54 protein-coding genes and 1 tRNA gene (2 of these 55 running past the window's edge) are annotated in these 56,220 nt (G+C 63.8%); 44 read left to right on the top strand and 11 right to left on the bottom strand.

Annotated features, from left to right (window positions below; translation table 11 throughout):
* Positions 1-217, top strand: partial view of an alpha/beta hydrolase gene (locus tag AC56LY_RS12700; protein WP_499579976.1) — the 3' portion only. 674 nt of this gene lie to the left of the window's left edge; 217 of the gene's 891 nt are visible here — the last part of the coding sequence; the start codon falls outside the window, past its left edge; the stop codon is at positions 215-217.
* 20 nt (positions 218-237) lie between these two features.
* On the opposite strand, the gene bamE is transcribed toward AC56LY_RS12700, so the two are convergent.
* On the bottom strand, positions 238-729 hold the full coding sequence (bamE, locus tag AC56LY_RS12695) for an outer membrane protein assembly factor BamE domain-containing protein (protein WP_499579974.1): 492 nt from the start codon (positions 727-729) through the stop codon (positions 238-240).
* Between the two features lie 164 nt (positions 730-893).
* Between bamE and rpsO the strand changes: the two genes are divergently transcribed.
* From rpsO to AC56LY_RS12625, 14 genes are all read left to right on the top strand, one after another.
* Positions 894-1,163 (top strand): 30S ribosomal protein S15, encoded by a 270-nt coding sequence (gene rpsO / locus AC56LY_RS12690; RefSeq protein ID WP_183555352.1) that lies wholly within the window; start codon positions 894-896, stop codon positions 1,161-1,163.
* A 178-nt stretch (positions 1,164-1,341) separates the two neighbouring features.
* Entirely contained in the window at positions 1,342-3,444 is a 2,103-nt protein-coding gene (gene pnp, locus AC56LY_RS12685; protein WP_183555351.1) for a polyribonucleotide nucleotidyltransferase, read from the top strand.
* 106 nt (positions 3,445-3,550) lie between these two features.
* A complete protein-coding gene (locus AC56LY_RS12680; RefSeq protein WP_499579969.1) occupies positions 3,551-4,819 on the top strand; it encodes a DUF1444 domain-containing protein in 1,269 nt (422 codons plus the stop codon).
* 252 nt (positions 4,820-5,071) lie between these two features.
* Complete coding sequence (locus tag AC56LY_RS12675; protein WP_499579965.1) at positions 5,072-6,928, top strand: ABC transporter ATP-binding protein/permease; 1,857 nt, start codon at positions 5,072-5,074, stop codon at positions 6,926-6,928.
* A gap of 129 nt (positions 6,929-7,057) precedes the next feature.
* Positions 7,058-7,414, top strand: a complete 357-nt coding sequence (locus AC56LY_RS12670) for a cation efflux protein, CzcI family (protein ID WP_499579963.1) — start codon at positions 7,058-7,060, stop codon at positions 7,412-7,414.
* An 82-nt stretch (positions 7,415-7,496) separates the two neighbouring features.
* A complete protein-coding gene (locus tag AC56LY_RS12665; protein ID WP_499579960.1) occupies positions 7,497-8,774 on the top strand; it encodes a TolC family protein in 1,278 nt (425 codons plus the stop codon).
* Positions 8,771-9,952 carry an efflux RND transporter periplasmic adaptor subunit gene (locus AC56LY_RS12660; RefSeq protein ID WP_499579956.1) on the top strand — a complete coding sequence of 394 codons (1,182 nt, stop codon included), beginning with the start codon at positions 8,771-8,773 and terminating at the stop codon, positions 9,950-9,952. Before AC56LY_RS12665 ends, AC56LY_RS12660 begins: the two co-directional genes overlap by 4 nt.
* Positions 9,942-13,118, top strand: a complete 3,177-nt coding sequence (locus tag AC56LY_RS12655; RefSeq protein WP_499579953.1) for an efflux RND transporter permease subunit — start codon at positions 9,942-9,944, stop codon at positions 13,116-13,118. The genes AC56LY_RS12660 and AC56LY_RS12655 overlap by 11 nt, the downstream gene beginning before the upstream one ends.
* A gap of 127 nt (positions 13,119-13,245) precedes the next feature.
* On the top strand, positions 13,246-14,112 hold the full coding sequence (locus AC56LY_RS12650) for an STAS domain-containing protein (protein WP_499579949.1): 867 nt from the start codon (positions 13,246-13,248) through the stop codon (positions 14,110-14,112).
* A gap of 10 nt (positions 14,113-14,122) precedes the next feature.
* On the top strand, positions 14,123-14,479 hold the full coding sequence (locus AC56LY_RS12645) for an STAS domain-containing protein (protein ID WP_183555342.1): 357 nt from the start codon (positions 14,123-14,125) through the stop codon (positions 14,477-14,479).
* Entirely contained in the window at positions 14,479-14,946 is a 468-nt protein-coding gene (locus AC56LY_RS12640) for an anti-sigma regulatory factor (RefSeq protein ID WP_499579946.1), read from the top strand. The genes AC56LY_RS12645 and AC56LY_RS12640 overlap by 1 nt, the downstream gene beginning before the upstream one ends.
* A complete protein-coding gene (locus AC56LY_RS12635; protein WP_499579942.1) occupies positions 14,934-15,962 on the top strand; it encodes an ATP-binding SpoIIE family protein phosphatase in 1,029 nt (342 codons plus the stop codon). Before AC56LY_RS12640 ends, AC56LY_RS12635 begins: the two co-directional genes overlap by 13 nt.
* Positions 15,959-17,335 carry an ATP-binding protein gene (locus AC56LY_RS12630; protein WP_499579940.1) on the top strand — a complete coding sequence of 459 codons (1,377 nt, stop codon included), beginning with the start codon at positions 15,959-15,961 and terminating at the stop codon, positions 17,333-17,335. The genes AC56LY_RS12635 and AC56LY_RS12630 overlap by 4 nt, the downstream gene beginning before the upstream one ends.
* Positions 17,332-19,239 (top strand): ATP-binding response regulator, encoded by a 1,908-nt coding sequence (locus AC56LY_RS12625; protein WP_499579938.1) that lies wholly within the window; start codon positions 17,332-17,334, stop codon positions 19,237-19,239. The genes AC56LY_RS12630 and AC56LY_RS12625 overlap by 4 nt, the downstream gene beginning before the upstream one ends.
* Positions 19,240-19,246: 7 nt before the next feature.
* Here the strand turns inward: AC56LY_RS12625 and modC are convergent, their stop codons facing one another.
* The 3 genes from modC to modA are packed head-to-tail and all read right to left on the bottom strand — an operon-like array spanning position 19,247 to position 21,751.
* On the bottom strand, positions 19,247-20,323 hold the full coding sequence (gene modC / locus AC56LY_RS12620; RefSeq protein ID WP_499579935.1) for a molybdenum ABC transporter ATP-binding protein: 1,077 nt from the start codon (positions 20,321-20,323) through the stop codon (positions 19,247-19,249).
* Positions 20,320-21,003, bottom strand: coding sequence for a molybdate ABC transporter permease subunit (modB, locus tag AC56LY_RS12615; protein WP_499579930.1), 684 nt, complete (start codon positions 21,001-21,003; stop codon positions 20,320-20,322). Before modB ends, modC begins: the two co-directional genes overlap by 4 nt.
* A 4-nt stretch (positions 21,004-21,007) precedes the next feature.
* The gene (gene modA / locus AC56LY_RS12610; RefSeq protein ID WP_499579927.1) at positions 21,008-21,751 is read right to left on the bottom strand and encodes a molybdate ABC transporter substrate-binding protein; all 744 of its coding nucleotides are present in this window, start codon (positions 21,749-21,751) and stop codon (positions 21,008-21,010) included.
* A gap of 61 nt (positions 21,752-21,812) precedes the next feature.
* Between modA and AC56LY_RS12605 the strand changes: the two genes are divergently transcribed.
* The 11 genes from AC56LY_RS12605 to AC56LY_RS12555 all read left to right on the top strand — a co-directional run bounded on the left by AC56LY_RS12605 (position 21,813) and on the right by AC56LY_RS12555 (position 32,798).
* Complete coding sequence (locus tag AC56LY_RS12605) at positions 21,813-22,619, top strand: TOBE domain-containing protein (RefSeq protein ID WP_499579924.1); 807 nt, start codon at positions 21,813-21,815, stop codon at positions 22,617-22,619.
* 47 nt (positions 22,620-22,666) lie between these two features.
* A complete protein-coding gene (locus AC56LY_RS12600) occupies positions 22,667-23,275 on the top strand; it encodes a PH domain-containing protein (protein ID WP_499579922.1) in 609 nt (202 codons plus the stop codon).
* 602 nt (positions 23,276-23,877) lie between these two features.
* The gene (locus AC56LY_RS12595) at positions 23,878-24,207 is read left to right on the top strand and encodes a hypothetical protein (RefSeq protein WP_499579919.1); all 330 of its coding nucleotides are present in this window, start codon (positions 23,878-23,880) and stop codon (positions 24,205-24,207) included.
* A gap of 118 nt (positions 24,208-24,325) precedes the next feature.
* Entirely contained in the window at positions 24,326-25,567 is a 1,242-nt protein-coding gene (locus AC56LY_RS12590; RefSeq protein ID WP_499579917.1) for a Gfo/Idh/MocA family protein, read from the top strand.
* 26 nt (positions 25,568-25,593) lie between these two features.
* A complete protein-coding gene (locus tag AC56LY_RS12585) occupies positions 25,594-27,081 on the top strand; it encodes a cytochrome P450 (RefSeq protein ID WP_499579913.1) in 1,488 nt (495 codons plus the stop codon).
* 123 nt (positions 27,082-27,204) lie between these two features.
* On the top strand, positions 27,205-27,465 hold the full coding sequence (locus tag AC56LY_RS12580) for a hypothetical protein (RefSeq protein ID WP_499557232.1): 261 nt from the start codon (positions 27,205-27,207) through the stop codon (positions 27,463-27,465).
* 113 nt (positions 27,466-27,578) lie between these two features.
* Positions 27,579-28,916 (top strand): amidohydrolase, encoded by a 1,338-nt coding sequence (locus AC56LY_RS12575; protein ID WP_499579909.1) that lies wholly within the window; start codon positions 27,579-27,581, stop codon positions 28,914-28,916.
* A 22-nt stretch (positions 28,917-28,938) separates the two neighbouring features.
* Positions 28,939-30,096 carry a branched-chain amino acid ABC transporter substrate-binding protein gene (locus tag AC56LY_RS12570; RefSeq protein ID WP_499579907.1) on the top strand — a complete coding sequence of 386 codons (1,158 nt, stop codon included), beginning with the start codon at positions 28,939-28,941 and terminating at the stop codon, positions 30,094-30,096.
* A 753-nt stretch (positions 30,097-30,849) separates the two neighbouring features.
* Positions 30,850-32,076: a YbbN family protein gene (locus tag AC56LY_RS12565; protein ID WP_499579903.1), complete on the top strand. Its 1,227-nt coding sequence runs from the start codon at positions 30,850-30,852 to the stop codon at positions 32,074-32,076.
* A gap of 129 nt (positions 32,077-32,205) precedes the next feature.
* The gene (locus AC56LY_RS12560; RefSeq protein ID WP_183557602.1) at positions 32,206-32,433 is read left to right on the top strand and encodes a hypothetical protein; all 228 of its coding nucleotides are present in this window, start codon (positions 32,206-32,208) and stop codon (positions 32,431-32,433) included.
* Between the two features lie 5 nt (positions 32,434-32,438).
* Positions 32,439-32,798 (top strand): translation initiation factor Sui1, encoded by a 360-nt coding sequence (locus AC56LY_RS12555; RefSeq protein ID WP_499579899.1) that lies wholly within the window; start codon positions 32,439-32,441, stop codon positions 32,796-32,798.
* A 16-nt stretch (positions 32,799-32,814) separates the two neighbouring features.
* Here the strand turns inward: AC56LY_RS12555 and AC56LY_RS12550 are convergent, their stop codons facing one another.
* Positions 32,815-33,291, bottom strand: a complete 477-nt coding sequence (locus AC56LY_RS12550; RefSeq protein ID WP_499579896.1) for a hypothetical protein — start codon at positions 33,289-33,291, stop codon at positions 32,815-32,817.
* Positions 33,292-33,404: 113 nt separating this feature from the next.
* A complete protein-coding gene (locus AC56LY_RS12545) occupies positions 33,405-33,761 on the bottom strand; it encodes a cupin domain-containing protein (RefSeq protein WP_499579893.1) in 357 nt (118 codons plus the stop codon).
* Positions 33,762-33,828: 67 nt separating this feature from the next.
* On the opposite strand from AC56LY_RS12545, the gene AC56LY_RS12540 reads away from it, so the two are divergent.
* Positions 33,829-34,674, top strand: a complete 846-nt coding sequence (locus AC56LY_RS12540) for an AraC family transcriptional regulator (protein WP_499579891.1) — start codon at positions 33,829-33,831, stop codon at positions 34,672-34,674.
* Here the strand turns inward: AC56LY_RS12540 and AC56LY_RS12535 are convergent.
* Positions 34,645-35,607, bottom strand: coding sequence for a LysR family transcriptional regulator (locus AC56LY_RS12535; RefSeq protein WP_499579889.1), 963 nt, complete (start codon positions 35,605-35,607; stop codon positions 34,645-34,647). The two genes, AC56LY_RS12540 and AC56LY_RS12535, sit on opposite strands and share 30 nt — an antisense overlap.
* A 141-nt stretch (positions 35,608-35,748) precedes the next feature.
* Between AC56LY_RS12535 and AC56LY_RS12530 the strand changes: the two genes are divergently transcribed.
* The 4 genes from AC56LY_RS12530 (at position 35,749) to AC56LY_RS12515 (ending at position 39,224) form a co-directional block, all read left to right on the top strand.
* Positions 35,749-36,924 (top strand): MFS transporter, encoded by a 1,176-nt coding sequence (locus AC56LY_RS12530; protein ID WP_499582036.1) that lies wholly within the window; start codon positions 35,749-35,751, stop codon positions 36,922-36,924.
* A 5-nt stretch (positions 36,925-36,929) separates the two neighbouring features.
* Positions 36,930-37,910 (top strand): LLM class oxidoreductase, encoded by a 981-nt coding sequence (locus AC56LY_RS12525; protein ID WP_499579887.1) that lies wholly within the window; start codon positions 36,930-36,932, stop codon positions 37,908-37,910.
* Between the two features lie 46 nt (positions 37,911-37,956).
* Positions 37,957-38,955, top strand: a complete 999-nt coding sequence (locus tag AC56LY_RS12520) for an EthD domain-containing protein (RefSeq protein ID WP_499579884.1) — start codon at positions 37,957-37,959, stop codon at positions 38,953-38,955.
* A gap of 68 nt (positions 38,956-39,023) precedes the next feature.
* Positions 39,024-39,224, top strand: coding sequence for a globin family protein (locus AC56LY_RS12515; RefSeq protein ID WP_183557631.1), 201 nt, complete (start codon positions 39,024-39,026; stop codon positions 39,222-39,224).
* A 90-nt stretch (positions 39,225-39,314) separates the two neighbouring features.
* Here AC56LY_RS12515 and AC56LY_RS12510 read toward each other — a convergent pair whose 3' ends face one another.
* The 4 genes from AC56LY_RS12510 to AC56LY_RS12495 all read right to left on the bottom strand — a co-directional run bounded on the left by AC56LY_RS12510 (position 39,315) and on the right by AC56LY_RS12495 (position 46,172).
* Positions 39,315-39,899 carry a cohesin domain-containing protein gene (locus tag AC56LY_RS12510; RefSeq protein WP_499579882.1) on the bottom strand — a complete coding sequence of 195 codons (585 nt, stop codon included), beginning with the start codon at positions 39,897-39,899 and terminating at the stop codon, positions 39,315-39,317.
* Positions 39,900-39,974: 75 nt separating this feature from the next.
* Positions 39,975-42,986 carry a M12 family metallo-peptidase gene (locus AC56LY_RS12505; protein WP_499579880.1) on the bottom strand — a complete coding sequence of 1,004 codons (3,012 nt, stop codon included), beginning with the start codon at positions 42,984-42,986 and terminating at the stop codon, positions 39,975-39,977.
* 353 nt (positions 42,987-43,339) lie between these two features.
* Positions 43,340-44,746 (bottom strand): M16 family metallopeptidase, encoded by a 1,407-nt coding sequence (locus AC56LY_RS12500; protein WP_499579877.1) that lies wholly within the window; start codon positions 44,744-44,746, stop codon positions 43,340-43,342.
* A 10-nt stretch (positions 44,747-44,756) separates the two neighbouring features.
* A complete protein-coding gene (locus tag AC56LY_RS12495; protein WP_499579874.1) occupies positions 44,757-46,172 on the bottom strand; it encodes a M16 family metallopeptidase in 1,416 nt (471 codons plus the stop codon).
* A 306-nt stretch (positions 46,173-46,478) separates the two neighbouring features.
* Here AC56LY_RS12495 and AC56LY_RS12490 point away from each other — a divergent pair, with 306 nt between their 5' ends.
* The 13 genes from AC56LY_RS12490 to AC56LY_RS12430 all read left to right on the top strand — a co-directional run.
* Positions 46,479-47,255 (top strand): GIN domain-containing protein, encoded by a 777-nt coding sequence (locus AC56LY_RS12490; protein WP_499579871.1) that lies wholly within the window; start codon positions 46,479-46,481, stop codon positions 47,253-47,255.
* Positions 47,256-47,329: 74 nt separating this feature from the next.
* Complete coding sequence (locus AC56LY_RS12485) at positions 47,330-47,953, top strand: tetratricopeptide repeat protein (RefSeq protein ID WP_499579867.1); 624 nt, start codon at positions 47,330-47,332, stop codon at positions 47,951-47,953.
* Positions 47,954-48,052: 99 nt separating this feature from the next.
* Complete coding sequence (locus tag AC56LY_RS12480) at positions 48,053-49,459, top strand: S41 family peptidase (RefSeq protein WP_499579863.1); 1,407 nt, start codon at positions 48,053-48,055, stop codon at positions 49,457-49,459.
* Between the two features lie 121 nt (positions 49,460-49,580).
* On the top strand, positions 49,581-50,084 hold the full coding sequence (locus AC56LY_RS12475) for an Rv1443c family protein (protein ID WP_499579860.1): 504 nt from the start codon (positions 49,581-49,583) through the stop codon (positions 50,082-50,084).
* Between the two features lie 94 nt (positions 50,085-50,178).
* On the top strand, positions 50,179-51,147 hold the full coding sequence (locus tag AC56LY_RS12470) for an MYG1 family protein (protein WP_499579856.1): 969 nt from the start codon (positions 50,179-50,181) through the stop codon (positions 51,145-51,147).
* Positions 51,148-51,239: 92 nt separating this feature from the next.
* Positions 51,240-52,226: an NAD(P)H-quinone oxidoreductase gene (locus AC56LY_RS12465; protein ID WP_499579855.1), complete on the top strand. Its 987-nt coding sequence runs from the start codon at positions 51,240-51,242 to the stop codon at positions 52,224-52,226.
* Positions 52,227-52,372: 146 nt separating this feature from the next.
* Positions 52,373-53,122, top strand: coding sequence for a triose-phosphate isomerase (gene tpiA / locus AC56LY_RS12460; protein ID WP_499579852.1), 750 nt, complete (start codon positions 52,373-52,375; stop codon positions 53,120-53,122).
* 86 nt (positions 53,123-53,208) lie between these two features.
* Positions 53,209-53,619 carry a preprotein translocase subunit SecG gene (gene secG / locus AC56LY_RS12455; RefSeq protein ID WP_499579850.1) on the top strand — a complete coding sequence of 137 codons (411 nt, stop codon included), beginning with the start codon at positions 53,209-53,211 and terminating at the stop codon, positions 53,617-53,619.
* 348 nt (positions 53,620-53,967) lie between these two features.
* Positions 53,968-54,052 (top strand) — tRNA-Leu (locus tag AC56LY_RS12450).
* Between the two features lie 172 nt (positions 54,053-54,224).
* Positions 54,225-54,584, top strand: coding sequence for an NADH-quinone oxidoreductase subunit A (locus AC56LY_RS12445; RefSeq protein ID WP_183557670.1), 360 nt, complete (start codon positions 54,225-54,227; stop codon positions 54,582-54,584).
* Positions 54,585-54,587: 3 nt separating this feature from the next.
* Positions 54,588-55,064, top strand: coding sequence for a NuoB/complex I 20 kDa subunit family protein (locus tag AC56LY_RS12440; protein WP_147933132.1), 477 nt, complete (start codon positions 54,588-54,590; stop codon positions 55,062-55,064).
* 18 nt (positions 55,065-55,082) lie between these two features.
* Positions 55,083-55,676, top strand: coding sequence for an NADH-quinone oxidoreductase subunit C (locus AC56LY_RS12435; protein WP_499579849.1), 594 nt, complete (start codon positions 55,083-55,085; stop codon positions 55,674-55,676).
* Positions 55,676-56,220, top strand: partial view of an NADH-quinone oxidoreductase subunit D gene (locus AC56LY_RS12430; RefSeq protein ID WP_183557677.1) — the beginning only. It continues 709 nt past the right edge of the window; 545 of the gene's 1,254 nt are visible here — the first part of the coding sequence; it begins with the start codon at positions 55,676-55,678; its stop codon lies beyond the right edge, outside the window. The genes AC56LY_RS12435 and AC56LY_RS12430 overlap by 1 nt, the downstream gene beginning before the upstream one ends.

The following is a 56,220-nucleotide window of genomic DNA, read 5'->3' as shown; positions in this document are numbered from 1 at the left end:
CGATTCGACGGTCGATCCCGAGCGCAACACGGGCGCGCTGGCGGACCGGCTGCGCGCGACGGGTGTGCCGGTGCGTGAGGTCAGCTTCACCGGCGTGAACCATGTCACGCTGCTCGCAACGCTATCGAGCTCGCTGCGCCGCCTGGCGCCGTCGCTCGATGCGATCGAAGACTTCGTGCACAGCGACGGCGGGCGCAAGCTGCCGCCGGCGCGCTAAGCCGCCTCATACCGCAGCCCCTACCAGGAGCTGCGGTCTCTTGGCTCGTACATCGGGTCCGGCCCGTTCATCATCTGGCGCACGACGCCTCCCTCGTCGAAGTGCACGTGCATCAGCGAGTTCCAGACGCCAGCCTCCTTGTAGCGGTACGACCAGACCTCGTAGTTCTGCATCGCCACGCGCGAGCGTTCGGCAGGGCGTCCGATCGTGCGCAAGACCTGCTCCTTGGTGGCCTGGTCGACCTTGAGCGTGGCGAACTTTTCACCCGTCAGCACCTGCTCGTAGGCCGTCAGGCGGCCATCGGGCCCGATGCGTGCCATCCACGTGTACTGGCCCATCGGCCCCGTCGCGTACTCGAGCGAGCGCGCCGCGCCATCGCCGTCGACATAGACGGACGTCGGCTTGCCGAGCTTGGCCTGGACCACATCGGCTGTTTCGCCGGGCAGCGGGGCAGGGCGCGTGGCGCACGCCGCCAGCAGCAGCGTGGCGGCCAGCGTTGTTATTTTCATCATTGGGTGCATTATTTTGTCCTTTACATGGCGGCAGGGCGGGCAAATGCTGGTGGGCACCCGCGTTTTGCACTATACTTGCCGGTCTGTCCGAATCCGGGCAGGCATTTTAATCAATCACGGTGCGCTGGGTTGCGACTCTTGCACCGCATGTGAAAGGTAACATCATGACCGTAGAAACTCTGAACAAAGCCGCGATTATCGCGGACAACGCACGCGGCGAAAAAGACACCGGTTCGCCAGAAGTGCAAGTTGCACTGCTGACCGCACGCATCAACGACCTGAACGGCCACTTCAAGGCCCACCAGAAAGATCACCACTCGCGTCGTGGTCTGATCATGATGGTCAACCGTCGTAAGAGCCTGCTGTCGTACCTGAAGAACAAGGATCTGAACCGTTACCGCGACCTGATCGCCAAACTGGGCCTGCGTAAGTAATTCGTTTGCGCCAGACGGTTTAAGTCTGAAGATGCCTGCGCCAGTTCTCTGTCGCGGGCATTTTTCGTTTTTGAGCGGTTTGTTTGTTGTTGCAAGGCTGTTCTGCTCGTGAACGGCCCGTGGTGAGAGGTGAACGACAGCACCTGAAAATCTGTCGGCAAAATGAAAGGGATACCCCATGTTTAACAAAGTTACGAAAACCTTCCAGTACGGTCAACACACTGTCACCCTGGAGACGGGCGAAATCGCGCGCCAGGCAAGCGGCGCCGTCGTGGTGTCGGTCGAAGATACCGTCGTGCTGGCAACCGTGGTCGCACGCAAGGATGCCAAGCCGGGTCAGGACTTCTTCCCGCTGACCGTCGACTACCTCGAGAAAACGTATGCTGCGGGTAAAATCCCGGGCGGTTTCTTCAAGCGCGAAGGCCGTCCTTCCGAAAAAGAAACGCTCACCTCGCGTCTGATCGACCGTCCAATCCGTCCGCTGTTCCCGGAAGGCTACCTGAACGAAGTCCAGGTCATCATCCACGTGCTGTCGGTCAACCCTGAAATCGATCCGGACATCCCTGCGATGATCGGCGCTTCGGCCGCCCTGTGCATCGCCGGTATCCCGTTCAGCGGCCCTATCGGTGCCGCGCGCGTCGGCTACGCGAATGGCCAGTACATCCTGAACCCGACCACCACCGAGCTGAAGACTTCGCAGATGGACCTGGTCGTGGCCGGCACCGAAACCGCCGTCCTGATGGTCGAGTCGGAAGCCAAGCAACTGTCCGAAGAAATCATGCTGGGCGCCGTCGTGTTCGGCCATGACCAGATGAAAGTCGTGATCGATGCGATCCACGACCTGGTCGCCGAAGGCGGCAAGCCGGAAGTCGAATGGGCGCCGGCGCCAAAGAACGAAGAACTGATCGCCCGTATCGGCGAACTGGCCGGCGCGAAAGTGCGCGATGCATACCAGACCCGCGAAAAATCGGCGCGTCAGCAAAAGCTGAAGTCGCTGTCGTCGGAAGTCATGGCTGAGCTGAGCGCCGCTGGCGTGACGGCCGATTCGGGCGACGTCGGCAACATCCTGTTCGACATGGAAGCCAAGGTCGTGCGTTCGCAGATTCTCGAAGGCGAGCCACGCATCGACGGTCGCGACACCCGCACCGTGCGTCCGATCTCGATCCGTTCGAGCGTCCTGCCACGCACCCACGGTTCGGCCCTGTTTACCCGCGGTGAAACGCAGGCGCTGGTCGTTGCCACGCTGGGCACTGCACGCGACAGCCAGAAGATCGACGCGCTGATGGGCGAGTACACCGACTCGTTCATGATGCACTACAACATGCCTCCGTTCGCCACCGGCGAAACCGGTCGCGTCGGCACGCCGAAGCGCCGCGAAGTCGGTCACGGCCGTCTGGCCAAGCGCGCGCTGATCGCTGCGCTGCCGGATCCGGAAGACTTCAGCTACTCGGTGCGCCTGGTCTCGGAAATCACCGAGTCGAACGGTTCGTCGTCGATGGCCTCGGTCTGCGGCGGCTGCCTGGCACTGATGGACGCTGGCGTGCCGATGAAATCGCACGTGGCCGGTATCGCCATGGGCCTGATCAAGGAAGGCGGCAAGTTCGCCGTGCTGTCGGACATCCTGGGCGATGAAGATCACCTGGGCGACATGGACTTCAAGGTGGCCGGTACCGCAGCAGGCATCACCGCGCTGCAGATGGACATCAAGATCCAGGGCATCACCAAGGAAATCATGCAGGTGGCACTGGCGCAAGCCAAAGAAGGCCGTCACCACATCCTGGGCGAAATGCAGAAGGCCATGCCAACCGTGAAGACCGAACTGTCGGACTTCGCGCCACGCCTGATCACCATCCGCATCAATCCGGAGAAGATCCGTGACGTCATCGGCAAGGGCGGCGCCGTCATCCGCGCGCTGACCGAAGAGACCGGCACCCAGATCGACATCAGCGACGAAGGCGTGGTCACGATCGCGTCGGTCGACGCTGCCGCCGGCCAGGAAGCCAAGCGCCGCATCGAAGAGCTGACCGCATCGGTCGAAGTGGGCAAGACCTACGACGGCACCGTGCTGAAACTGCTGGACTTCGGCGCGATCGTCCAGGTCATGCCAGGCAAGGATGGCCTGCTGCACATCTCGCAGATCGCCAACGAGCGTGTCAACGCTGTTGCCGACTACCTGAAAGAAGGCCAGCAAGTGCGCGTCAAGGTCCTCGAGACCGACGAGCGCGGTCGTCTGAAGCTGTCGATGAAGGCCGCTGATCCGGTCGAAGGCGCAGCAGTGTAATCACGCTGCAATCTGAAAAAACCGCCAGCGCGTGAGCCTGGCGGTTTTTTTACGCCCGTATGCGCGAGAAAATCGGGCGGCGCCGCCTTCTTGACGAAAGGGATCGATGTGCTATGCAAGGCGATTCGACGCCGGCAATCCGATACGCTACATTCGTGGATCACCACGATCAAGGCGCGCCATGCTGACACTCTTCCAGTTCAAGCCATCCCTGAAAAAGTTCGCACAGGCGCTGATGGCGCATGCGCAGCGCAGCAGCTTTGCACATCCGATGCATTTTGATGCGGACCGGGCACGCATCCTCACCGGTGCAAACGGCGACCAGATCGTCAATCTCGCCAACCTGCACAAACAATACCGAGATGCTGCGCGCGCCGATCGCCCGCGCTTTCTCGAGATGTGCATGGCCATCTTGCGCGACACCTCGCTTCCGCAGCGTTTCGAGGATGTCAGGGCCAACCTGCTGCCGGCCGTTCGGGCGCGCTCGTACGCCGAGTCGCTACGTCTGTCGGCACGTTTTGCGGGAACGGCATTGCCTGGTACGTCCGCGGCGCCACTTGGCGAGGATGTCGTGACCGTGATTGTCGTCGATGACGCCGATTCGATGAGTATCGTGACTGCAACGCAGCTCGATGCATGGGGGGTGTCGTTTGCGGTGGCATTGGATATGGCGCTCGATCATCTGCGTGGCATGCCGGGTGGCGGATTCGTACGCAACCCCGATGGCGTGATGGTCGGCGACTGGAACGATGCCTACGACTCGTCGCGCCTTCTGCTGCCAGACGTGATCCACCGCGCCGGCATCAGCGACCCGGTCGTGATGATTCCCACGCGCGACAGCATCTTGCTGGCCCCGGCTGGAGATCGCCGTGCGTTACTGGCCATGCTTGCCCTGGCCCACACTGCCAGTGAAGAGCAGGGCCGCACGGTATCGGCGGCGATGTACCATTTTCGGAACGGCAGCGCACAAACCTATATGCCTGAAGACGAGGAAGTTGCACGCGGCCTGGCCCAATTGCGCCAACGCTATCTGGCCGAAGACTATGCGGCCCAGAAAACACTTCTCGACGATCTGCATGAAAAGCACGACCTCGACTTGTTTGTCGCGAGCTTCATGCTGGCACAAGACAACCATGCGCGCCAGGAATTCAGCCTCTGTACCTGGTCAGAGGGTGTCGATGCGCTGCTTCCCAAAGCAGACAGGATCGCCCTGGTACGCTTCAATGAGCAGGGGGAGGCGCAGCGTGCCGGCACCTATGACTGGAATACGGTGAGCGCGGTCGCGGGGCACTTGATGACACCACAGCCCGACACCTACCCGATCCGCTACCGCGTGACGCAGTTTCCCGACCTGGCCCTGCTGGAAGCGCATTGACGGCACATCCGTCAATTGGCCGGTCGCCTTCGATGTTGCTTCCCATAAGGATTCCATCAAGATAGTGTAGTTATGTCTGTTTCCGCACGGATTATTTGCTGACACGACCGTATGCTGCGTACGTGAACTGGGTAAATACAGTTCGCAGGTTTGCCGACATCGGCGTCAATCGCTGCCGATGCCAGCACGAATCAACGTACTACCGGACGCGTTTTCGTGGTCGGACGCGCCGGGAACAGGCATTGCAGAATCATGACGGACCATACACAGACGCTTGACGAGGGAACGCCACGCGGCATTCCTGGCAACACGAAGAAAAAGCGCAGAGGCCCGCCCTTGTCGGTAGCAGCGTGGAAGCAGTTCGTCAGCGTCGCCAAGCCGTACTGGCTAGGTGATGAGCGCAAGCGGGCCTGGCTGCTGCTCGCGCTGTTGATCGTGCTGATGCTGGTCGAAACCAAGCTCGCCGTGATGCTCAACGACCAGGCCGGCGAGCTGACCTCGGCGCTGGCCGGCAAGGACCGCAACCGCTTCTGGGGCGCGGTCCAGGCCTGCCTGATCGTGCTCGCGTTCGCCGTGCCGATCTACGCGTTCTACTACTACATGCGCGATCTGTTCGCCAACAAGTGGCGCCGCTGGCTGACGCGGCGCTTTCTCGATGGTTACGTGGGCGGCCGCAAATACTACGAGCTGGGCTCGAACCAGGAGATCGACAATCCTGACCAGCGTATCTGCGAGGATGTGAACACGTTCACCGGCCGCTCCGTTCACTTCATGCTGATCTTCCTGGGTTCGCTGATGCAGCTGGTGGCCTTCAGCGCGGTGCTGTGGTCGATCTCGCACGTGCTGGTGGCCGTGCTGGTGGGGTATGCGCTTCTGGGCACGATGACTGCGCTGGTCGTTTTCGGCAATCCGCTCATTCACCTGAATTTCTGGCAGTTGCGGCGCGAAGCCGATTTCCGCTTTAGCCTGATTCGCCTGCGGGAGAATGCCGAATCGATCGCGTTCTATGGCGGCGAAGCGCAGGAGCGCGCGCACATCGACAGCAAGTTCAACAAGGTCATCCATAACTTTTCGCGCCTGATCAAGAAGCAGCGCGCGCTCAACCTGTTCCAGCGCACCTTCAGCCAGCTCACGCTGGTGCTGCCGTTCGTGATCTTGGCCGATGCCGTTCTCTCGGGCGAGCTCGAAGTGGGGCGCGCGGTGCAGGCAGCTGGCGCGTTCACGGCGGTGCTGGCGGCGGTCGGCGTCATCGTCGACAACTTCGAAAGCCTGAGCCGTTTCGTTGCGGGCATCGGCCGCCTGCAGACTTTGTCCATGCATGTGATGCCCGAGCCGCCGGCCGGCAATCCGTGCGACACGCAGGCGCGCATCACACGCACGCCTGGCGACCATCTGGCACTCGAGTCACTGACGCTGTGCCCGCCGCAGTCCGACCGCGTGCTGATCAAGGATTTGACGCTGTCGCTGAAGCCGGGCGACGCGTTGCTGATCAACGGCGACAGCGGGTGCGGCAAGAGCTCGCTGCTGCGCGCCATTGCGGGGCTCTGGAACAAGGGCAGCGGGGTGATTCATCATCCGCCGCGCGAAGATTTCTTCTTCCTGCCGCAGCAGCCGTATCTGCAGCCGGGCACCTTGCGCAGCCAGCTCATCTATCCAAGCACCCGCACGACGCTGAGCGACGCGCAGCTGACCGACATCCTCGAGCAGGTGCACCTGCCGTACCTGGCCGGGCGCGTCGGAGGTCTCGACGCCATCCTCGACTGGGAAAAGCTGCTGTCGATCGGCGAGCAGCAGCGCCTGGCATTCGGCCGCGTACTGGTGCACGAGCCGGCCATCGTGATCCTGGACGAAGCCACCAGCGCGTTAGACTCTGCCAACGAATCGTCGCTGTACAAGCGCCTGCGCGACAAGGGCACGACGCTGGTCAGCGTCGCGCACCGCGCCGGCGTGCTGCGCCACCATACCCATGTGCTGTGGCTGACGGGCGACGGCGGCTGGGAAGTGCATGCTGCGGCCGATTATCAGTTCGATGTGCCGGTGCCTGCGCGCAGCAGCGCCCAGGAAGTGCAGTCTGGGTTGCAGTCGCGTGCGAGCGTGCTGGTCGGTTAAGCGGGGCCTGCCAGCAACGCGTATGGCGCGGCGGGACGATAATCCTTGACCCTCCAGCCGCTACAGGGTATTTAATGGCATCTGGCGCGCGATCATCCGGTCGCGTGCCATTCGACAATGACCGATCCGATGCGCCGTCTTTTCCTCATCCTGCTGCTGTTCGCCATGCCCTTCCAGGCTGCCTGGGCGGCGGGTGCTGCCTATTGCACGCACAATGAAAAAACGATGCACCCGGGCCACCACACCCACAAGCATTCGTCCTCGACCGCGTCGTCGTCCCCGGCGTCAAGCCAGGATGACGCCAGCCCGTCCGACCCCTGCAACGACTGCGACGCCTGCCACCACCTGTCGGCCAGTGCGGTGCTGTCGTCACAACCCAATCTGCCCCTGCCCAAGGGTGCGCCGCACCTGCGCGGCGAAACCCGGCGCTACGTCTCGCACGTGCCCGACCTGATTCCGCCACCCGACCGCCTGCTGCGCATCTAGCGCGGCGAACCTCCATCGCCGGCCCGCCACGCGCGGCCGCCCGATTGCCTTCGCCGGACATTCACCCGTTCGGAGCACCATCATGAAACACCGTTTGACACCGCCGCTGGCGGCGCTCGCTCTTGCGTGCGCGCTGGCCTCCATTGGCCTGCCGCTGGCAGCCCAGGCTGCGCCCATGGCCGCCGTGGCCGCCCCCACGCAGCCCTTGACGCTCGACGCCGCCATCGCGCTGGCCCTGCGTTTGAATCCGACGCTGCGCGCGGCCGGTCAGGAAGTCGCCGCGCAACAGGGCGCTCTGGCCCAGGCCGGGGCGCGACCCAATCCCGAACTCGAGCTGCTGCGCGAGGGCGAACGCAGCGACAACCGCACGCTCACGGCGCTCCTGACCATTCCGGTGGAACTGGGTGGCAAGCGCGCTGCGCGCATGGATGTGGCGCGCCAGGAAAGCCAGCTGGCGGCGCTGGCGCTGAACGCCGAACAGGCGCGCGTGCGCGCCGATGTGATTGCCGCGTTTTACGACGTCGTGGCGGCGCTGGCGCGTGAACGCATGGCGCAGGAACTGGTGCATCTCGCGGGCCGCGCACTGGACGCCGCCGGCAAGCGGGTCGATGCCGGTACCTTGTCGCCCGTCGAGCAAACCCGCGCCCGCGTGGCGCAGGGGGGAGCGCGCATCGAGGCGCTGCAGGCGGCGCGCACGCTGGAAGCCGCGCGGTTCCAGCTCGCGGCCCTGTGGGCGGGTGAGGCGCGCGGGCTCGTCGTCGTCGAGCCGGACGCCGTCACGCTGCCCGCGCTGCCGCCGCTGGACGGCTTGCTGGCGCAACTGGACACTGCACCCGGCATGCGCCAGGCTGGCGCACATCTGAAGCACAGACAGGCGCTGGCCAGGCTCGAACAGGCGCGCCGTACGCCGGACGTCAACGTGATCGTCGGCGCACAGCGGGAAGGGCCAGATGCTCGAAACCGCACTGTGCTGGGTCTGTCGGTGCCGCTGCCGCTGTTCAACCGCAACGACGGCGCCGTCCTCGATGCGCTGCGCCGCGTCGACAAGGCGCAGGACGAACAGGCTGCGCAAGGCGCCCGTCTGCGCGCCGAACTGGGCCAGGCCCATGCGCGCCTTGGCACGGCGCTGGCCGAATGCGCGCTGATCGCCACCGAGATTTTGCCCGGTGCGCAGGATGCGCAGCGCGCCGCCAGCCGCGGTTTCGCGCTCGGCAAGTTCGGCCTGATCGACGTGCTCGACGCCCAGCGCGTGCTGGCGCAATCCACCCAACAATACCTCAATGCCGTCGCCGAAAGCCATCGCGCGCACGCCGATATCGCACGCCTGCTGGGACAAGCAGCGGTGCAGGAGAACCCATGAACAAGCAGCAAACACGCATCATCGTCATCATGCTGGCCATCGCGCTGGCACTTGCCGCCTTTGTCCTGCTGCGCGACCGCGCGCAGCAGGCGGGCGAGGAGCACGCTGAACAGGTCGAACACGCCGAAGAAAAAGAAGAAACGCACGCCGACGACGGCGTCATTCACTTCACGCCCAACCAGATCACGGTGGCCGACATCACGGTTGCCACGGCCGGCCCGAAGCACCTGGACACCTTCATCCGCATGCCGGGCCAGATCGCGCTGAACGAAGACCGCACTGCCCACGTCACGCCGCGCGCGGCCGGCTCGGTGCGCGACGTCAGCGCCGACCTGGGCCAGCAGGTACGCAAGGATCAGATCCTTGCCAGCATCGCCAGCGCCGACATCGCCGGCCAGCGCGGCGCGCTGACGGCGGCGCAGAAACGGGTCGACTATGCGCGCAGGATTGTGGCGACCGAGCGCACGCTATGGGAAGAAAAGATCACGGCGCGTCAGGATCTGCTGAAAGCCGAGCAGGAACTGACCGAGGCCGAAGTCGCGCGCGACACCGTGCGCCAGCAGTTGCAGGCGCTCGGCGCCGCCGGTGGTGGCGGCTCGAGTCTGCTCGCCATCCGCGCGCCGTTTGACGGCATCATCGTCGAAAAGCACATCACGCTCGGCGAAGTAGTGGGCGCCGATACGCGCGTGTTCACGCTGACCGACCTGTCGACCGTGTGGGCCGACGTCGTGGTGCCGGCTCGCGACCTGGACATCGTGCGCGTCGGCACGACCGCAGTGATCCGTTCGATTGCATCAAGCACGACCGCGCCCGGCAAGGTGAGTTTCGTCAGTTCGCTGGTGGGCGAGGCATCGCGCTCGGCCAAGGCACGCGTGGTGCTGGCCAATCCGGGCACCGCCTGGCGGCCTGGCCTGGCCGTAAACGTCGACATCGTGACCGGCTCGAGCGACGTGCCGGTGGCCGTTGCGCGCGAAGCGATCCAGACCGTCGATACGCGCCAGGTGGTCTACAAGCGCGTCAAGGAAGGCTTCATCGCGCAACCCGTCAGCACCGGGCGCGCGGATGCACGCTTCATCGAGATCACGGCCGGCCTGAATCCGGGCGACACCTACGCTGCCAGCGGCAGCTTCACGATCAAGGCCGAACAGGGCAAGGGCGAGGCCAGTCATGAACACTGACCTGCACCCCGTCACCTGGTTCGACCGCCTCATTACGCTCAGTATCGAGCGGCGCTGGCTCGTGCTGCTGGCCGTGCTGGCGATGGCGGCCATCGGCATCTACAATTATGGGCGCCTGCCGATCGACGCCGTGCCCGACGTGACCAACGTCCAGGTGCAGATCAACACGGCGGCGCCGGGCTACTCGCCACTCGAGGTCGAGCAGCGCATCACCTATCCGGTCGAGGCGGTGCTGGCCGGTCTGCCGCACCTGGAAACCTACCGCTCGCTGTCGCGCTACGGCCTGTCGCAGGTGACGGTGGTGTTCGACGAGGGCACCGACATCCACTTCGCGCGCCAGCTCGTGAGCCAGCGCCTGCAGGATGCGCGCGAAAACCTGCCGGCCGGCGTGGTGCCGGCGCTGGGCCCGATCGCGACGGGCCTGAGTGAAATCTACCAATGGACCGTTGAGACCGAGCCGGGTGCGAAAAAGCCCGATGGCACGCCTTACACGCCGACCGACCTGCGCGAGATCCAGGACTGGATCATCAAGCCGCAACTGCGCACGGTGCCGGGTGTCACCGACATCAACTCCATCGGCGGCTTCGACAAGGAATACCTGGTGGCCCCGAACACGGCCACGCTGTCGTCGTACGGGCTGGAACTGATCGACATCGTGCATGCGCTCGAGCGCAACAACAGCAATGTCGGCGCCGGCTACATCGAGCGCGAGGGCGAGCAGTACCTGGTGCGCGCACCGGGCCAGGCCGCGTCCATCGACGACATCGGCAACATCGTCGTCACCAGTGTCAATGGCATCCCGGTGCGCGTGCGCGACGTGGCCGAAGTGGGCATCGGGCGCGAATTGCGCACCGGTGCGGCCACCGAAAACGGCGTCGAGGTGGTGCTGGGCACCGTGGTCATGCTGATCGGCGAGAACAGCCGCAAGGTGGCGCAGGCAGTCGATGCGCGCATGCTCGAGATCAATCGCAGCCTGCCCAAGGGCGTCAAGGCGGTGACCGTGTACGACCGCACGGTGCTGGTCGAAAAGGCGATTGCCACCGTGCGCAAGAACCTCGTCGAGGGTGCGATCCTGGTCATCGCCGTGCTGTTTTTCTTTCTGGGGAACCTGCGCGCGGCGCTGCTGACCGCGCTGGTGATTCCGCTGGCGATGCTGTTTACGTTCTCCGGCATGGTGGCCGGCGGCGTCAGTGCCAACCTGCTCAGCCTGGGGGCGCTGGACTTCGGCATCATCGTCGACGGCGCCGTCGTCATCGTCGAGAACTGCGTGCGCCGGCTGGCCGGCGCCCAGTACCGGCTCGGGCGCCTGCTCACGCGCGAAGAACGCTTTGCCGAAGTCTTCGCCGCCGCGCGCGAAGCCAGGCGGCCCCTGATCTACGGGCAGCTGATCATCATGATCGTGTACCTGCCGATCTTTGCGCTCACCGGCATCGAGGGCAAGATGTTCCACCCGATGGCGTTTACGGTGGTGTTCGCGCTGCTGGGCGCGATGATCCTGTCGGTGACGTTCGTGCCGGCCGCCGTGGCGCTGTTCATCGGCCGCAAGGTCGACGAAAAGGACAGCCGCGTCATGCTGGCCGCGCGCCGCTGGTATGCGCCGGCGCTCGACTACGCACTGGCCAACCGCATCGTGGTGATGGTGTTCGCCGGCCTGGTGATCGCTCTGGCGGTGCTGATGGCCACGCGCCTGGGCCTGGAGTTCGCGCCGAATCTCGACGAAGGCGACATGGCCGTGCTGACGGTGCGCGTGCCGGGCACGAGCCTGACCCAGTCGGTCAGGATGCAGCAGCAGATCGAGACGACCCTGATGCGCGAGGTGCCCGAAATTGCGCGCGTGTTCGCCCGCATCGGCACCGCTGAAATTGCGTCCGACCCGATGCCGCCCAGCGTGGCCGACAGCTACATCATTTTCAAGCCCGAATCCGCGTGGCCCAGGCCGAAGCGCTCGCGCGCCGCCGTGCAAGAGGCGATCCGCAAGGCGCTCGAACGCCTGCCCGGCAACAGCTACGAATTCAGCCAGCCGATCCAGCTGCGTGTGAACGAGTTGATTTCGGGGGTACGCAGCGACGTCGCCGTCAAGCTGTTCGGCGACGACCTGGCGGTACTCGAAGCGACTGCCAGCCAGATCGCGGCCAGCCTGCGCACGGTCGCCGGCGCGGCCGAGGTGCAGGTCGAGGCGACATCCGGCCTGCCGATCCTGCAGATCCGGGTCGACCGCGAGCGCGCCGCGCGCATGGGCCTGAACATCGGCGACGTGCAGGAAATGATCGCGACCGCCACCGCCGGACGCGTGGCCGGCACGCTGTTCGAGGGCGACCGCCGCTTCGACATCGTCGTGCGCCTGCCGGAAGACATGCGCTCTGACATCGACGCGCTGCGCCGGCTGCCGGTGGCCTTGCCCGGCACGAAGGAGGGCGGGCACAGCTTCATCACGCTGGGCGAAATCGCCACCTTCGACGTCTCGCCTAGCCCAAACCAGCTCAGTCGCGAAGAAGGCAAGCGCCGCGTGGTCATCACTGCCAACGTGCGCGGGCGCGACATCGGCTCGTTCGTCGCGGCGGCGCAGGCGCGCATCGCGCAGGATGTACGCATCCCGCCCGGCTACTGGACGGCCTGGGGTGGCCAGTTCGAGCACCTGACGACGGCCGCCGAGCGCCTGCGCCTGATCGTGCCTGCCTCGCTGCTGCTCGTGTTCGTGCTGCTGTACCTGGTCTTCAACAATCTGCGCGACGGGCTGCTGGTCTTCACCGGGATCCCGTTCGCACTGGCCGGCGGCGTCGCGGCGCTGTGGGCGCGCGGCATTCCGCTGTCGATGTCGGCGGCGGTAGGCTTCATCGCGCTGTCGGGGGTGGCGGTGCTCAATGGCCTAGTGCTGATCGCCTTCATTCGCAGCCTGCGCGAGGAGGGCATGCTGCTGCCCGAGGCGGTGCGCCATGGCGCCCTGGCGCGCCTGCGCCCGGTGCTGATGACGGCGCTGGTCGCTTCGCTCGGGTTCGTGCCGATGGCGCTGGCAACCGGCACCGGCGCCGAGGTCCAGCGCCCGCTCGCCACGGTGGTCATCGGCGGGGTGCTGTCGTCGACCGTGCTGACCCTGTTATTGCTGCCGGTGCTGTATGAATGGGCCCATCGCGCAGGTCTGCGCAGGGGATGCAAAAATATCCTCTAGTCAACAGAACAATGCCGATTGTCTACATCGGAAATGGTATAGTTGGATACTTACGAGCACCCTGCCAAATCAGTCCAAGTTTGATGCAACATTGTGCTGCGCCACTTACTATTTGAGGATACGACAGATGAGCATGAACGATTATGCGGACCGAATCAGCCAGGCGATTCTTGCAGAAGAATCGGGGATTGGCGCAGAATGGCTCGCCCAGCTGGAGTCAATCACGGTGCGCAGCAGCGGCGCGGCGCGCGAGCAGTTGCGCGCGCATTGCCAGCAGCTGCTCAAAGCGTTCGCTGTCGCGACCCGCAGCGGTGAACTCGAGAACATCGAGCACCGTTCCTGGGACGAGGTGCGCGACCTGCTGAGTGAAATCTCGGCCACCCGCGCCAAGGCCGGCTCCACCCCGGCCGAGACGGCAACGCTCGTGTTCTCGCTCAAGCAGCCGCTGTTCGCGCGTCTGCGCGACGTGTTCGAGACCGATGCCGATGGCCTGGCGACGGCCTCCTGGACCGTCAATACGCTGATCGACAAGCTGGGTCTGTTTACGATCGAAGTGTTCCAGAAAACGAAGGACCAGATCATCGTGCGCCAGCAGCAGGAGCTGCTCGAGCTCTCCACGCCGGTGGTCAAGCTGTGGAACGGCATCCTGGCGCTGCCGCTGATCGGTACCCTTGATTCGGCCCGCACCCAGGTGGTGATGGAAAACATCCTGCAAAAGATCGTTGATACGGGCGCCATGATCGCCATCATCGACATCACCGGCGTGCCGACGGTCGACACGCTGGTCGCGCAGCACCTGATGAAAACGATCGCCGCAGCGCGCCTGATGGGCGCCGACTGCATCATCAGCGGCATCCGTCCGCAGATCGCGCAAACCATCGTGCATCTGGGCGTGAACCTGGAAGACGTGATCACCAAGGCCACGCTGGCCGATGCCTTCTTGGTCGCGCTCGAGCGCACCGGCGCGTCGATCATGATCAAGAACGCAGCCTGAGGCGATCGCTATGGAACGTATCCCGATCCTGCGCATGGGTGACCTGCTGCTCGTGACGATCCAGGTCGACATGCACGATCGCCTGGCGATGCAGCTGCAGGATGACCTGACCCAGCGCATTGTCAGCGACAGCGCCAAGGGCGTCCTGATCGACATCTCGGCGCTCGACCTGGTCGACTCGTTTATCGGCCGCATGATCAGCAACACCGCCGCCATGGCGCGCGTGCTCGACGCGCGCACCGTGGTGGTGGGCATGCAGCCGGCGGTAGCGATCACGCTCGTCGAACTCGGCTTGACCCTGCATGGCGTGCAGACGGCGCTCAATGTCGAGAAGGGCATGGCGCTGCTCGGAAAGAGCTATCGATAATGGTCGACGCGCAAACCCGGACGGTGCTGTTTGAAACGCCGTTGCTGGAGCACCGCTGCGCGCAGCGCACCGCCCGCGTGACCTTGCGCCTGCGTACGGATGAAGACGTGGTGGGCGTGCGCAAGCAGGTGCGCGAGCGCGCGGTGGCGATCGGCCTGTCGCTGATCGACCAGACCAAGCTGGTGACGGCGGCAAGCGAACTGGCACGCAATACCATCAAATACGGCGGCGGCGGCGAGGTGCATCTCGATGCTTTCGACGACGGCGCACGCCCTGGCATCGGTCTGTTGTTCGTCGACGACGGCCAGGGCATCCCGAACATCGAGAGCGCACTGCGTGACGGTTTTACCACCGGCGGCGGCCTGGGCCTCGGCCTGGGCGGCTCCAAGCGGCTGGTCGACGAGTTCGACATCGACAGCCGTCCGAAGGAGGGCACCGCGGTGCTGATTATTAAATGGAAACGCTGATCAGTTCTCAGTCGTCGCACTTCGTCTTCAACCTGACCCATGCCAGCGATGTCGCGGCCGTGCGCCGCGCCGGCCAGAAGGTGGCCGACTCGCTGGGCTTCAATGAAGTCAAGGCCGGCCAACTGGCCCTGATCATCACCGAAGCGGCCACCAACATCCTCAAGCACGCCGGCGAAGGCGCGATGCACGTCGGGCCGGCGCAGTCGCCGGCCGGCATCGGCGTGGACGTGCTGGCGCTCGACAAGGGCCCCGGCATCGCCGACATCGACAACTGCCTGCTCGACGGCGTCTCGAGCGCCGGTACCGCCGGCACCGGCCTGGGCGCGCTGGTGCGCCTGTCCGACGAATTCGACGTCTACACAAAGCGCGGCGAGGGCGCTGCGTTCTTCATGCGCCTGTGGCGCGACGAACCGGCCCCGCACCCCAGCGGCGTGGAAGTCGGCGCGCTGTGGGCACCGATTGCCGGCGAAGACGAATGCGGCGACGGCTGGGCCGTTTCGTGCGGCGACGACGGCGCCACCATCCTGGCGTGCGATGGCCTGGGCCACGGCCCGAATGCGGCGGCCGCCACGAACGCGGCGATCGATGCACTGGCCGGGCGCGGTCCGGTCGGCGCCGGCGAAATGGTGCACGCGGCGCACGAGGCGCTGCGCGGCACGCGCGGCGCGGCGCTGGCGGCGGCGCGCATCGATTTCTTCAACGATGAACTGACGTTTGCCGGTGTGGGCAATATCGCCGGCATCGTGATCGACGACGACCGGCGCGCGCTGGTCTCGCACAACGGCATCGTTGGCGCCAACATCCGCAAGGTGCAGGAGTTTGCCGTGCCGTTTCCGGCCGGCGCGCTGTGCATCCTGTGCTCGGACGGCATCCAGACCCAATGGGATCTGCAAAAGTATCCGGGCTTGCACGGGCGCGCACCGGCGCTGATTGCGGCTGTGCTGATGCGCGACTTCATGCGCGGGCGCGACGACGCGATGGTCGTCGTCGTGCGCCGGGTAGCAGGCTTCGCATGACTGCCCTGCGCATCCTCAGCGTCGGCCTGGACCGCGAGCAGGATGTGGTGCTGGTGCGCCAGCGCGCGCGCCAGATTTCGGCCATGCTGGGATTGTCGCAGCAGGACCAGGTACGGGTTGGCACGGCGGTGTCCGAAGTCGCGCGCGGCGCCAGCTACCAGGGGCCCGGCGGGCGCGCCGTGTTCCAGCTATGCGAACGCGACGGACGCCAGCATCTCGAAATCCTGATCAGCGCCGGGCAGCCCCGCAGCGCCGATGCCGGCGACCCGGCTGGCCGCGAGATCGGGACCGAGTCGCTGCGCGACCTGGCGATCGTCACCGCCCATCGCCTGATGGACGCGTGCGAAGTCGATCCGGGCGAAACCGGCGCGACCAGGGTCACGGTGCGCAAGGCGCTGCCGGCGCACGAGCGCATCACGCCGGCGCGCCTGGCTGAAATCGGCGCGCGCCTGGCCGATAGCCCGGACGCCAATGCGGTGCACGAACTGCAGTTGCAGAACCAGGAGCTGCTCTCGACACTGGCCGAGCTGCGCGAGCGCCAGGAAGACCTGATCTCGCTCACGCGCGAGTTAGAGGACACCAACCGCGGCATCGTCGCGCTGTACGCCGAGATCGAAGACAAGGCCGAGCGCCTGCGCCGCGCCGACGAGATGAAGTCGCGCTTCCTGTCCAACACGAGCCACGAACTGCGCACGCCGCTGTCGTCGATCCGCGCGCTGGCCCAGTTGCTTCTCAACCGGATGGATGGCGATCTGACCGAAGAACAGGAGCGCCAGGTGAGCTTCATCGCCACCGCGGCCAATGACTTGTCCGAGCTGGTGAATGACTTGCTCGACCTGGCCAAGATCGAGGCAGGGCGGGTGCAGGTACAGGTCGAGCCGGTGGTGGTCGAGAACCTGTTCCGCGCGCTCAAGGGCATGCTGCGCCCGTTGGTGGACGAGGGCCGCGTCGAACTGGTGTTCGAGCCGTCCGGCGTGCAAGTGCCCTTGCTCTCGGACGAAGGCAAGATTTCGCAGATCCTGCGCAACTTCATTTCGAACGCCCTGAAATTTACCGAGCAGGGGTCAGTGCTGGTGTACGCCGCGCACGATCCCGAAGCCGACACGATCGCGTTTGCCGTGGCCGACACGGGCATCGGCATCAGCCACGAGAACCTGCAACTTATCTTCGAAGAATTCAGCCAGATCGAGCATCCGCTGCAACGGCGCAGCAAGGGCACCGGTCTCGGTCTGCCCCTGTGCCGCAAGCTGGCCGAACTGCTCGGCGGGCGGGTCGATGTGGCCAGCACCGTCGGTGTCGGTTCGACTTTCACCCTGACCCTGCCGCGCAGCCTGGCGCCGACGCCATCAGCATTTGACACCACAGGATCATGAACCCCCATCCTACCCAGATTCTCAACGTTGACGACAACGACGGCGCCCGCTACGCCAAGACCCGCATCCTGCAAAGCGCAGGCTTCGAGGTGCTGGAAGCGGCCAACGGCACCGACGCGCTGGAGATCGTGCGCAAGACCTTGCCGGCGCTGGTGCTGCTCGATGTGAAGCTGCCCGACATCAACGGCATCGAAGTGTGCCGCCGCATCAAGGCCGAGTCGGACATCAGCACGGTCCTGGTGCTGCAGACATCGGCCGCACTGACGGGCCGGGCCGACAAGATCCGCGGCCTGGAAGGCGGCGCCGACAACTATCTTGCCGCGCCGATCGAGGCCGATGAGCTGATTGCCAACGTCAACGCGCTGCTGCGCATGCGCCAGATCCAGGTCGATCTGCGCGACAGCGAAGAGCGCTTCCGCCAGCTGACCGACAATATCGACGACGTGTTCTGGATGTTCTCGGTGCCGGCGCGCGAGGTGGTCTATGTCAGCCCGGCCTACGCCACCGTGTGGGGCCGCAGCGCCGAGGCGCTGGGCCAGCAGCCCGACGACTGGCTGGCCGCCGTGCACCAGGACGACCGCGCACGCATGGCGGCGCGCTGGGAACGCGTGGCGTTCGAAGCCCATTACGACGACGAGTTCCGCATTGCCGGTGCCGACGGTCAGGTGCGCTGGGTGCGCGACCGCGTGTTCCCGGTGCGCGATGCGCGCGGCCAGGTGGTGCGGGTAGCGCGCGTGACCAGCGACATCACGGGCCGGCGCGAAATGGAAGCGCTGCTGCGCGCCGCCGACAGTAACAAGAACCAGTTCCTGGCGACGCTGGCGCACGAGCTGCGCAATCCCCTGAGCCCGATCCGCAACGCGGCCGCGCTGCTGGGCGCCATCGGCGAAGGGTCGGCCGAGCGCCAGGCGCATGCGCGTGACGTGATCACGCGCCAGGTCGACCACCTTGCGCACCTGGTCGACGACCTGCTTGACGTCGCCCGCATCTCCGAAGGCAAGATCGTGCTGCGCAACGAAGAGGTGGAAATCAAGGGCGTGATCGCGCAGGCCATCGAGACGGCGGCGCCGCTGATCAATGCGCGCGGGCACCGCCTGAGCGTGGAACAGCCGGACCACCAGATCTGGGTCTCGGGCGATCCGGTGCGCCTGGCCCAGTCGGTCGGCAACCTGCTGCATAACGCCGCCAAGTTCACGCCGACCGGTGGCGAGATCCACCTGGCCGTGCACGTGACCGGAGGTGAAAACGGACCTGCGCGCGTGTGCATTTCGGTGCGCGACAACGGCATCGGCATCGCCAGGGACAACCTGCCGCGCATCTTCGGCATGTTCACGCAGGTCGAGGTGCCACCGGACCGCGCGCCGGAAGGCCTGGGCATCGGCCTGTCGCTGGTGTCGCACCTGCTCGAACTGCATGGCGGCCACCTGTCGGCCACCAGCGAAGGTATCGGCCTTGGCAGCACGTTCACCGTCGACCTGCCACTGCTGCATGTCGGCGCCGGTGCGGAAGACGCGACGGCGACGCAGGCAACGCCCGAAACGCAAAGTGGCGGCATGCGCGTGCTGCTGGTGGATGACAATGTCGATGCGATGGAGATGATGGGTTTCCTGCTGGCCGAAATGGGTTACGAGGCGCACACCACCGCCGACGCCAACGAGATCGAAGATCTGGCCGCGCGCCACGATCCGCAGGTGATCGTGCTCGATATCGGCTTGCCCGGCGTGGATGGCTATCAGGTCGCGCGCCGGATCAAGAGCAATCCGCAACTGGCGCATATCCGGCTGGTGGCGCATACGGGCTATGGCTCGCCGGAAGACCGGCGCCGCGCTCACGAGGCCGGGTTCGATGCACACCTGGTCAAGCCGGCCGAGTTGTCCGATCTGGAAGCGGCGTTGCGGGGCTGATCCAGGGTCAGGCCAGCAGCGCCACGGCTTTCACCTGCGCCCACACGGCGCCGCCCGGCGCGATCGCCAGTTCGCGCCGCGAACGCTCGGTGATCCGCGCCAGCAGCGCCGTGTCACCGACCAGCAGGCGCACCAGCACCTGGCCGGGCGTGCCGCTCGGGCCGACCGCATCGACCCGCGCCGGCAGGATGTTCGTGATGCTGCTGCCGCGTGGCCGTTCCAGCGCCAGGCTCACATCGCGCGCATGGATGCGGCACCGCACGCTGGTGCCGATGGCGACGTCGCGCTGGCCGACCAGCAGCACACCGCCGGCAAATGCCAGGTGCGACAGGCCATCGGCGTCGTGCGCTTGCAGCTGCGTTTCGATCATCACGCCGGCATCGTCCTGAAAATTCGTCGCCAGGTCCAGCCGCGCGAGCATCGCGCCCAACGGGCCGCTGGCCAGCACGCGGCCTTCTTCCAGCACCACCAGGTGATCGGCCAGACGCGCCACTTCGTCGGCCGCGTGGCTGACATACACGACCGGCAGCGCCAGTTCGTCATGCAAACGCTCGAGGTAGGGCAGGATCTCGAGTTTGCGCCGCATGTCGAGTGCCGCGAGCGGCTCGTCCATCAACAGCAGGCGGGGTGACGCGAGCAGCGTGCGCGCAATGGCCGCGCGCTGGCGCTCGCCGCCTGACAGCGTCGTGGGATTGGCATCGAGCAGGCGTTCGATGCCGAGCAGTTCGGCCACCGTCATCAGATCGAAGTGGCGCTCGGCCGGTTTCAGGCGCTTGCGCCCGAACTCGAGATTGGCGCGCACGGAGAGGTGCGGGAACAGGCTCGCTTCCTGGAACACGTAGCCGATGCCGCGCGCGTGGGTCGGCACAAACACCTTGCGCGCATCGTCCTGCCACACCTCGTCGCCCAGTGCGACGCGGGCGCCGGCCACGCGCTCCAGGCCTGCCAGCACGCGCAGCAACGTGGTCTTGCCGGAGCCCGAGTGCCCGAACAGCGCCGTCACGCCGCGCCCGGGCAGGGCCAGATCGACGTCGAGCTTGAACGCGCCGCGGTCGATGCGGCATGCGAGCGAGATGGGCGTCATCGCTGCGCCCCCCGCATCGACTGCGGATACAGCGTGTACAAGGTAAGCAGCACGACAAAGCTGAACACCAGCATGCCGCCGGCCAGCCAGTGGGCCTGTGCATATTCCATCGCTTCGACATGATCGTAGATTTGCGTGGAGACGACGCGCGTCTTGTCCGGGATGTTCCCGCCGATCATGAGCACGACACCGAATTCGCCGATCGTGTGCGCAAAGCCCAGGATCGCGCCGGTGACGAAGCCGGGTCGCGCCAGCGGCACGACCACCGACCAGAAGGTGTCCCACGGCCCGGCGCGCAGCGTGGCGGCCACTTCAAGCGGGCGTTCACCGATGGCCTCGAACGCGTTCTGCAAGGGCTGCACGACAAAGGGCAGCGAATAGAACACCGAGGCAATCACGAGGCCCGTGAAGGTGAAGGCAAGCGTGCCCAGGCCCAGCGCGCCAGTGAGTTGCCCAAGCGGGCCGTTCGGCCCCATCGCCAGCAGCAGGTAAAAGCCGATCACGGTGGGCGGCAGCACGAGGGGCAGGGCGACGAGCGCGCCGACGACGCGCCTGGCACGCGAGCGGGTGCGCGCGAGCCACCATGCCAGCGGCGTGCCGAACAGCAGCAGCAGCAGCGTGACGAGCGCCGCGAGCTTGAGCGTCAGCCAGATCGCGGCGAAGTCGGACGCGTCCAGCATGTGCCTAGACTTCGTAGCCGTAAGCGCGGATCAGCGCCTTGGCCTTGTCGGTGCGCAGGTAGTCCAGCAGCGCCTGCGCAGCCGGGTTCTTCGCGCCGCGGGTCAGCAGCGCGGCATCCTGGCGGATCGGCGCGTGCATGGTCGCCGGGACGATCCAGCCCGAACCGGCCGTAAATTTTCCGTCGCGCCAGACCTGTGCCTGCGCCACGAAGCCCAGTTCGGCGTTGCCCGTGCTGGCAAACTGGAAGGCCTGCGCGATGTTTTCGCCCTGGACCAGGCGTGGTTGCAAACGCGCGGTCAAGCCCAGCTTGTCGATGACGGCGCTTGCCGCCGCGCCGTATGGCGCCGTCTTCGGATTGGCGATCGCCAGGTGTTCGAAGTCGCCGGTCTTGAGCACGGCGCCGGTTGCGTCAACGTAGTTGGCCTTGGCCGACCACAGCACGAGGCGGCCAATTGCGTAGGTAAAGCGGCTTTTGGGGACGACCTGGCCTTCGGCTTCCAGCCGCGCCGGCGTTTCATCATCGGCCGACAGCAGCACTTCGAACGGCGCACCGTTGCGGATCTGCGCATAGAATTTGCCGGTGGCGCCACTGGCGACGACGGCTTTGTGGCCCGTGTCTTTCTGAAATTGCGGGGCCAGCTTTTCCATCGGGCCGGCGAAATTGGCGGCCACCGCCACCTGGACTTCGCCAGCATGGGCCGTTCCCAGGCAGGTCACAACGGCAAGCACACTGGCGAGTTGTTTCATGTCGTCTCCGCATCGTAAAAAGCGCTATAGTCGCAAGTATATAACGGATTCTGGAGCGCACATGGATGACAGGCACATCGCCCTCGAGGGCACCGTCTGGATGACGGTGGGTGGCGAGCAGCTCGGCGGCACGAACCGGGTCGGCTTGCTGGCGGCGCTCGCGCAATGCGGTTCGATCACGGCGGCCGCAAAACAGGTTGGCCTGAGCTACAAGGCGGCGTGGGAAGCGATCGACACGATGAACAACCTGGCCGGCGAACCGCTCGTGCAGCGTTCGACGGGCGGCAAGGGCGGCGGCGGCACGCGGCTGACGGCGCGCGGCGCGCAACTGGTCGAGAACTTCACCATGGTCGAGCAACTGCACCATGATTTTCTGGAACGACTCAATCGGCAGGCAGAGGGCGTGGCCGACGATGTCGCCTTATTCACGAGGTTCAAGATGCGAACGAGCGCGCGCAATCAGTTCTTCGGCACCGTGACGCGCGTGGTGCCGGGCGCGGTCAATGACGAGATCGAACTTGCCATCGCCGGCGGGCAGAAGATCGTCGCCATCGTCACGCGCGAAAGCACCGACAACCTGGCGCTGGCGCGGGGCCGGCAAGTGTTTGCACTGATCAAGTCATCCTCGGTGATCGTCATGACGGCCGGCGAGGGCGTGCGGCTGTCGGCGCGCAATCAGCTGGCCGGCACCGTCGCGCGCCTGACGCGCGGCGCCGTCAATGCCGAGGTCGTGATTGCACTGGGCGGTGGCGGCACGGTTGCTGCGACCGTGACCAACGAGAGTGTCGATACGCTGGGGCTGGCGGAAGGGCTAGCTGCAACCGCCTTGTTCAAGGCGTCGAGCGTGATTCTCGGGGTGCCCGAATAAACGGTGGTAATGTATCTTTTTTTTTCTCACCACACAGGAAGGCGATCATGTTCAAGCGTATGGCGGCAGAAGCACTCGGCATCAGCGATATCGGCGTCATTGTCGGCCCAGCGGACTACGGCAATGTCGATGCGGATGACTACCTGTTCACCGAAGACGGCGAGCAGATCTTCTTTCTCATCAAAAGCAAGAAGGACGAATACTGCTTCACCAATCTTGGCCTGATCCATGTGGACGGCGACTCGGCCATTTCGTCGAAACGCGCGATCAAGCGCTACGATTACGCATCGCACCAGATTACCGACGTGACCATTGAAACAGCCGGCACGCTCGATATGGATATCGAGCTCAAATTCAATCTGGACGATACAAAGTTCTCCATCGACGTCAAGAAAGCGTTCATCGAACAGCTCAAGGACATTTATAAAGCCCTGATCTCAATCGGCAAGCAGCAGCAACGCGATGCGGTATGCCGCAACAACGCGCTGCGTACGCTGGACGCCACCGCATCGGTGCACAAGCTCAATATCGCGCCGGGCGCCGGCGGACTCGTCAGCCAGTTCGATGAATTGCTGACGGCGTTGAATACCGCGATGCTCGATACTTATACCAAGCGCGATTTCAGCGACGTGTACACCAAGTACATTCACAACTGATCAGGGGCTGACGCCCTTTCAATCCAACTGAGAGGGTGCACGGATGCCAGCAAAGAAACGCCTGACGAGTATCGACAATGGCCTGTGCGGTTCATTCATTAGCCGGAACAATGACCTGGATGGCCATTGGGCGATTGGCAAACTGCGTTCATTGGCCGATCAGCATGGTCAGACCACGGTCATACTGGACTTGCTGACGTCATCCGCGCAGCCTTCGTCTGCGCAATGTTCAGATGTGTTCTAGCGCTATTGCCGGCTCCTTGCAACGCTGGCGGAGCGCTCGCGTATCCGGGTAACGGACATCACCGTCGCACGTATCGTCGTTGATTTTGCTCCGCCACCCTGGCCCAGGGCCAGCTATTACAAGCTGCAATGGGGTGATCAGTTTACGGTGACCGTTACCATCGAGGCCGACGGGCGTGCAGCGGGTATCGCACACGACACAGGTTATTGCCGGCCGCATGATGCGGCCAGAAAGAAAAACTTGCTGATATTCTGAGATCGACCGTTTTGTGCGCGCCATGAGAGTAAGCTCGACCACTACTCATCAAGAAAGCCGATTCATGCGATGCTATGTCTTGATAGTCGAACGAGACCTTCTCATGCGCGAGACCATTCTCGATCTGCTGAAGGCACTGGGCCACTCGGGCCTGGGTGCATCGTCACCCCTACGAGGCCTCAAAATGCTTGAGGTGATGGTGTTTGACGCAATGATGATCAGCCCGGGCGCCACATTGCTCGGAGAGCCGAGCTATGCGATCGATGCAAAAAAGATCCAGCCGCGCTTGAAAGTGATCATGGCCGCCGCAGTCGAGCTGCCCGAATATTCTGCGCCGCCAATCGACGCGTTCATTCAAAAACCATTTTCACTGCTGTCACTCGAAGCGACATTGCAAAAGATATTCATCGTTGGCGCGCCATCCGATAACTGACGCCGGTGTGCGCTGACAAGCGCTCATCCAGCCGCGATCGGTTTTCTTCCCGGCAAGCGAGCGCTGCTGTTCCGAATCGCATGCGAGGATCCATTCCCTCTACGCGAAAGGAATCCTCATGAAGCACGATCAGCCGCCGCGCCGCGATTTTCTGCGCTATGTCGGTACCATGGCCGCCCTGTCCACGCCAGCGCTGCAGGCCGCGGCCAGCGAACAGAACCGGGTCAGCTTTCCGCCCATCTTCGACAAGTCCGAAAAGCCCGAGAAGACCGAACCGCCGGGCGACTCGTGGAATGAGCGGGTGGGCGTTGCCGTGGTGGGCCTGGGCCGCATCGCCATCGACGAGATGCTGCCGGCTTTCCAGCGAAGCAAGCATGCAAAAGTCGTGGCGCTGGTCACAGGGGACCGTGACAAAGGGCTGAAGGTCGCCCGCCAGTACAACATCCCCGAGAGCGCAGTGCTCGACTACAAGGATTACGACAAGCTGGCCCAGATGGCCGACGTGAAAAGCGTCTACATCGCACTGCCCAACAATATGCACCTGGAGTACACCGTGCGCGCGGCGCGTGCCGGCAAACACGTGCTGTGCGAAAAGCCGATGGCCAACAGCGCCGCCGAGTGCCGCCAGATGATCGAGGCTTGCCGCAAGGCCGGGCGCCAGTTGATGATCGCCTACCGCAGCCAGTACGAAGCGCTCGATCGCACGCTGATTAAAATGGTCCGCGAGAAAAAGCTGGGCGCGCTGAAGGAATTCAACTCGGCCAATTCGCAGAATATGGGCGACCCGCAGCACTGGCGCCTCAAGAAGGCGATGGCGGGCGGTGGCGCGCTGCCGGACATCGGCATCTATTGCATCAATGCCGCGCGCTTTCTCAGCGGCGAAGAACCGACCGAGGTATTCGGCAGCATCTGGTCGACGCCAGGCGACGCGCGCTTTCGCGAAGTCGAAGAATCGTGCCAGTTCGTCCTGCGCTTTCCAAGCGGCTTTTCGGCCACCTGCAGCACCAACTATTCGGCGCACAAGTCGCAGATGTTCCGCCTGAATGGATTTGAGGCGTGGGCCGACATGGATCCTGCTTACGCCTACCACGGCAACAAGCTGCGGATCACGCGCGTGGTCGACGGCAAGGACCAGACCACCGAGATCCCGGCCGGCAAGACCAACCAATTCACGCTGATGATCGACCACTTTGCCAGCTGCATCCAGCAAAACAAGGACGTGCACACACCGGGCGAGGAGGGGTTGCAGGACCAGCGCATCATGGATGCGATCTACGAATCGGCGCGTAGCGGCCGGGTGGTCAAGCTCAAGCCGCCGACGGGCAAGACGCGCGGACCGGAGCCGGAGAGCGCCGATTAACACGCTGTTTTGAAAGAGATGCTGAGATGAACAAACACCATCGTAACCTGCTGCTCGCAGGTGCCCTTGGCCTGGCTGGCGGCCTGGTTGCCACCAGATTGATGACGCGCTCGCGCGGCGCCTCAGGCGTCCGCGAGGGCGAGCTGCCGACTGCCGGTGTGCTCGACACGCTGGCCCTGGCCGTGGACGTGCTGGCCCCGACGTTTGCCAAGGGCGTGATTATCCGCCGCCCGGGCGTGGTGGCGCTGGCCGAACGGTTGGAGCTCGACCGGCGCGCGATCGGGCGCATGCAAAAGCTGCGCAAAAAATATGGCAGCGGCCCGCTGATGCTGCCACTGCCGATCCGCAAGCAGGCGGTCATCCTGACGCCCGAACACGCGCGGCGCGTGCTGGACGAGTCGCCCGAACCGTTTTCCGCCGCCAGCAGCGAGAAGCGCGCGGCGTTGTCGCATTTTGAACCGCACGGTTCGCTGATCTCGCAATGTCCCGAGCGGACTGCACGGCGCCGTTTCAACGAAGACGTGCTCGAGCATGAACGCGCGGTGCACCACATGGTCGACAAATTCCTGCCGGTGGTCGACGACGAAGCAGGGCGCCTGCTGGCCAAGGCGCGTACCCAGGGCGAGCTCGACTGGGACACCTTCAATGCCGGCTGGACGCGCATGGTGCGCCGCGTCGTGTTCGGCGACGCTGCTGCCGGCGACCAGACCATCAGCGACATGATCATCGAGCTGCGCAAGGCGGCCAACTGGGCCTTCATGCACCCCAAGAAGACCGGCCTGCGGTCGCGCTTCCTGGCGCGCATCCAGGGTTATCTCGACCGCGCCGAGCCGGGCAGCCTGGCAGCGGTCGCGGCCAGCGTGCCTCAGAGCGCCGACACGATGGCCAACCATCAGGTGCCACAATGGCTGTTCGCGTTCGACGCTGCCGGCATGGCGACCTTCCGCGCGCTGGCGCTGCTGGCGGCGCATCCGGAACAAGCGGCGCGCGCCCGCGCCGAGCTGCGCAGCCATCCCGGCATCGAACGCCAGTACCTGCCATTCCTTCGCTCGACCGTTCTCGAATCGCTGCGCCTGTGGCCGACGACGCCGGCGATCCTGCGCCAGAGCACGCGCGCAACGCAGTGGGAAGGGGGCACGATGCCCGAGGGCACCGGCATCCTGCTGTTCACGCCGTTCTTCCACCGCGATGATCAGCGCATGGACTGCGCCGACCGCTTTGCGCCGGAGTTGTGGCTGAAGGATGACAAGGTACGCGATGTGCAGGACCGCGACTGGCCGCTGGTGCCGTTCAGTAGCGGGCCGGTGATGTGCCCGGCGCGCAATCTGGTGCTGATGCTGACCAGCGTGATGCTGGGCGCGTTGATTCGCGAAGATGACGGTATCCACGCGCTGACGCCGTCGCAACAGGGGAGGTTGGACCCGGCGCGCTTGCCGGGGACGCTGGACAATTACAGTTTGCGTTTTGTGGTCCGGGCAGATAGCGACGTCGGTACCACCAGATCGTTTGATTGAGCTGGTCAGCAGCCGCTTCCCGTGTATGGGGGCGGCCCCCGATTCGGTACGGCCGTCTGCAAGCGTGCGGCTGGCGTGTCCATGCTATGTTGGGTTTCCATTTCCTTCCGGAGTACAAACACCATGATGTTCAACCTTAAATTTCTTGAGAATAACGTCGCGATCGACCAGGACACCTGGACCGCATTGGCGACGACAGGCAGTGATGCATCGCTGGACAACGTGCGGGCCGCGATTCTCGGCGTACTGGAAAGCGGCGGCACCTTCACGGTCGAAGACAGCAACGACCAGGTCGTGCGGCGCGTCGAAACGTCAGCCGAGTTCGAGGGGTATATGCAGGAAATCGCGATGCAGCGCGACCAGTTCCAGCAGGAGCAGGCATAGGTTTCACGCCGCTTGGTGTTGAATTGCCCCCGATTTGCCAGGTAATCGTGCGCGGCAGCATGCAGGTAGAATAAATCGGAACTGCACCTTCCCAACTCTTGAAGCGAGTCACGATGTCATTTTCACGCACCTTCCGCCGCACCATCCTCGCAGCCAGCCTGCTCGCTGGCCTGTCCCAGGCCGGCGCGAATGCCGCGTCGCTTCCGGCGCCATTCGACACCCAGCTGGCCGCCGACTTTCCCAAGCTCGAAGCCTTCTACCGTGACCTGCACGCTAATCCCGAACTCGGTTTTGCAGAGCACAAGACTGCCGCCAAGCTGGCCGAACGGGCCAAGGCGCTCGGGTTCGAGGTGACCACCGGCGTCGGCGGCACCGGCGTGGTGGCGATCCTCAAGAATGGTCCGGGGCCGACCGTGATGCTGCGCACCGAGATGGATGCGCTGCCGGTGCTGGAAAAGACCGGTCTGCCGTTTGCCAGCAAGGTCACGACGAAAAATGCCGCTGGCGACACCGTGCCGGTGGCGCATGCCTGCGGCCACGACCTGCACATGGCTGCCTGGTATGGCACCGCAAAGCTGATGGCGGAGAACCGCAAGGCCTGGAGCGGCACGCTGATGCTGATCGGCCAGCCATCCGAAGAAGCCTTGACTGGCGCGGCTGCCATGCTCAAGGACGGCCTCTTCACGCGCTTCCCAAAACCGGATTATGCGCTGTCGATGCATGACGACGCGTCGATGGCATCGGGCACCGTCATGTGGCATGCCGGACCATTCCGCGCGTCGGCCGACACCGTCACGATCACGATGTTCGGGCAGGGCGGCCATGGCGCCGTGCCGCATGAAACGCGCGACCCGGTGGTGATGGCGGCGCGGCTTGTGATGGCGCTGCAGACGCTGATCTCGCGTGAAAACAATCCGCTCGACCCGGTCGTGATCACGGTCGGCAGCATCCAGGGCGGCACGCAGGCCAATATCGTGCCGGATCAGGTCAAGCTGGCGCTGACAGTGCGCACCTTCCGGCCCGAAGTGCGCCAGCGCGTGCTGGCCAGCATCGCCCGTGAAGCCAAGGGCGAGGCACTCGCCGCTGGCGCGCCGAAGGAGCCGCTGGTAGAAGTCAAGACCGGCACCGACTCGGTGGTCAACGATCCGCAGCTGGTGGCGCGCGCAGTCAAGGCGGTCGAGCAGGCCGTCGGCCCCGATTTTGTAAAAGAGATGCCGGCCAAGATGACGTCCGAAGACTTCGCCATGTACGGTCAGCAGCCCGGCGTGAAGGCGCTGCTGCTGCACGTGGGCGCGGTCGATGCCGGCCGTCTGGAAGCGGCGAAGAAAGCGGGCAAGCCCTTGCCAGGAACCCATTCGCCGCAATGGGCGCCGGATCTGAAGCCGACGCTCACCAATACCATCAAGGCCGAGACGGCGATCCTGCTCGACCTGATGGCGTCACAGCGCTAGGCGCACCACCATAAGGCCCGTCATGCATTTTCTTGTCTTCGCCGCTGCGTCCTCGCTCGTCCTTGCGGCCGTACCGTTTGCCCATGCCCAGCCTGCAGCCAAGGTGTTGCAAGTCAGAATCGGTACGGTCTCTCCGCTGTCCGGCCCCAGCGCCCATGCGGGCAAGGACATCGAAAACGGTGCCCGCATGGCGATCGATGACCTCAACACGAAGGGCATCGTGCTGGGCGGCAGCAAGGTCCAATGGGTCTTGCAGCCCGAGGACGACGGCGCCGATCCGCGCACCGGCACGACGGTCGCGCAAAAGCTGGTCGATGCGAAGGTGGCGGCCGTCGTGGGGCATTTGAATTCGGGCACGACCGTGCCGGCCTCGAAAATCTACGCCAATGCGGGGATTCCGCAGATTTCGCCAGCGGCCACGACGCCCGTCTACACCAACCAGGGTTTCAGGACGGCGTTTCGCGTGGTCGCCAACGATAACCTGATCGGCCGCACGCTGGCCACGTATACGATTGGCACCCTGAAAGCCAAAAAGATTGCCGTGATCGACGACCGCACCGCCTTCGGCCAGGGGCTGGCCGACGAATTCGTCAAGGGCGTCAAGAAGGCGGGGGCGGGCGGGAGCGTCATCAGCCGCCAGTTCACGACCGACAAGGCAACCGACTTCAGCGCCATCCTGACCCAGATCCGCGCACGCGATCCGGACGTGATTTTTTATGGCGGCATGGACGCGGTGGCCGGCCCGATGCTCAAACAGATGAAGGCGCTCGGTCTGCGCGCCAAACTCATCTCGGGCGACGGCGTCTGCTCGGAAAAAATGCCGCTGCTGGCCGGCGATGCGCTGGTCGACGACAAGGTGTACTGCGTCGTGGCGGGGGGCGTTGGCGCTGGGCAGGAAGCGGGCCTGAATGCGTTCACACAGCGTTATCAGCAGCGCTACAAGATTCCGCTACAGTCTTATGCGCCCTATGCCTACGATGCGGTGATGGTGTTTGCAAAAGCAATGCAGACTGCAAATTCGAGCGACCCAGCCAGATTCCTGCCGGCGTTGGCCGCCGTCAGGCACGAGGGCGTTACCGGCAGTATCGCCTTCGATCAGAAGGGCGATTTGCGCGACGCAGCGATGACGATCTATACCTTCCGCAAGGGCAAGAAAGTCAGGCTGGCCGTGCTGCGCTGACGCGGAGAAATTAAACGATAGCCATGCCGACAATGGCTGTTGTGAGCATCGCGTTCTCCATGTTTGGCTGTACCAGACGCAGGTGCTGGTGGCCATTGCCTGTCGCGGCCAGCAATTTGCTGCTGATCGAAATTCTAATGCAGGGCCGAAGGCAGTTATTGTGACATTCTGTGACTTATGGAACTTGTGCGTCTGCTATGCTGGATAAAGTCGGATGACGCTAGCGCTCATTTCTGAAACAAGAAGCAACGCAGATTCATTAAAGAAAACAGGCCTTGAATATTACAAAAAAATTGATAGTCCAGAGCGTGCTTGCTGGATTGCTTGTTGGGCTGCTCGTTCTCGTCTATGAGTACATGGCTGGACCGATATCTGCCAATTTTTTGGTGCGAGGTATCGGTATAGGAATACTTTGCGGTTTTGGATCGGTCACTTTTTTGATACTTGGAAATAGAAAAAGATTTTGAATATCTGCTCCCGGGGTGCTTACTGCCGGTCGAGTGACTCAGTGGCTGTTGCTGGATGGTTGGCTGCGGTACGATATTCAGATCAAGATGACTTTCGCAAAAGATGAAAAACTTTTTTCTTAATGCGTCAGGAGTTGCCGTTGGCACACTTCTTTACACCGGTTTCCTGAGCAGTACGGACGAGCTTGATTGGGGCCGTGCTGCATTCGTGGGGATTTTCTGTGGAATATGCTTTGCTATATGGCCTGGCAAAAATCGGGAAAAGTAAGCCAGAGACGCAGTGTCGATGAATTTTCCAGCACAGCATCTGCTTTTCTGCCTGTGTTGCCAGCTGGCCGGCTGTACTTCAACCGAACCGCTTACGACGGCGTCGGCACCGCTGATTGTGCACACGCAGGAGGCGCTGCGCGCAGCACTTGCCTCAGGCAAGCCGACGCCCTTGGATGTCCTCACACCCGATGGCAAGCGCCAGGTCGTTCGACAACTTCGCTGGAACGAAAACGGGTTAGCCGGTTTTAGTACTACGCCCCTGGTCCGTGAACTCGACCACGGACAACTTGCAGCAGTGCTCAGTTTCCTCGACGCCAGCGCGTATCTGCCCATGCTGGAAAAAAAGCTGGTCGGCCAACCACTGCGCCTGTCGGCGCTGTCCAGCCAGACGGCGCAGGATCTTCAAGGTCTCCGTCAATTCGCGGATGCAGACGCGACACGACGCGCTGCAGCTTCAGCTTCAGTGACCGCGACCGAGATCGGCGCGCCGGCTGTCCTCCGGCGCTACCAGCAGCTATTCGCAAACCGTCTGAACCCGGCAACGCTGGGCGCCGAGCCGTCAGGCAATCTCGTGGCCCTGTTCGACGCCGCCAGCCTGGCCGCTAACGACAACCCGGCATCGTCAGCAACCGACGACATGCTGCGGCTGCATCACGAACTCACGGCACGCGCCATCGATACCCGGCGCACGCTGGATGACGCCATGCTGTACGCCTTGCTCGCTGCACGTCGTTTCGCGAAGGCGCAGGCGTTTGCTGCCATGCGTCCCGATCTTGCGGCGATTGCCATTCCTCAGGTGGTGGATTCACTTGGCCCGGCCTTCGCAGGTCGCAGCGCGTTCGCTTACGACGCCAAGCACAATACCCTGACCCGCGTTGCCATGCTGAGTCGGCCCGGTACGGAACTCGTGATGGTCGTCGGCGCTGGCTGCCATCATTCCGCCAACGCGCTACAAGCGCTACAGGCCGACCCCGAACTCCAGCGGCGTTTGCGACAGGTACATCTCGTGTTGGTCACCGCCCCCAACGCACCCATCGACACGCATCTGATCAGCGAGTGGAACGGCGCCAATCCGTCGATGCCAATCCACGCGCCGTATAGTGCCGCGCAATGGGAGAGCATCGGCGTGACAGGCATACCGTCCTTTTATCTGCTCAGGAACGGCAAGGTCATCGACCGGCGCACCGGCTGGTCAGACAACGGCAAGGCAAATCTTCTCAAATTGATCGATGCCGCCAAATAAGTCGATTGCCATGCGACGAGGATCAATCGATGTTCAGGCAGCGTGCCTGCGATGTGTCATGCATGGCGAGGTTACGCGACGGTGACCGGTGGTAGGATGCTGCTTTCGTTCAGAAGTCCAGAGGAAGCAATGACCATATTCGCCATGTCCGTCTTCGATGCAACCGTGATTTACGACGGCAAGGAACTGTTCAAGGGGCAGGGCGCCGCTACTGGCTGGGCCGAAAAGCTTGCCAAGGAAATCGAGAGCCGCGTCACCGTCGAAAAGATCGGCACCGGCTGGGCGCTCGTGGGCCGGGTCGATGGCGTGGATTGCCGTTGGGGCATCATGGGGCAGCGCCTCAAGCGGCTGGACTGACCACCATGCGCAGTTCGAACGGCGGTCTCGTCTATTCCACGGAAACGGGCCGCATGTGCCCGACTTGCCGCCAGCCTGCCGCGCAGTGCACGTGCAAGACGGCTGCGAGCGCTGCACCGATTGGCGATGGCAATGTGCGCGTGTCGCTACAGAGCAAGGGGCGGGGGGGCAAGAGCGTCACGCTCGTCAAAAGCGTGGCACTCGACCCAATGGCCTTGGCTGTGCTTGGCAAGCAGTTACGCACGGCCTGCGGTGCCGGCGGCACCGTCAAGGACGGTGTGATCGAAGTGCAGGGTGACCACTGCGACACCGTTCTGCAGGCGCTGATAAAGCTGGGGCATCGGGCAAAGCGGGCCGGCGGCTGACGCCGGCCCAGGTATATCAGTAGTCGCGTGCAGCGCGCGTTGCCAGCGCCACGACGGCAACGCCAGCCGCGACGATCAGCGCGTCTTCGATCAGGCCGCTGCGGGTCTGACCGATCTTTGCCATCGCCTGCTTGCGGGCGGCCAGCGTCGCATACGCCAGCGGTACGGCGGTCGCGACCGCGACTGCGGCGCCTGCCTTTTCACGACCCTCTGGCGCCAGCGCTGCACCGGCAATGCCGGCGCTCGCAATGCGCGCCAGCAAGCCCAGGAACACGGTGCGGTCCGGCGCCGACTTCATCTTGTCGCCGTACAGTTCACCAGCGCCCATCGCCAGTGCGCCGTACTTGAACAATGGGCGGTCCAGCAGGACGAGGTTGCCCGATGTGTGACGGCCGGCCAGGCGTGCGGCGGCAAGGGTGGCCATCGGGGTCATCGAGCGGGCGCTGGCGACGGCGCCGATCAGGGCAGAAGAAAGCAGGCTGGTAGATTTCATGGTAATTCCTAAGGTAGTAGTGTTGTTCGATACGTTGTTCAACCGAATACAAGATTGATTCAGTTGCCTTATTTTTAACACAAAATCGAAAATCAGCCTGTTCTGTAAGGACGCTAGATGACCCGGCGCGGGGCTGCCGTGGCCAGATCGCCGCTATTGGGTGTACCAGTGCGCTCGATCAGCATGATCTGCGCTTCGTGGGGAGCGCGGGGCCGGTGCCGCACGCCTTGCGGCACGACGTACAGCTGGCCCGGCCCCAGCGTCACGGTCGTGCCGTCGTCGAGATCGATCTCCAGACTGCCGGCCAGCACCAGGAAAAAGTCGTCCGAATCGTCGTGCACATGCCAGTGGTATTCGCCACGCAACTTGGCAACCATGACGTCGTGGCCGTTGAACAGGCTGACCGTGCGCGGTTGCCAGGCTTCGGTAAAGGTGGCCAGTTTGCCGGCCAGGTCGATTGCAGCGTTCATGTGTTCTCCGTGAATGAAACCATCATGGTGCGCCTGCGGGTGGTCAAGAGTCTTGTACAATTGTTGCATGCATACTGCACCCGCCCGGCGAGTCAACGACGCCACCTTTTCGGCGCTGGCCAGCGGCGTCACGCTGATGCAGGCAAGCTTCACGGATCACGCGTTCGAGCGCCACAGCCACGATGGTTTTGCGATCGGCATGACCACCGCCGGGATACAGCGGTTTCGCTGCAAGGGCGCGCAGTACGACAGCCAGGTGGGCGACCTGGTTCTGTTCAATCCGGATGAAGACCATGATGGCAGCGCCGGCACCGCCGACGGGTTCCGCTATGCGATCTGGTATGTGCCGGATGCGTTCGTGGCGAGCTGCATCGCGCCCGAGGGCGAACGTGCCGATGGCCGGTATTTCGCCCGGCCATGCGTGACCGATCACCGGATGGCCGCGACGTTTGCGCGGCTGTCCAGCAGCCTGTCGGCGATGCCCGCCGAGTCGCTGCGGGCCGAAACCATGCTGCGTGCGTTCCTGGGCACGATGCTGACGCGTCATGGCGAGCGTCCTGGCGTGCTTCTGGAACGGGCGAGTACCCATGTCGCCGATGCGCGCATGGCGCAGGTCAGGGATTACATCCGCACGTACTTCCAGCGCGATCTCACGGTGGCCGAGCTGGCCGTCGTGGCCGGTATGTCGCGTACGCATCTCACGCGCGCGTTCAGCGCGGCGTACCACACGCCGCCGCATGTCTACCTCAATTCGGTGCGCGTCGCCCATGCCTGCACGCTGATCCGGGGCGGCATGCCGCTCGCGGCGGTGGCGCTGGAATGCGGCTTTGCCGACCAGAGTCACCTGACCAGGCGCTTCAAGGGCTGTGTCGGCGTGACCCCGTCAGGCTGGCGCGACAGGCTGCGCCGCTAGTGCGCCCGCTGCGTCGGCCGCCACAGGCCGGATCGTCAGCGTCTTCGCAAAGTGCGCAATCAGCGCCGTTACCTTGGGAGCATGCTGACGGCTGCGCTGCCACACCAGATACAGCGGCAGGCCGGACGTGGCCAGCTCCGGCAGGATTTTCACCAGGCTGCCATCGCGCAGCTGCTGCTCGACGAGCCAGGTCGCCAACTGCGCGATTCCCAACCCCATCTCCACCGCCGTGACCTCGGCCTCGGCCTGCCCCAATACGATGCGCCCGTTCACGTGCTGGCGCGCCAGCGGCAGGGCGCCATCCTTGATCAGCCAAGGACTCGTGCTGCCGTCCGCGCGACCGTACAGAATGGCGTCGTGGCCCAGTAACGCGTCCAGCGTCGCTGGCGCGCCGTGCCGCGCCACGTAGGCGGGTGAGGCGCAGAAGACCAGTTCTTCGTCACCCAGGTGCTGGTAGCACAGCGCCGCTGGCCAGGTGTCCGAGCCGCCGATGCGCACGACCACGTCCAGGCCGTCTTCGACCGGATCGACGAAGCGGTCGGTGAATGACACGTGCGGCTGCACCTGCGGATACTGCTCGGCAAACGCCAGCAGCGACCGCACGGCGTGCATGCGGCCGAAGGTGGCAGGCATGTCCACGCGCAGCCGGCCCGACGGGGCGATATGGTCGTGCGCCAGCAGGCGCTCGGCCGCTTCAAGTTCGTCCAGCACACGCACACAGACCTTGTAGAAAACGTTGCCAGCGTCCGTCATCTCGAGCTTGCGCGCAGTGCGGTCGAACAGCGGCCGTTTCAATCGCCCTTCGAGCCGGGCAATGGCCTTGCCGACCGCGGAGTTGGTCAGGTTCAGCCGGTCAGCGGCTGCTGTAAAACTGCCGGCATCGGCCACGGCGACAAAAGTTTCAAGGCCTTTCAGGCGTTCTGCGGGTGTCATTGACTAGATCCTGGAAATTTATTCCACCTAATGCAGGAATTCTTATCCAACATGGGAATTTTTATCTCTTATATCATGACAGTCAGATAATTACAGGAGTTTTCCGCAATGCCCAATTCATCTACAACCACCGTCGATACGATGGCGGACAAGCCTCAGGCGACTGGCGGCACACTCTCCATCACGATTCTGGCCATCGCGGCGTTCGTCATCGTCACCACCGAGTTCCTGATCGTCGGCTTGCTGCCGGCGCTGGCACGTGACCTGTCCATCACGGTGGCCACGGCCGGCCAGCTCGTCACGCTGTTCGCCGTGGTCGTCATGGTGTGCGGCCCGTTTCTGACGGCGTGGCTGGCCAACGTCGACCGCAAGAAGCTGTTCGTCGCCGTGCTGGTGCTGTTTGCAGCAACCAATGCACTGGCCGCCGTCGCGCAAAACATCTGGGTGCTGGCGCTGGCGCGCCTGCTGCCGGCGCTGGCGCTGCCCGTGTTCTGGGGCACCGCGAGCGATACCGCGGCCCAGATCGCCGGTCCTGAAAAAGCCGGTCGCGCTGTCTCGACCGTGTATCTCGGCATTTCGGCCGCGATGCTGTTTGGTATTCCGCTCGGTACGCTGGCGGCGGATGCGATCGGCTGGCGCGGCGCGTTCGGCTTGCTGGCTGCGCTGTCGCTGCTGGTGGCCGTGCTGATGTTCTTCAGCATGCCGACGGTGCGTGCGTCGCAACCGGTTGCCATGCGCGAACAGGCCAAGATTCTGAAAAGCCCGTTCTTCATGGCCAACGTGGCGCTGTCGATCCTGGTGTTCACCGCCATGTTCACCGGCTACACCTACCTGGCCGAGATGCTGGAGAAATCGGCTGGCGTAGCACCCGCGCAGGTCGGCTGGTGGCTGATGGGCTTTGGCGCAGTGGGCCTCATCGGTAACTGGCTGGGTGGTCTCTGGGTCGACCAGAAACCGCTGGCCACCACCGCCATCTTCAGCCTCGTGCTGGCAGCCGGCATGGCCGCGTCGATGCTGTTCGCGGGCTTGAGCATCGGCTTTGCCATTGCGCTGGGCGTGTGGGGTATCGCCAATACCGCGCTGTATCCGATTTGCCAGATCCGCGTGATGAAGGCGGCAACCGGTGCCCAGGCGCTGGCCGGTACCATCAATGTGTCGGCGGCCAACGGCGGCATCGCGCTGGGCGCCGTGATCGGTGGCCTTGCAGTGGCCAACTGGGGCGCGGGCAATGTCGGTTATGTGGCTGCGGGTATTGCCGTGCTGGCTGCACTGGCGACCAGTCTGGTCGGGCGTATGACCCCGGCAGTCAAGGCGTAACGATCATGGCACTTGCACCCATTGGCCCGTTGCCGGCCGAACTGGCAAGCCACGCCGGCTACCAGCGGATTTTCAAGCCGGGCAAGCTGACCTTCGGCTTCATCATGCCGCTTGAGGGCTATCCGGATTCGCCGTTTCCGACGCTGGCCAATCACCAGACGATGGCGCGCATGGCCGACGAGGCCGGTTTCTCGACCCTGTGGCTGCGCGACGTGCCGTTCTACGATCCCAACTTCGGCGACACCGGCCAGGTGCTCGATCCGATGGTGTACATGGGCTTTCTGGCAGCGCACACGAGCCGCATCGCGCTGGGCACGGCTGGCATTGTGGCAACACTGCGCGAGCCATTGATCGTGGCCAAGCAGGCGGTGTCGGTCGACCAGTTGCTCGGTGGACGCTTGGTGCTGGGTCTGTCGACCGGTGACCGGCCGGTGGAGTATCCGGCGTTTGGCCTGGATTTCGATAATCGCGGCGAGCGTTTTCGCGAAGCGTTTGGGCTGATCAAGACCGTCACCGAACAGGACTTCCCGCACGCGCGCACGGCGCACTATGGCAACCTCGATGGCGGCATCGACCTGGTGCCCAAGCCGTCGGCGCCGCGCCTGCCGATGATCGTTGTCGGCCGCGCACGCCAGGACATGGCGTGGATTGCCCGGTACAGCGACGGCTGGATCTGGCACCTGAGCGACTTTACCCGCCTGCCGCAACTGATCGAGGCATGGCGCGCCAGCCACGAGCCGGGGCAGTGGGTGCGTCCGTACGGCTACGGCACGATGTTCGACCTGGCGGAAGACCCGGATGAGCCGATGCGCTTCGTGCGCAATGGCATTCGTAGCGGCCGCCATGCATTGGTCGAGCTGTTTTACCATCAGCAGGAACAAGGCGTGAGCCACGTGGCGCTGAACCTGAAACCGCTGCGCCGGCCGGCGCAGGATGCGCTGGCCGAACTGGCGGAGCACGTGCTGCCGCTGTTTAACGCTGACTAATTTTTTACCATTGTCTTTTAACGCACGATCAAGAAAAAGGAATGTCATGACCATTGATTTCGACCGTAGCGACAACCTGCAGCGCCCACCGATGGGCCAGACCCGCGATCCGATTACGCATCCACTGATTGTCACGGCGACCTTTGTCAGCCGCGTCGACAGCACGCCGCGCAGCGAGCGGCCGCAAGATGCCGGCTCGGCCAAAAGCAAGCACGGCAATGAGGTGCATCTGCCGAACTGGCGTCCCGGCGCGCTGGCGCTGGAAGGCAATGAAAACCTGGCGTTCGAGCACTGGGACGAATACTGGCGCAAGGTGCACGGCCCGAAATTCGCGTGGGATGAGCCGGGCAGTTCGTCCGAGCGCGTGCTGCGCTACGACCAGGTGCACCGTATCGCGTCGGGCCCGTCGTCGTTCTTCCCGCCACCGTACCGCGCGATGATCGGCGAGGACGGCAAGCTGCCGGCCGAGCCAGAAAAATGCGTGCCGCCATACGGGCGTCCGCGCTGGGATGGCCTGGCCTACATCACGTATGCCGAGCAGGACGATATCGAGCGCGTGCTGGGGCAGGAGAAATTTGCCGAGCGGATCATCGCCGACGAGCAGGTGGCGTTTCGCATGGTCACGCGTGAAATCACGCGCGAATACATCCTGATCCCGAGCGCGCGTCACCGCGATCCGATCAGCCTGGTCAAGATCCACATGCGCAACCCCGACCTGTCGCGCGAAGAGTTCCAGCGCCGCCTGCTGGACGAGCACGCGCCGCTGGTCATGGGCCAGTCGGCGACGACCGAGTTTGTGAAGCGCTACGCGGTGCTGCTCAATATCGGCTCGACCCAGAAGGACCCGGAAGGCAGCAAGATCGATGCCGTCTCGATCCTGTCGTTCGCGTCACTGAACGATGTCGAGGATTACCTGGTCAGCAGTGACCATGAGGCGATTGCACAGTCCGAAGCGGCACTGACCGGCGAAGGCTCGGAGTGGTGGACGGCGATCAACTACAGCGTCATGAATCGCCTGATGCCGGAAGTGGCCACCGAGCGCTGACCGGCTACGGTAGAATCACGCCAACGCCGGTCGCGCCGACCGGCGGTAACGTGATACGGGGATTTGCCATGGCCAAGAAGGAAGAAGAACTCGACGAAGAAACGCTGGCGTTCGTCAACTGGTGTATCGAGGTCGAGGGGTTTTTAGTCGCGGGCGGTGCTACCGTACGGCAGGCGCAAGACCATATCGAGGAAGAAATCGAATGGTTCACCGACCAGTTCTACGATTCGCTCACGCCTGAAGAGGCGGCCAAGGAAGCATTGGCGTAACAACAGTGCTCTCAATGAAAACAGGCCTGCACCGCGTAACCGCGGTGCAGGCCTGTTTGCTTGTGCTCGTTGCTCGTTGTTCGTTACCGATTATGCGCGGACGCCCGTGCGGCGGCGACGCAGTGCCGCGGCGCCCGCCAGGCCGGCGCCGAACAGCAGGGCGCTGGCCGGTTCCGGCACATCGACCGGTCCACCCGGTTCGGCAAGCACGACGCCTTGACCCGACAGCGCAGTCAAGCCGGCAATGTCGTCGCCAACCGAATCAAGGAAGATTACGTCAGCGAACGACAGCGCGGACGTCCCCGCACCGATCGCTTCAAAGGTGATGCTGGCCAGCAGGCCGCTGCCGGATGCGCCCTGGATTGGCCCGAACAGGCTGCCGTAGACGAAGTCGATGAGACCCGTTTCCATGCCCAGAACACCGCTGACCGTGCTGCCCGCCGTGCCCAGGAAGGCGCCTTCGGTCACGTTGAGTGCGCGCAGGTAGCGCGCATCGTAGTTGATCGAGAACTGGTACGAATACAGGTCGGCGATATCGTCGATCGCGATGTTATAGGTCACGGTGGAGCCGACTTGCGCGGCCGGACCGGTGGAAAACGACAGGATGGGGGCGGCCCAGGCCTGGGTGCTGGCGCCCAGCAGGACGGCGGCGATGAAGTGCTTCCATTTGCTCATGGTGTGATCCTAAAGTTGAGTATGCAATCAATGGTTCTGGCGGGCCGGATACGTTGATCCGGCCCGCCGCCTGGATCAGTTGCAGGTTGTGCCGGCTGGCACGCGCTGCGTGACGACGTTCAGGTCGCGGATATTGACGATACCGTCGCTGTTGACGTCGGCGCGCGGATCGAACCCGGCCTGGCCGGTGCGCTTGTTCAGCGATGCACGCACCACTGCCACGTCGGCGCAATCGACCACGCCGTCACCGGTCACGTCACCCACGACCGGCGCGTTCGCCAGCGTGAAGTTGGCATCCGAGACGTCGAAGAACACATTGCCCACCGCCTCGATCTTGATGCGGCCCTGCGTGGTTGGCAGTGCCGGGAACGTGACGTTGGCGCTGCCCGTGTTCGGCACGCTGGCCGCCAGCAGGTGGGGCCAGGTCACGCCGCCGTCGGTCGACAGCGTGATCTTGACGTTCGCGGTGCTCACTGGCGCCGCGTCGGTGTTGGCCACGCTCCAGGTCACGGTCTGCGGGCCGGCGTTGATGGTGGCCGCCGTGTTGGGCGACGTGACCAGGAACGGACCGGCCGCAGGCGCCAGCACCAGCGTCGTGGTAGCGCTGTTGACGCCGCCACGGCCGTCACGCGCCGTCAGCTTGAAGTTCAGCGACGCCGGCGCGGCGTTGGTCCCGAAGCCCACGTAGGCGGCCGTTGGCAGGAACTCAGAGAAACAGTCGATCTCGGTCGCCGTTGGCGTGGCGCTGGCAGTCGGGCAGGCACCGGTGACGGCGTTGGTGTTGTTCGCCAGGATCTGCGCCATGTCGGGGAAGACACGGGTTGGATCGGTGGTCACCTGGTTCTGGCCTGGCGACGAGTACTCGAGCGTCCCGGCGCTGGTCACGATGGCACGCGTGCCAAACTGGCGGAACAGCGGACCGTTGAGCTTGACGTTATTGATCAGCGAGGTACCGGTGCTGCCGCCGCGGTCGTTCTGCTCCCACATATACGTCACGGTGTCGTCGTCGCCGTCGACGGCGCTGCCGGTCAGGGCAAATGGCGTGCGTACCGGGATCGTGAAGCTCGGGGCCACGGTAACGCTTGGCGCCGCATTCGTCGTGCCGGTCACGTTGCCGCCACGGGTGGTCGGGCCGCCGCGTGCGATTTCACCGATGAAGCCGCTGCCACCGCCGGTGCCATTGCTCAGCACCAGTGAAGGCACGTTGGTGCCTGCGAGCGCGCCGCTGAAGGTGACGGTGAAGGCCGTATCGGACAGCGCGCTGACCGTGACCACGCCGCCGCTTGGCCAGCCGGCAATGCCTTCGATGGCCGCCTTGACGCCGGCTGTCGTGTAGTTGACGCCGCGCACGATCGGGGCCGACAGGTTACCGTTATAGCTCAGCTGGAACTGCTGGCCGTCGGTGGTGAAGTTGGTCAGGGCGCCTACCTGCACTTCGTTGAGGCTGGTTTCGGCACCCGAGGTGTAGGCCACGATCTCGTCGAAGCTGCGTTGCGACCAGTACGGATCGCTGTGCGGCTGCAGGTTGTCGGTGCCGCAGATGCCGGCATACGCCATGATCGACGAGCCACTGCCTGGTTCGACCGAGGTGGTGCCGCTGCGGTTGCCGCCACTGCAGCTGCCCACCGTGCCATTGAACGTGTGGTTGCCCGAGAACTGGTGACCGAGTTCGTGCGCGACGTAATCGACTGCGAAGAAGTCGCCGACTGGGGTCGGGATGCCGGTGCAACCCTGGGCCTTGGCGTTGCCGCCCACGACCCCCAGGCTGGCGACGCCGCCGCCATTCAGGCCGAGGGCGATGTGGCCCACGTCGAAGCTGCTGGCGCCCACCAGCAGGCCGGTGACGATGCGGTTGCGGGTCAGGGTGCCGCTCGTGCAACTGGCTGCCTGGGCCGGCGTGAAGCAAGCTGCGCCGCCGCAGGGGCCGTTGGTGGTGGTCATCTGGGCCGACGTGTTCAGGTTGAGCGCATCGGTGCCGTCGATCAGCACCAGGCTGATCGAGGTTTCGTCTTCATAGACCTGGGTTACGCGGTTGATCAGCGTGACCTTGGCGGCGGTGACGTTGGCAGGGCCGAAGTAGGTTGCGTAGCTCGGATCGGTCACCAGTGCCAGGCGGTAGGTGCGCAGCGCGCTGCCGACGACGGCATTGGCCGCCATGCTGGCATCGACCACGCGGTAGGGCGCGCTGGTGCTGTTGCGGCCGTCGGTGGCGGTGATGTCGAATGCGCCCTGACGTGCTGCGGCGGCCGGCAGCGTCACGCTGATCGCGCCGTTCTTGTCGGCAGTGGCTGTGACGCTCTGCAGCGCCACGCCATCGCCATCGGCTGCGATGTTCAGGCTGACGCTGGAGCCAGGGGCAAAGCCCGCGCCGTTGACCACGACGCTGTCGCCTTCCTGGTAGAACGAACGCGACAGGCTCAGTTGCGGCTCGATGGCGCCTTCGACCAGCGGCGCGCGTGGGTTGATCAGGTCGGCGCGTGTGTAGCTGGCGTAGACGCTGGTGTCATTGCGGTAGTACGGATCGACATACCAGCCGCCGTCCGGCGAACGGACCGATGCGTGCAGGCCGAGCTGCGTGATGTCCATGCGCAGCGTGGCGCGCGGATCGTCGACGCCCTTGCCGCGGTAGGTCTTGATGTCGGGGTGCTTGGCAGCCAGGCCCGGCTCCATGATGGGCGACTCTTCGAGCGTGAAGCGCTGATAGCCGCCGTCGGGATGCGGCAGCGAGATGGTCAGGCTGCTGGCCGACAGGTCGCCGCTGCGCGCCATCGGCGCTTCACGGGCAACGCCCCGGATGCCGGCCAGGTCGAGACTGGCGGCGCGTACCCGGCGCAGTTGCAGCGCCGGTGTTTTGGCGCCGCTGGTACGCGCGGTCGGCGATGCAGCCGGCACCGTCACGTCTTGCCAGAATGCGGCTGCGCGCTGGTTCTGCACCTGGACCGGGCCGACTTGCGCCGCCAGCACGGATGGGGTGCCGGCAACCAGGGCCAGCGCGACGCAGAGCGCGAGCGAGCCTTTTTTCAGTGGTGCAGCGTGCGACTGGCGTGGCTTGCCGTGGTACGGCGAGCTCAAAGGCTTCGTTCTCATGCGTAGTCCTTTCGCGACTGGTAGAAGTGTGAGGTTGTGGTAAGCGTTGATGGGTCTTCCGGAGCTTCCTTGTGGTGCCAGCGATGCGTTGCACACCGAACTTCACGATGCAAAGAATGCAATGCGAGCGCATTGATATTATTGCTGCATTGATATTCAAGGCAAGTAAATACTTTCTTGTTGTAATCCTGTTGAAATAATTGGTTTGACGAATAATGACGCTGGTGCATGGCGTTTTATCATGCTAAATATGCACGCTTATTCCTGCTGCATACTTGTTGATAGATAAAGGTTGAGGCAAAAAAATGCCCCGCAAACTCCGCGGGGCATGCACCGGTATTGCGGTGAATAGATTACTTGTCGTTCACCGTAAATTCACCATAAGGCGCCAGTTGCGCATCGAGCTTGGACGGGTCGCCGACGATCACGATCGACTGCTTCTCGGGCGCAAAATATTTCTGCGCCACCGTGCGCACCTGCTGCGGCGTGACCTTGCGCATCAGCGGCACGTAGTCGCCCAGGAACTCGGGCGGCAGGCCCACCAGCCAGTTGGCGGCCAGCGTGTTGGCGACCGAACGCTGCAACTGGTTGCTGAGCAGATAGCCGCCCGCAACGTAGCGCTTGTTCATCTCCATTTCTGCCGCCGGGACCAGTTCGCTGCCCAGGCGCTTGTACTCCTTGAAGTATTCGGCCAGCGCCGCGCCGGTCACTTCATTGCGCACGTCGGCCCCGCCGACCATCATGCCGCCCGCGCGGCTCATGCGCGCGCCGGCCGAGGCGCCATAGGTGTAGCCCTTTTCTTCGCGCAGATTGGTGTTGATCCGGCTCGAGAAGCCGCCGCCGATGATGGTGCTGGTCAGGCGCAGCGGGATCTGGTCGGCAGCGCTGGCCGCGATGCCGGGGCTGCCCAGGCGCAGCGTCGACTGCACGCTGCCGTCGCGCTTGAGCACGATGCGCGCCGGCTTCACGTTGGCGGCGACGGCAGGCGTGTCCGGCAATGCGGCGCCGCTGGCTTTCCAGTCGCCAAACGCGGCTTGCGCCAGCTTCATCGCGTCCGCTTCGCTGATGCGGCCGGTGATGACCAGCAGCGCGCGGTCCGGACGGAAGCGCTTCGCGTGCTCGGTGCGCAGCAGTGCGGCATTCACGGCATTGATCGACTCGGCGGTCGGATCGGTGCGGCTGTAAGGGTGATCGAGGTAGACGGCTTTCTTGATCGCGCGCTCGGCCCGGAAACCCGGCTGGGTTTCGGCCACGCGCAGCGCCTGCAGCGCATTGGCCTTGGCCAGCGCCACTTCGTTCTCGGGGAACGACGGCTGGCGCGCGATCTCGGCCATCAGGTCCAGCATGCCGCCCGCCTGCGAGGCGACGGCGTTGGCTGACAGGATGATGCCGTCGGCGGCCGGGCTGGCAGCCACTTCACCGCCCATGCCTTGCGCCGCTTCGGCGATGGCGCGCGAATCACGTTTGGTCGTGCCTTCGTTGAGCATCCCGGCAAGCATCGCTGCGAAGCCGCCCTGGGCCGGCGCGTCGGCCGCAAAGCCGGCACCACGCAGCGCCAGCACGAAGTCCACGCGCGGCAAGCCCTGGCGCGGCACGACCCACACGTTCAAGCCGTTGGCCAGCGTCTGCTTCGCGATCTTCGGCGCGGGAATCGATTTTTCCTGGCCGTAGGCAGGCATGCCGTTCGGTGCTTTGGTTTGTGCATGCAGCGTCGGCGCGAATGCCAGCGAGACGGCAAGTGCGAGCATCAATTTGTTCATGATGCGCTCCTTATTGGTTCACGCCGGCAGGCGCAGTGGTGGTGGGGGCAGGCGTCGCGGCGGTCTTGGCGGCATCGATCATCGCGGCCGGTTTGCGGTCGATGACGGTGCGGTTGGTCGGCACGAGATAGGTCTTGACGACGCGCTGGATGTCGCTTGAGGTCACGCCATCGATCCAGCCCGGAATCTTGTTGACGACATTCGCGTCGCCCCACAGCACCTGCAGCTTGGCCATCGTGTCGGCACGGTTGACGAAGCTTTCCAGCTTGTTGTTCCAGTCGGCCAGCATGCGCGTCTTGACGCGCTTCAGCGTAGCATCGTCGACACCGTCTTTTGCCACCTTGGCGATCTCTTCGTCCATCGCCTTGAGGATGGCGTCCGCGCTGCTGTCGGGCTTGTACAGCGCATGGACGGTCATCAGCGTAGGGCCGTTGTATTCCCACGGGCTGGTCAGGCCAAACAGAATGTCGACGTTCAGTGCAATCTCGCGGCCCTTGACCAGGCCCTGGTAGAACAGCGATGCATCGCCGCCGCCCAGCAGTTCGGCCAGCACGGCGACCGGCGCCTGGTCGCGGCTGCCGCGTTCCGGCACCTTCCAGGCCGCTGCAATCGCCGGCACCTGCGCCAGTGCGTCGCTTTGCTGCAGACGCTTTTCGGCCGTGTTCAGGGGCTCGCTGAAATCCGTGCCTTTTGGTACCGGCCGCGCAGGAATGGCGCCGAAGTACTTCTGCGCCAGCGCAAAACCCTGCTGCGGCGTGATGTCGCCGGCGATGGCCAGCACTGCATTGTTCGGGCCGTAGTAGTCGCGGTGGAACGCGCGCACGTCGTCCAGGCTGGCGTTTTCCAGGTCTTCGAAGCTGCCGTAGCCATCGTGGTTGTTTTCCCATTTCTGGAAGGCGTGCTGGCTGATGTCGATCCACATGAAGCCGCCATACGGCTGGTTCTTCACGTTGACGCGGATTTCTTCCTTGACGACGTCCTGCTGGTTCTTCAGCGTGGTGGCGCTGAAGTCGAGCGTCTTCATGCGGTCCGCTTCCAGCCACAGGATCGGTTCGAGCGCCGAACTTGGCACGGTCTCGATGTAGTTGGTGAAGTCGGGGCGAGTCGAGCCATTGTTCCAGCCGCCGCCGCCCGTGATCGTCGTATCGAAGACGCCCTTCGGCGCGTTTAGCGTGCCCTGGAACATCAGGTGTTCGAACAGGTGCGCAAAGCCGGTGCGGTTCTTCGGCTCGAGGCGCATGCCGACGTGGTAGACGACCGAGACGCCGACGGTGGGCGAGGTGCGGTCTTCCGACACGATCACGGTCAGGCCGTTGTCGAGTTTTTTCATGGTGACCGGCAAGGTCCACCCGTCGGCCGGTGCGGCAAATGCCGACATCGACAGGGTGAACCCGGCCAGCAGGGCGGGGTAGTGGCGCATGCGCATGGGGACCTCGAAATGGATCGCAATCAAATGGGTGTGACCGGGGCGGGGTGCGCCACCGGCGAAACATCTTAGCGCAATGGCATGCTTAAAAAGAATGTTTTTGTTGTCCCAGCGCAGGGTGACGTGGGGTCATGCGTGCTGCATCGGCTCCCGGTCGTTCTGCCCCAAACCGCCACCGCTGCGCAGTTCGGACGCCGTTTTTTGCAGTTCATCGCACACCGGGCGGGGGTACCTGCGTTTCGGGCTATAGTTTCATCATGACAAGTCCCGGCATTGGCCCGGGCTGCAACAGACTGGAGAACCGCGATGAATCACTTTTTCAAGCTGGGCGCCGTGGCTGCCTTGTTGGGCGCCACGGCGGGCCTCGTGCGCGCCGCACCGGACACGGCCAGTGAAACGCGGCCCGTCGATGCGCAAGTCGTGCGCGTAACGCTCGAAGGGGTCGGGGACCTGGTGATCCGCCAGGGTGCAACGGCCACGCTGGTACTGACGGGCGACGCGCGCCTGCTGGCGCGCACCACGACGACGCAGCGCGGCGACACGCTCAATATCGAGACCGAAGGCCGCCGCGGGGGCTTCAACTTCGGCCGCTCGTCCGGCATCCAGGCCGAACTCGTGTTGCCGAACCTGCGCGCAGTCTCGTCCGAAAGTATCGGCGCCACCACGGTCAGCGGCTTTGCCGGCCAGTCACTGGACATCAATCTCGATGGCGCCGGGTCAATGTCGGTATCATCATCGAATTATCGTTTTATTACCGCCAACCTGGGCGGCGTGGGCAACCTCAAGATCAACGGGATCGACAGCGAGGGCATCGACCTGAACCTGGGCGGCGCGGGGTTCGTGACCCTGACCGGTCGCAGCAAACGCCTGAAGGCCGAGCTGGGCGGGCTGGGTGGGCTTGATGCGCAGGGCTGCAGCGTCGACTCGGTGGCGCTCGATCTGTCGGGGTTGGGCAATGCCACCGTCAATGTGCGCCAGAGCATCAACGTCTCGCTGTCGGGGATGGGGTCGGTGACGGTACTGGGCAAGCCGGTCAATCGCAAGGTGGCGCTCGATGGGCTGGGCAAGGTCAACTGGAAATGACGGGCGCGCCACCACCACGCCGGCCGGGGGTATCCCGGCGCCATCGGCAACGACCTGGATTCTGTGGGCGAACCATGACGACACCATTCTTTGCAATCCTCCTGGCGCTGTGCCTGCAGTTCGGTCTGCAGGGCAGCGCCCAGGCCGGCTTCCCCGAAGGCGCCAGTGCCTACAATGCGCGCAACTATGCGCTCGCGCTCAAGGAAGTCACGCCGCTGGCCAAGGCCGGCAATGCCGAGGCGCAGCATCTGCTGGGTCTCATGTATTACATGGGGCGGGGCGTGCCGCGCGATTACAAGCAGGCGTTTGCCTGGCACCAGAAAGCGGCCCTGCAGGGCAAGGCCGATGCGCAGTACGTGGTCGGCGCGATGTTTTATACGGGCAATTCGGTGCCGCAAGACCAGAAGCACGCAGTGACCTGGTTCCGCAAGGCCGCCGAGCAGGGCCACGCCGAGGCGCAGAATGCCCTCGGGCTGATGTACCGCTACCACGTGGCCGGCGTGCCGCAGGATGTCGTGCTGGCCTACATGCTCTACAACCTGGCTGCGGCCGGCGGCAACCGCAACGCCGTCGACCAGCGCGCCGCCATCGCCAAGCGCATGACGCAGGAGCAGATCGAAGAAGCGCAGGCACTGTCGCGTACCTGGAAGCCGGGCACGCCGCTGCCGACCACATCGAAGACGGGCGGCGACGCTTGATGCATCGGGCGGCGCTGGCTTGCCTGGCTGCCGCACACTGGAAGGCAATCAACTGGACTCGCAATGAACAGATATTTTCGTCATTCCCTAGGTTGTCTGATGTTGCTGCCACTTGGCCTTCCGATGTTTGCTGCCGCCGACAGCACAGCCCTGGAAAACAATGGACGACCAGCGCCGGGCACCGCCCAGAACGAGTCTGTATTTTCTGCGCAGGACCTGCGAGCGGACCTGCGCTTCATGCGAGAGGAAATCGACAGGATCCACCCAGACCCCGGCCTGTTTACGAGCCGGGAAACGCTCCGAAAGGCCTACGAGCAAGTCGATGCGCAGTTACAGAAGCCGATGACCCGCGACCAGGCATGGCGGGTACTTGCCAGTCTTAATCCGCTGTTCGCGGATGCTCACATGCTCGTTGCGCCACCCAAATGGACAGATCTCACCAGGACACACCTCGAAGCAGGCGGTGTGCTGTTTCCTTATGAGGTCCAGGTCAGTGCCGACGGCGACATCATCATCCGCGCCGAGCTCGACGGCAGCACGAGTCCGCTGACCGGCGTGCGCATCGAGCACATCAACGGCGTGCCTGCGGCCCGCGTCGCGCAGGAACTCCTCTCGCTCATGGGAGGCGAAACGCCGGGATTGCGGGCCAATCTTCTGTCACGCCGCATGTGGTTCTATTACTGGCGAGTGTTTGGGGCGCCGCGGCAATTTGACCTGGTCGTGACCAGCCCTGATGGACCGAAACACCTACGCATGGCAGGCACCAGCAAGATTCCCCCTTCGCTGGACATGGAAGGGGATTCCGGTTTCAAAAAAACCTTCCAGTTCGAACTGCTCCCCGGGAACGCGGCGCTGCTGACGATCAACCAGTTTCAATGGCCCGACCAACAGGCCTTCAATGCATTCACCAAGGATGCATTCACCAGAATCCGCGATGCAAAGGTAACGACCCTCATGATCGATGTTCGCGAGAATACGGGCGGCAATGACGACATGTGGAAAGCCGGTGTCGTACCTTACATCGCCGACAAGCCCTTTCGTAATGGCTCGAGCTATGTCAAAAAAGTCATCGAAGGGCGGGCGAGAGGGGCGGAAAAAGTTGGCGATATCGTGCACGGGTTCGGCGATACCTGGGTTGAGCCCGACTTGAGCAGCCCGCTGCACTTTTCCGGGAAAACCTATGTGCTGGTGGGCCGGATTACCTACTCATCTGCAGTGCTGTTCTCGAATGTCGTACAAGACTTCGGTTTTGCCCAGCTGGTAGGAGCCGGCGGGTATGCGCGCGCCCGTCAGACCGGCGGCGTGCGCAACATTACATTGCCGAACACCGGACTGGAATTTACCATCCCGTTTTTCGTGCTCGACCGTCCCTCAGGAATTCGGGAGCCCGCGCTGGTATATCCCGACATCGTATTGCCTGATAGTCCGTTCGACCGCATGGTGACCGTAAAAGCCCTGCTCGAACGGGTGCGGAACGTGAGCGCTTTCGCGTCTGGTCCGCACTGAATTGTGCATGAGGTGTAGGTTGTTCATGGGTAGGTCACAATCAACCCGTTATGCGGGCTGGCGAACTGAGTCGGAGTGCAGGGCAGTCCATGATAAGGAAAATCAATTCATGGAGCACTCAATGGCCAAGGTCACACTGACGATGACGACGCACGTGCCGGTCTCGACCGGCGAAGCCTGGGCCTGGTCGACATCCCTCGAAGGCGTGCGTACCGAAATGCGGCCGCTGCTCAAGGTCGTCTTTCCCCGCGCGATGACGCATATCGGCCCCGATACCGCGCTCAACACAGTGCTGGGTCGCTGCCAGTTTCTGTTGTTCGGTCTGTTTCCGATCGATATGTCCAAACTGCGCTTTACCGAGATGGAGCCAGGGCACCGCTTCGTCGAGGAATCTGACCTGCTGTCGATGCGTTCGTGGCGCCATGAGCGCGTGATCACGCCATCGGCAGATGGCCGGGGCGCCCAGATCACCGACCATCTGGCGTTCACGCCGCGCCTGGCCACGCCCGTCGTGCGCTATCTGGTCAAGCTGTTTTTCGCGCACCGCCACAAGAAGCTGACGCAGGCACTGGGTGCCGGTGCGGCGACCGTTCAACGCCGCGGCGAAGCCGGTCAGGCGCGCTGAGATCGGCTGAAATGTGTCCTCGCATGGTAGGCTTCGGCTTTGACTCATTCGCGCGCCCGATGCATTCGCGGCGTAGCGGCAATTTGGAGCTTGTATGTTGATTGCCACTCACGGCGGCAAATTCCACGCAGACGATGCGTGGGCAGTCGCCGTCCTGAAAGTGCTGTTCCCCGACGCCGACGTCATCCGCACGCGCGAGCAGGCCAAAATCGATGCCGCCGACTTCGCGATCGACGTCGGCGGAGTGTGGGACCCGGCCACGGGCCGGTTCGACCACCACCAGAAGGAATTCAATGCCACCCGGCCGTCCGGCGTACCGTATGCCAGCGCCGGCCTGGTCTGGCGCGATCACGGTGCGCAGTGCGTCGCGGCGCTGGCGCTGCGTCACACGGGCGAGACGCTATCCGACGATACGGCCCAGCAGATCGCGTATGCCATCGACGTCGATATCGTCCAGTACCTGGATCTGTCGGACGTCGGCGTGGCCAAGAACGCGCCGGGCAGCTATGGCTTGTCGGCCGTGGTTTCAGGCTTCAATCCGGGCTGGCTCGACGAGCAGCGCCTGGGCTACGGCGAAGCGGTCGACGAGTACCGCATGGGCCAGTTCATGCGCGCCGTGGAATTTCTGACCGACATCATGGGCAATGCCGTGCGTTACCGCGTGGGTGCCATGCTGGCCGTCACGCAAGTGCGCCAGGCCGAGGTACTCGAGGGCGGCAAGCTGCTGTTCCTGAAGAATGCTGCGCTGCCGTGGAGCAGTATCGTGCGCAAGGAAATGCCGAAGATCCTGTTCGTCATCAGCCACAGCCTGACCGAGAACCGCTATATCCTGCACACGGTGTCGGTCGACACGGAAAGCTTCGATGCGCGCGCCGATCTGCCTGAAACCTGGGCTGGCCTGCGCGAAGCGGACCTGGCTGCCGTGACGGGCGTGCCGGATGCCGTGTTCTGCCACACGGGCCGCTTCATCGCCGCCGCGCGCAGCTACGACGGTATCCGCACCATGGCGCGCCAGGCGCTCGATGCGGTCGAGCAGGGCGTGACGGTCACGACCTATTCATAGGCATCATTCACGGCGCGCACGATCGCCTGGGTGGCCGGCAAGCCGCCGCCGACTCCCGTACAATTGCGGTTTTGCTAATGCGGGAGCTTTCCATGCGCGCCATCGAGATTACCAAGCCGGGGGAACCCGACGTCTTGCAACTGTGTGAACGGCCAATGCCGGTCCTGAAAAGCGGCGAAGTCCTGATCAAGGTTCATGCTGCCGGTATCAACCGCCCGGACGTGTTCCAGCGTCTGGGCAAATACCCGGTCCCACCGGGCGCTTCCGACCTGCCGGGCCTTGAAGTGGCCGGCGAAATCGTCGACGGCGACCTGGGTGACAGCGGTTTTGCCAAGGGCGACCTCGTCTGCGCACTGGTGCAGGGTGGCGGTTACGCCGAATACTGCGCCGCGCCACTCGAGCAATGCCTGCCGGTTCCAGAAGGGCTGACCCCGCTGGAAGCGGCCACTTTGCCGGAAACCTATTTCACGGTCTGGAGCAATGTCTTCGACCGCGCCCGCCTGAGCGAAGGCGAAAGCCTGCTGGTGCAGGGCGGCAGCTCGGGTATCGGCGTGACCGCGACCCAGGTCGCCAGCGCGCTGGGTCACCGCGTGTTCATCACGGCTGGCAGCGAAGACAAATGCCGCGCTGTCGAAGCACTGGGCGCGGAGCGGGGCATCAATTACCGTGATGAAGACTTTGTCGCTGTGGTCAAGGAACTCACGGACGGCCGTGGTGTCGACGTAATTCTGGACATGGTTGCGGGCGACTACGTGGCGCGCGAGATCGAGTGCCTGGCCGACGATGGCCGCCTGGTCGTCATCGCGCTGCTGGGCGGGCCGCAAGCCAACCTGGACATGAATCACGTGCTGCGCCGTCGCCTGACGATCACCGGTTCGACGCTGCGTCCCCGTCCGGTCGCGTTCAAGGCAGCCATTGCGCGCCAGTTGCGTGAGCAGGTCTGGCCACTGTTTGCGCAGAAGAAGATCAAGCCGGTGATTCATCATGTGTTCCCACTGGCGGAAGCTGCGGCGGCGCACACGATGATGGAATCGAGCGCCCACGTGGGCAAGATCGTGCTGCAGGTACTGGCCGACTGACCACAAAAACAACAGGGCGCCGGCGGGTTCCACGGGCCCTGCGCGGCGCATCCACGGGCGGTTTCAGGCCGGTTGATGCTGTCAGCCATTGTTTGACCGCCACAATATCGACCGCTAGAATAGCGGGTTATTTGACATGGGGTAGTATGCGTCCCACACTCGTAGTAGGTAACTGGAAAATGAACGGCAGCCGGGCAGTCAATGCCGAGCTGCTGCAAGGCATTCTGGCGGGTTTGAGCCCTGATATTCAGGCAGCGTGCGCGGTGTGCGTCCCCGCGCCCTACCTGTTTCAGTGCGAGCAGTTGTTGGCTGGTAGCAGCGTGGCCTGGGGCGCGCAGGATGTCGCGACCGAGCCATGTGGCGCCTTCACCGGCGAAGTGTGCGTGTCGATGCTGCACGATTTCGGCTGCCGTTACGTGATCGTCGGGCACTCCGAGCGCCGCGGCTACCACGGCGAGTCGAATGAGCTGGTCGCGCGCAAGGCAAAAGCGGCGCTGGATGCCGGCCTGACCCCGATCGTGTGCATCGGTGAAACGCTCGAGCAGCGTGAAGCTGGCGAGACCAACGACGTTGTCGGTGGTCAGCTGCACGCCGTGCTGGAACTGGTGGGCTTCGAGGATGTGTCGCGCCTGGTCCTGGCCTACGAGCCGGTGTGGGCAATCGGTACCGGCAAGACTGCCACGCCCGAGATGGCGCAGCAAGTCCACGCCGACATGCGCGCGTTAGTGCGCAAGTGCAACGTTGATGCCGCAGAAACCGTACAAATCCTTTACGGCGGCAGCATGAAGCCGGAGAATGCACGCGAGCTGCTGGCACAACCGGATATCGATGGCGGCCTGATCGGCGGGGCGGCACTGAAAGCCGACGATTTCCTTGCCATTCTGCGCGCCGCATAAAGACTTAATCTTGCGCATTTAGTTTTGCGAAGATTTTGGAATTACAAAAAATTTGAAACGCTGTTAAACCTTGGAATGGAATTGCAATGATCTGGTCTAATCTTATTATCGTCGTGCAGGTTATCTCGGCCCTGTCCATTATTGGCCTGGTCCTGATGCAGCACGGCAAGGGCGCTGATATGGGTGCGGCCTTCGGTTCCGGCGCCTCGGGCAGCCTGTTCGGTGCATCCGGATCGTCGAATTTCCTGTCCAAGGCAACGGCAGTGGCTGCCGCCGTGTTCTTCGGCACCACGCTGACGCTGGCCTACATCGGCAACACCCGTACCGGTAGCGACAACGCCGGCGTGATGGGCCGCGCCCAGGCGCCTGCAGCCGGTATTCCGGTCACGGCGCCGGTGCAGACGGCCCCGGCCGATGTGCCGACGCTGCCAGCCGGCAGTGCGGTCCCGGCAGTCCCGGCACCAGCGCCGGCAGTGCCTGCACCAGCGACCAAGTAAGCAACCAGCTAGGCGACCTGGTCAGCGCCGTCGCAGGCGTAAAACCAGGTCACGCTGTCCCGGTGCCATGCGCGCCGTTGTGGTTCAAAAACAATGCGTCTTTTATCGGGCGCATTGTTGTTTTTAGGCGTAGAATACCGCGGCGCGTGACAGGGTTAGGCAACCTGCATGTGTAGCCTTGCAATATGAACGATCGTGTCGCAACGAACTTTGTCATGCTCATGTCAGTAAAAGAGCGTCCAATAGATTGTTCGGCGATATGATTCAAATAAATGGCAAATATCTTTGTGATTGCGCAATTTGAGCATTGAAAGATAGTGCTAAAGCAGGTTAAAATACTGTTCTCCAGCCGACGTGGTGAAATTGGTAGACACGCTATCTTGAGGGGGTAGTGGCGCAAGCTGTGCGAGTTCGAGTCTCGCCGTCGGCACCAAAATTTAGAAAGAAAGCCAGCAAGGGCGCACGAGTCTTTACCTCATGCCTGAGCTGGCTTTTTTACGAGGATCTGTCGTACGATCCTGGCGGCAGGCTCGAAGCCAGGTTCGCACGATTCGGTGCTGCATCTCTGCAGCGTTCCATTAACCGATCGTTCAGAAGGCTTCATCGTGAACCTCGAAAGTTATCTCCCCGTTCTTCTCTTTATCCTGGTTGGCATCGGTGTCGGTGTTGCCCCGCAGGTGCTTGGTCGCCTGCTCGGGCCGCACAAACCCGACGATGCCAAACTGTCTCCGTATGAATGCGGCTTCGAAGCCTTCGAAGACGCGCGCATGAAGTTCGACGTCCGGTACTACCTGGTCGCGATCCTGTTTATTTTGTTTGATCTTGAAACGGCATTCTTCTTCCCATGGGGCGTCTCGATGCGCGAACTGGGGTTCACCGGTTTCATCACGATGATGGTGTTCATCGCCGAATTCGTCGTGGGCTTCTGGTACATCTGGAAGAAAGGTGCCCTTGATTGGGAATAAGCCATGGCTATTGAAGGCGTACTAAACGAAGGTTTCATCACCACCACAGCCGACAAGCTGGTCAACTGGGCACGTACCGGGTCGATGTTCCCGATGACGTTCGGTCTGGCCTGCTGCGCGGTCGAGATGATGCACGTGGGCGCGGCCCGCTACGACATGGACCGTTTCGGTATCGTGTTCCGCCCGTCGCCACGCCAGTCCGACGTCATGATCGTTGCCGGCACGCTGTGCAACAAGATGGCGCCGGCGCTGCGCAAGGTCTACGACCAGATGGCCGAGCCGCGCTGGGTCATCTCGATGGGCTCCTGCGCCAACGGTGGCGGCTACTACCACTATTCGTATTCGGTCGTGCGTGGCTGCGATCGCATCGTCCCGGTCGATGTCTACGTGCCAGGCTGTCCACCGACCGCCGAAGCTCTGCTGTACGGCATCATGCAGCTCCAGAACAAGATCAAGCGCACCAATACCATCGCGCGCTAAAAACGGACGGCGTACTCCATGACGACAAAACTCGAAACCCTTCAACTCGCCCTGCAGACTGCATTGGGTGAGGGCGTCGCTATTTCCAGCGCGCTGGGTGAAGTCACGGTGGTGGTCAAGGCCGCCGACTACATCCGCTCGATGATGGCCCTGCGCGATACCCCTGCGCTGGCCTTCGAGCAGATGATCGACCTGTGCGGCGTCGACTATTCGGAATACGGCGAAGGCACCTACGAAGGACCGCGCTTTGCGGTCGTCGTGCACCTGCTCTCGCTGACCCACAACTGGCGCGTGCGCGTGCGGGTGTTCTGCCCGGACGACGACATGCCGCTGGTCGAGTCGATCACGCCGATCTGGCGCGCCGCCAACTGGTTCGAGCGCGAAGCGTTCGATCTGTTCGGCATCCTGTTCGATGGCCACGGCGACCTGCGCCGCATCCTGACCGACTACGGTTTCATCGGCCACCCGTTCCGCAAGGACTTCCCGGTCTCGGGCTATGTCGAGATGCGCTACGACCCCGAGCAGAAACGCGTGATCTATCAACCCGTCACGATCGAACCGCGCGAGAACATTCCCCGCGTGATTCGCGAAGAGACTTACGGGACGAAATAATGGCTGAGCTTAAGAACTACACCCTGAACTTTGGTCCGCAGCACCCGGCAGCGCACGGCGTGCTGCGCCTCGTGCTCGAACTCGACGGCGAGGTGATCCAGCGCGCCGACCCGCACATCGGCCTGCTGCACCGCGGCACCGAGAAGCTGGCCGAGACCCGCACCTACCTGCAGTCGGTGCCGTACATGGACCGTCTCGACTACGTGTCGATGATGTGCAACGAACACGGCTACGTGCTGGCGATCGAAAAGCTGCTCGGCATCCAGGCGCCGATCCGCGCCCAGTACATCCGCACGATGTTCGACGAAGTCACCCGCATCCTGAACCACCTGATGTGGCTGGGCGCGCACGCGCTGGACATCGGCGCCATGGGCCCGTTCCTGTACTGCTTCCGCGACCGCGAAGACCTGTTCGACGTCTACGAAGCCGTCTCCGGCGCGCGCATGCACGCGGCCTACTACCGCCCGGGCGGCGTGTACCGCGACCTGCCGGACACGATGCCACAGCACAAGGCTTCGCCAATCCGCAGCGCCAAGGCGATCGA

The sequence above is a fragment of the Telluria sp. ZT3P25 genome, from assembly GCF_059685895.1.
Note: the sequence above shows the minus strand (reverse complement) of the source record. Positions and strands in the feature narration are given on the sequence as shown.

What these genes read in the sequence shown, in the direction of transcription:
- bamE (WP_499579974.1), bottom strand. Translation starts at nt 729, where the DNA reads ATGATGAAAATAACAACGCTGGCCGCCACGCTGCTGCTGGCGGCGTGC.
- rpsO (WP_183555352.1), top strand. Translation starts at nt 894, where the DNA reads ATGACCGTAGAAACTCTGAACAAAGCCGCGATTATCGCGGACAACGCA.
- pnp (WP_183555351.1), top strand. Translation starts at nt 1,342, where the DNA reads ATGTTTAACAAAGTTACGAAAACCTTCCAGTACGGTCAACACACTGTC.
- AC56LY_RS12680 (WP_499579969.1), top strand. Translation starts at nt 3,551, where the DNA reads ATGTGCTATGCAAGGCGATTCGACGCCGGCAATCCGATACGCTACATT.
- AC56LY_RS12675 (WP_499579965.1), top strand. Translation starts at nt 5,072, where the DNA reads ATGACGGACCATACACAGACGCTTGACGAGGGAACGCCACGCGGCATT.
- AC56LY_RS12670 (WP_499579963.1), top strand. Translation starts at nt 7,058, where the DNA reads ATGCGCCGTCTTTTCCTCATCCTGCTGCTGTTCGCCATGCCCTTCCAG.
- AC56LY_RS12665 (WP_499579960.1), top strand. Translation starts at nt 7,497, where the DNA reads ATGAAACACCGTTTGACACCGCCGCTGGCGGCGCTCGCTCTTGCGTGC.
- AC56LY_RS12660 (WP_499579956.1), top strand. Translation starts at nt 8,771, where the DNA reads ATGAACAAGCAGCAAACACGCATCATCGTCATCATGCTGGCCATCGCG.
- AC56LY_RS12655 (WP_499579953.1), top strand. Translation starts at nt 9,942, where the DNA reads ATGAACACTGACCTGCACCCCGTCACCTGGTTCGACCGCCTCATTACG.
- AC56LY_RS12650 (WP_499579949.1), top strand. Translation starts at nt 13,246, where the DNA reads ATGAGCATGAACGATTATGCGGACCGAATCAGCCAGGCGATTCTTGCA.
- AC56LY_RS12645 (WP_183555342.1), top strand. Translation starts at nt 14,123, where the DNA reads ATGGAACGTATCCCGATCCTGCGCATGGGTGACCTGCTGCTCGTGACG.
- AC56LY_RS12640 (WP_499579946.1), top strand. Translation starts at nt 14,479, where the DNA reads ATGGTCGACGCGCAAACCCGGACGGTGCTGTTTGAAACGCCGTTGCTG.
- AC56LY_RS12635 (WP_499579942.1), top strand. Translation starts at nt 14,934, where the DNA reads ATGGAAACGCTGATCAGTTCTCAGTCGTCGCACTTCGTCTTCAACCTG.
- AC56LY_RS12630 (WP_499579940.1), top strand. Translation starts at nt 15,959, where the DNA reads ATGACTGCCCTGCGCATCCTCAGCGTCGGCCTGGACCGCGAGCAGGAT.
- AC56LY_RS12625 (WP_499579938.1), top strand. Translation starts at nt 17,332, where the DNA reads ATGAACCCCCATCCTACCCAGATTCTCAACGTTGACGACAACGACGGC.
- modC (WP_499579935.1), bottom strand. Translation starts at nt 20,323, where the DNA reads ATGACGCCCATCTCGCTCGCATGCCGCATCGACCGCGGCGCGTTCAAG.
- modB (WP_499579930.1), bottom strand. Translation starts at nt 21,003, where the DNA reads ATGCTGGACGCGTCCGACTTCGCCGCGATCTGGCTGACGCTCAAGCTC.
- modA (WP_499579927.1), bottom strand. Translation starts at nt 21,751, where the DNA reads ATGAAACAACTCGCCAGTGTGCTTGCCGTTGTGACCTGCCTGGGAACG.
- AC56LY_RS12605 (WP_499579924.1), top strand. Translation starts at nt 21,813, where the DNA reads ATGGATGACAGGCACATCGCCCTCGAGGGCACCGTCTGGATGACGGTG.
- AC56LY_RS12600 (WP_499579922.1), top strand. Translation starts at nt 22,667, where the DNA reads ATGTTCAAGCGTATGGCGGCAGAAGCACTCGGCATCAGCGATATCGGC.
- AC56LY_RS12595 (WP_499579919.1), top strand. Translation starts at nt 23,878, where the DNA reads ATGCGCGAGACCATTCTCGATCTGCTGAAGGCACTGGGCCACTCGGGC.
- AC56LY_RS12590 (WP_499579917.1), top strand. Translation starts at nt 24,326, where the DNA reads ATGAAGCACGATCAGCCGCCGCGCCGCGATTTTCTGCGCTATGTCGGT.
- AC56LY_RS12585 (WP_499579913.1), top strand. Translation starts at nt 25,594, where the DNA reads ATGAACAAACACCATCGTAACCTGCTGCTCGCAGGTGCCCTTGGCCTG.
- AC56LY_RS12580 (WP_499557232.1), top strand. Translation starts at nt 27,205, where the DNA reads ATGATGTTCAACCTTAAATTTCTTGAGAATAACGTCGCGATCGACCAG.
- AC56LY_RS12575 (WP_499579909.1), top strand. Translation starts at nt 27,579, where the DNA reads ATGTCATTTTCACGCACCTTCCGCCGCACCATCCTCGCAGCCAGCCTG.
- AC56LY_RS12570 (WP_499579907.1), top strand. Translation starts at nt 28,939, where the DNA reads ATGCATTTTCTTGTCTTCGCCGCTGCGTCCTCGCTCGTCCTTGCGGCC.
- AC56LY_RS12565 (WP_499579903.1), top strand. Translation starts at nt 30,850, where the DNA reads ATGAATTTTCCAGCACAGCATCTGCTTTTCTGCCTGTGTTGCCAGCTG.
- AC56LY_RS12560 (WP_183557602.1), top strand. Translation starts at nt 32,206, where the DNA reads ATGACCATATTCGCCATGTCCGTCTTCGATGCAACCGTGATTTACGAC.
- AC56LY_RS12555 (WP_499579899.1), top strand. Translation starts at nt 32,439, where the DNA reads ATGCGCAGTTCGAACGGCGGTCTCGTCTATTCCACGGAAACGGGCCGC.
- AC56LY_RS12550 (WP_499579896.1), bottom strand. Translation starts at nt 33,291, where the DNA reads ATGAAATCTACCAGCCTGCTTTCTTCTGCCCTGATCGGCGCCGTCGCC.
- AC56LY_RS12545 (WP_499579893.1), bottom strand. Translation starts at nt 33,761, where the DNA reads ATGAACGCTGCAATCGACCTGGCCGGCAAACTGGCCACCTTTACCGAA.
- AC56LY_RS12540 (WP_499579891.1), top strand. Translation starts at nt 33,829, where the DNA reads ATGCATACTGCACCCGCCCGGCGAGTCAACGACGCCACCTTTTCGGCG.
- AC56LY_RS12535 (WP_499579889.1), bottom strand. Translation starts at nt 35,607, where the DNA reads ATGACACCCGCAGAACGCCTGAAAGGCCTTGAAACTTTTGTCGCCGTG.
- AC56LY_RS12530 (WP_499582036.1), top strand. Translation starts at nt 35,749, where the DNA reads ATGGCGGACAAGCCTCAGGCGACTGGCGGCACACTCTCCATCACGATT.
- AC56LY_RS12525 (WP_499579887.1), top strand. Translation starts at nt 36,930, where the DNA reads ATGGCACTTGCACCCATTGGCCCGTTGCCGGCCGAACTGGCAAGCCAC.
- AC56LY_RS12520 (WP_499579884.1), top strand. Translation starts at nt 37,957, where the DNA reads ATGACCATTGATTTCGACCGTAGCGACAACCTGCAGCGCCCACCGATG.
- AC56LY_RS12515 (WP_183557631.1), top strand. Translation starts at nt 39,024, where the DNA reads ATGGCCAAGAAGGAAGAAGAACTCGACGAAGAAACGCTGGCGTTCGTC.
- AC56LY_RS12510 (WP_499579882.1), bottom strand. Translation starts at nt 39,899, where the DNA reads ATGAGCAAATGGAAGCACTTCATCGCCGCCGTCCTGCTGGGCGCCAGC.
- AC56LY_RS12505 (WP_499579880.1), bottom strand. Translation starts at nt 42,986, where the DNA reads ATGAGAACGAAGCCTTTGAGCTCGCCGTACCACGGCAAGCCACGCCAG.
- AC56LY_RS12500 (WP_499579877.1), bottom strand. Translation starts at nt 44,746, where the DNA reads ATGAACAAATTGATGCTCGCACTTGCCGTCTCGCTGGCATTCGCGCCG.
- AC56LY_RS12495 (WP_499579874.1), bottom strand. Translation starts at nt 46,172, where the DNA reads ATGCGCATGCGCCACTACCCCGCCCTGCTGGCCGGGTTCACCCTGTCG.
- AC56LY_RS12490 (WP_499579871.1), top strand. Translation starts at nt 46,479, where the DNA reads ATGAATCACTTTTTCAAGCTGGGCGCCGTGGCTGCCTTGTTGGGCGCC.
- AC56LY_RS12485 (WP_499579867.1), top strand. Translation starts at nt 47,330, where the DNA reads ATGACGACACCATTCTTTGCAATCCTCCTGGCGCTGTGCCTGCAGTTC.
- AC56LY_RS12480 (WP_499579863.1), top strand. Translation starts at nt 48,053, where the DNA reads ATGTTGCTGCCACTTGGCCTTCCGATGTTTGCTGCCGCCGACAGCACA.
- AC56LY_RS12475 (WP_499579860.1), top strand. Translation starts at nt 49,581, where the DNA reads ATGGCCAAGGTCACACTGACGATGACGACGCACGTGCCGGTCTCGACC.
- AC56LY_RS12470 (WP_499579856.1), top strand. Translation starts at nt 50,179, where the DNA reads ATGTTGATTGCCACTCACGGCGGCAAATTCCACGCAGACGATGCGTGG.
- AC56LY_RS12465 (WP_499579855.1), top strand. Translation starts at nt 51,240, where the DNA reads ATGCGCGCCATCGAGATTACCAAGCCGGGGGAACCCGACGTCTTGCAA.
- tpiA (WP_499579852.1), top strand. Translation starts at nt 52,373, where the DNA reads ATGCGTCCCACACTCGTAGTAGGTAACTGGAAAATGAACGGCAGCCGG.
- secG (WP_499579850.1), top strand. Translation starts at nt 53,209, where the DNA reads ATGATCTGGTCTAATCTTATTATCGTCGTGCAGGTTATCTCGGCCCTG.
- AC56LY_RS12440 (WP_147933132.1), top strand. Translation starts at nt 54,588, where the DNA reads ATGGCTATTGAAGGCGTACTAAACGAAGGTTTCATCACCACCACAGCC.
- AC56LY_RS12435 (WP_499579849.1), top strand. Translation starts at nt 55,083, where the DNA reads ATGACGACAAAACTCGAAACCCTTCAACTCGCCCTGCAGACTGCATTG.